At 45.3% G+C, this 57237-nt stretch carries 59 protein-coding genes (2 of these 59 cut by a window edge); 40 read left to right on the forward strand and 19 right to left on the reverse strand.

Annotated elements, in window-relative coordinates; genetic code table 11:
* From NSU16_RS04355 to NSU16_RS04370, 4 genes are all read left to right on the forward strand, one after another.
* Positions 1-1065: the 3' portion of a dihydrolipoamide acetyltransferase family protein gene (locus NSU16_RS04355; RefSeq protein ID WP_339192188.1), read on the forward strand. It extends 132 nt beyond the left edge of the window; the window shows 1065 of its 1197 coding nt (coding positions 133-1197); the start codon falls outside the window, past its left edge; it ends in the stop codon at positions 1063-1065.
* Positions 1066-1085: 20 nt separating this feature from the next.
* A complete protein-coding gene (lpdA, locus tag NSU16_RS04360; RefSeq protein WP_326200996.1) occupies positions 1086-2462 on the forward strand; it encodes a dihydrolipoyl dehydrogenase in 1377 nt (458 codons plus the stop codon).
* 102 nt (positions 2463-2564) lie between these two features.
* The gene (locus NSU16_RS04365; RefSeq protein WP_339192189.1) at positions 2565-4382 is read left to right on the forward strand and encodes a sigma-54-dependent Fis family transcriptional regulator; all 1818 of its coding nucleotides are present in this window, start codon (positions 2565-2567) and stop codon (positions 4380-4382) included.
* Positions 4383-4434: 52 nt separating this feature from the next.
* Positions 4435-4614 (forward strand): small acid-soluble spore protein H, encoded by a 180-nt coding sequence (locus NSU16_RS04370; protein ID WP_010333419.1) that lies wholly within the window; start codon positions 4435-4437, stop codon positions 4612-4614.
* A gap of 36 nt (positions 4615-4650) precedes the next feature.
* Here NSU16_RS04370 and NSU16_RS04375 read toward each other — a convergent pair whose 3' ends face one another.
* Genes NSU16_RS04375 through NSU16_RS04395 form a run of 5 tightly spaced genes read right to left on the reverse strand, consistent with a single transcriptional unit; the run spans position 4651 to position 7912 of the window.
* Complete coding sequence (locus tag NSU16_RS04375) at positions 4651-4980, reverse strand: YnfA family protein (protein ID WP_081720824.1); 330 nt, start codon at positions 4978-4980, stop codon at positions 4651-4653.
* 50 nt (positions 4981-5030) lie between these two features.
* Positions 5031-5588: a YfjD family protein gene (locus NSU16_RS04380; protein ID WP_168747221.1), complete on the reverse strand. Its 558-nt coding sequence runs from the start codon at positions 5586-5588 to the stop codon at positions 5031-5033.
* Between the two features lie 13 nt (positions 5589-5601).
* Entirely contained in the window at positions 5602-6378 is a 777-nt protein-coding gene (locus NSU16_RS04385; protein ID WP_326201007.1) for a hypothetical protein, read from the reverse strand.
* Positions 6379-6389: 11 nt separating this feature from the next.
* Entirely contained in the window at positions 6390-7592 is a 1203-nt protein-coding gene (locus NSU16_RS04390; protein ID WP_010333423.1) for a hypothetical protein, read from the reverse strand.
* A 5-nt stretch (positions 7593-7597) separates the two neighbouring features.
* Entirely contained in the window at positions 7598-7912 is a 315-nt protein-coding gene (locus NSU16_RS04395; protein ID WP_326226366.1) for a WXG100 family type VII secretion target, read from the reverse strand.
* A 333-nt stretch (positions 7913-8245) separates the two neighbouring features.
* Between NSU16_RS04395 and glvA the strand changes: the two genes are divergently transcribed.
* The 13 genes from glvA (at position 8246) to NSU16_RS04460 (ending at position 25686) form a co-directional block, all read left to right on the forward strand.
* Complete coding sequence (gene glvA, locus NSU16_RS04400; protein ID WP_339192190.1) at positions 8246-9595, forward strand: maltose-6'-phosphate glucosidase; 1350 nt, start codon at positions 8246-8248, stop codon at positions 9593-9595.
* 65 nt (positions 9596-9660) lie between these two features.
* On the forward strand, positions 9661-10425 hold the full coding sequence (locus NSU16_RS04405; protein WP_010333426.1) for a MurR/RpiR family transcriptional regulator: 765 nt from the start codon (positions 9661-9663) through the stop codon (positions 10423-10425).
* Between the two features lie 14 nt (positions 10426-10439).
* A complete protein-coding gene (malP, locus tag NSU16_RS04410) occupies positions 10440-12023 on the forward strand; it encodes a PTS maltose transporter subunit IIBC (protein ID WP_229148953.1) in 1584 nt (527 codons plus the stop codon).
* 109 nt (positions 12024-12132) lie between these two features.
* Positions 12133-14463 (forward strand): peptidase G2 autoproteolytic cleavage domain-containing protein, encoded by a 2331-nt coding sequence (locus tag NSU16_RS04415; protein WP_326330548.1) that lies wholly within the window; start codon positions 12133-12135, stop codon positions 14461-14463.
* Between the two features lie 618 nt (positions 14464-15081).
* Positions 15082-16803, forward strand: a complete 1722-nt coding sequence (locus NSU16_RS04420) for an ABC transporter ATP-binding protein (protein ID WP_339192191.1) — start codon at positions 15082-15084, stop codon at positions 16801-16803.
* Positions 16797-18611, forward strand: a complete 1815-nt coding sequence (locus NSU16_RS04425; RefSeq protein WP_339192192.1) for an ABC transporter ATP-binding protein — start codon at positions 16797-16799, stop codon at positions 18609-18611. The genes NSU16_RS04420 and NSU16_RS04425 overlap by 7 nt, the downstream gene beginning before the upstream one ends.
* A gap of 162 nt (positions 18612-18773) precedes the next feature.
* Positions 18774-19178 (forward strand): DoxX family oxidoreductase CatD, encoded by a 405-nt coding sequence (catD, locus tag NSU16_RS04430; protein ID WP_229148960.1) that lies wholly within the window; start codon positions 18774-18776, stop codon positions 19176-19178.
* Between the two features lie 17 nt (positions 19179-19195).
* Positions 19196-20053 (forward strand): VOC family protein, encoded by an 858-nt coding sequence (locus tag NSU16_RS04435; RefSeq protein WP_326218851.1) that lies wholly within the window; start codon positions 19196-19198, stop codon positions 20051-20053.
* Between the two features lie 318 nt (positions 20054-20371).
* On the forward strand, positions 20372-21574 hold the full coding sequence (locus tag NSU16_RS04440) for a sensor histidine kinase (RefSeq protein WP_339192194.1): 1203 nt from the start codon (positions 20372-20374) through the stop codon (positions 21572-21574).
* Positions 21571-22233, forward strand: coding sequence for a two-component system response regulator LnrK (gene lnrK, locus NSU16_RS04445; RefSeq protein WP_339192195.1), 663 nt, complete (start codon positions 21571-21573; stop codon positions 22231-22233). Before NSU16_RS04440 ends, lnrK begins: the two co-directional genes overlap by 4 nt.
* Before the next feature lie 143 nt (positions 22234-22376).
* The gene (locus NSU16_RS04450; RefSeq protein WP_326196973.1) at positions 22377-23312 is read left to right on the forward strand and encodes an ABC transporter ATP-binding protein; all 936 of its coding nucleotides are present in this window, start codon (positions 22377-22379) and stop codon (positions 23310-23312) included.
* Between the two features lie 11 nt (positions 23313-23323).
* Positions 23324-24514: an ABC transporter permease gene (locus NSU16_RS04455; protein ID WP_339192196.1), complete on the forward strand. Its 1191-nt coding sequence runs from the start codon at positions 23324-23326 to the stop codon at positions 24512-24514.
* Between the two features lie 14 nt (positions 24515-24528).
* Entirely contained in the window at positions 24529-25686 is a 1158-nt protein-coding gene (locus tag NSU16_RS04460; RefSeq protein ID WP_339192198.1) for an ABC transporter permease, read from the forward strand.
* Between the two features lie 108 nt (positions 25687-25794).
* Here the strand turns inward: NSU16_RS04460 and NSU16_RS04465 are convergent, their stop codons facing one another.
* On the reverse strand, positions 25795-26358 hold the full coding sequence (locus NSU16_RS04465) for a PadR family transcriptional regulator (protein ID WP_339192199.1): 564 nt from the start codon (positions 26356-26358) through the stop codon (positions 25795-25797).
* 407 nt (positions 26359-26765) lie between these two features.
* Here NSU16_RS04465 and NSU16_RS04470 point away from each other — a divergent pair, with 407 nt between their 5' ends.
* A complete protein-coding gene (locus NSU16_RS04470; protein WP_268511114.1) occupies positions 26766-27398 on the forward strand; it encodes a triacylglycerol lipase in 633 nt (210 codons plus the stop codon).
* Positions 27399-27866: 468 nt separating this feature from the next.
* Positions 27867-28955, forward strand: coding sequence for an acyltransferase family protein (locus tag NSU16_RS04475; protein ID WP_339192200.1), 1089 nt, complete (start codon positions 27867-27869; stop codon positions 28953-28955).
* A gap of 36 nt (positions 28956-28991) precedes the next feature.
* Here NSU16_RS04475 and NSU16_RS04480 read toward each other — a convergent pair whose 3' ends face one another.
* Complete coding sequence (locus NSU16_RS04480; RefSeq protein ID WP_229148972.1) at positions 28992-29609, reverse strand: TetR/AcrR family transcriptional regulator; 618 nt, start codon at positions 29607-29609, stop codon at positions 28992-28994.
* The gene (locus tag NSU16_RS04485; protein ID WP_339192201.1) at positions 29575-30828 is read right to left on the reverse strand and encodes an MFS transporter; all 1254 of its coding nucleotides are present in this window, start codon (positions 30826-30828) and stop codon (positions 29575-29577) included. The genes NSU16_RS04480 and NSU16_RS04485 overlap by 35 nt, the downstream gene beginning before the upstream one ends.
* A gap of 129 nt (positions 30829-30957) precedes the next feature.
* Between NSU16_RS04485 and bstA the strand changes: the two genes are divergently transcribed.
* Positions 30958-31494: a bacillithiol transferase BstA gene (gene bstA, locus NSU16_RS04490; protein ID WP_339192202.1), complete on the forward strand. Its 537-nt coding sequence runs from the start codon at positions 30958-30960 to the stop codon at positions 31492-31494.
* On the opposite strand, the gene NSU16_RS04495 is transcribed toward bstA, so the two are convergent.
* Positions 31491-33047 (reverse strand): MFS transporter, encoded by a 1557-nt coding sequence (locus NSU16_RS04495; protein WP_286058846.1) that lies wholly within the window; start codon positions 33045-33047, stop codon positions 31491-31493. The two genes, bstA and NSU16_RS04495, sit on opposite strands and share 4 nt — an antisense overlap.
* Positions 33048-33161: 114 nt before the next feature.
* The gene (locus NSU16_RS04500) at positions 33162-33644 is read right to left on the reverse strand and encodes a MarR family transcriptional regulator (RefSeq protein WP_339192203.1); all 483 of its coding nucleotides are present in this window, start codon (positions 33642-33644) and stop codon (positions 33162-33164) included.
* 172 nt (positions 33645-33816) lie between these two features.
* On the opposite strand from NSU16_RS04500, the gene mprF reads away from it, so the two are divergent.
* The gene (gene mprF / locus NSU16_RS04505; protein WP_339192204.1) at positions 33817-36387 is read left to right on the forward strand and encodes a bifunctional lysylphosphatidylglycerol flippase/synthetase MprF; all 2571 of its coding nucleotides are present in this window, start codon (positions 33817-33819) and stop codon (positions 36385-36387) included.
* A gap of 18 nt (positions 36388-36405) precedes the next feature.
* Here the strand turns inward: mprF and NSU16_RS04510 are convergent, their stop codons facing one another.
* Entirely contained in the window at positions 36406-37383 is a 978-nt protein-coding gene (locus NSU16_RS04510; RefSeq protein WP_339192205.1) for an iron-siderophore ABC transporter substrate-binding protein, read from the reverse strand.
* Positions 37384-37539: 156 nt separating this feature from the next.
* Here NSU16_RS04510 and NSU16_RS04515 point away from each other — a divergent pair, with 156 nt between their 5' ends.
* The 4 genes from NSU16_RS04515 (at position 37540) to NSU16_RS04530 (ending at position 41232) form a co-directional block, all read left to right on the forward strand.
* Positions 37540-38541 (forward strand): iron ABC transporter permease, encoded by a 1002-nt coding sequence (locus NSU16_RS04515; RefSeq protein WP_229148986.1) that lies wholly within the window; start codon positions 37540-37542, stop codon positions 38539-38541.
* Positions 38538-39569, forward strand: coding sequence for an iron ABC transporter permease (locus tag NSU16_RS04520; RefSeq protein ID WP_339192207.1), 1032 nt, complete (start codon positions 38538-38540; stop codon positions 39567-39569). The genes NSU16_RS04515 and NSU16_RS04520 overlap by 4 nt, the downstream gene beginning before the upstream one ends.
* 112 nt (positions 39570-39681) lie before the next feature.
* Positions 39682-40560, forward strand: coding sequence for a PhzF family phenazine biosynthesis isomerase (locus NSU16_RS04525; protein WP_339192208.1), 879 nt, complete (start codon positions 39682-39684; stop codon positions 40558-40560).
* An 87-nt stretch (positions 40561-40647) separates the two neighbouring features.
* Positions 40648-41232 (forward strand): nitroreductase, encoded by a 585-nt coding sequence (locus NSU16_RS04530; protein WP_024120644.1) that lies wholly within the window; start codon positions 40648-40650, stop codon positions 41230-41232.
* A gap of 38 nt (positions 41233-41270) precedes the next feature.
* Here NSU16_RS04530 and NSU16_RS04535 read toward each other — a convergent pair whose 3' ends face one another.
* The 3 genes from NSU16_RS04535 to NSU16_RS04545 form a co-directional block, all read right to left on the reverse strand.
* Positions 41271-41462, reverse strand: a complete 192-nt coding sequence (locus NSU16_RS04535; protein ID WP_010333446.1) for a YfhD family protein — start codon at positions 41460-41462, stop codon at positions 41271-41273.
* Between the two features lie 65 nt (positions 41463-41527).
* Positions 41528-41638, reverse strand: a complete 111-nt coding sequence (locus NSU16_RS04540; RefSeq protein ID WP_010333447.1) for a YfhE family protein — start codon at positions 41636-41638, stop codon at positions 41528-41530.
* A 53-nt stretch (positions 41639-41691) separates the two neighbouring features.
* Positions 41692-42603: a TIGR01777 family oxidoreductase gene (locus NSU16_RS04545; protein ID WP_339192209.1), complete on the reverse strand. Its 912-nt coding sequence runs from the start codon at positions 42601-42603 to the stop codon at positions 41692-41694.
* An 88-nt stretch (positions 42604-42691) separates the two neighbouring features.
* Between NSU16_RS04545 and recX the strand changes: the two genes are divergently transcribed.
* The 3 genes from recX to NSU16_RS04560 all read left to right on the forward strand — a co-directional run bounded on the left by recX (position 42692) and on the right by NSU16_RS04560 (position 45143).
* Entirely contained in the window at positions 42692-43483 is a 792-nt protein-coding gene (gene recX, locus NSU16_RS04550) for a recombination regulator RecX (RefSeq protein WP_168747241.1), read from the forward strand.
* A 7-nt stretch (positions 43484-43490) separates the two neighbouring features.
* A complete protein-coding gene (locus NSU16_RS04555) occupies positions 43491-43811 on the forward strand; it encodes a YfhH family protein (protein WP_010333450.1) in 321 nt (106 codons plus the stop codon).
* Between the two features lie 138 nt (positions 43812-43949).
* Positions 43950-45143, forward strand: a complete 1194-nt coding sequence (locus NSU16_RS04560; RefSeq protein WP_339192210.1) for an MFS transporter — start codon at positions 43950-43952, stop codon at positions 45141-45143.
* Positions 45144-45176: 33 nt separating this feature from the next.
* Here NSU16_RS04560 and NSU16_RS04565 read toward each other — a convergent pair whose 3' ends face one another.
* On the reverse strand, positions 45177-45329 hold the full coding sequence (locus NSU16_RS04565) for a small, acid-soluble spore protein K (protein WP_010333452.1): 153 nt from the start codon (positions 45327-45329) through the stop codon (positions 45177-45179).
* A gap of 124 nt (positions 45330-45453) precedes the next feature.
* Between NSU16_RS04565 and NSU16_RS04570 the strand changes: the two genes are divergently transcribed.
* Positions 45454-45723, forward strand: coding sequence for a YfhJ family protein (locus NSU16_RS04570; RefSeq protein WP_024120650.1), 270 nt, complete (start codon positions 45454-45456; stop codon positions 45721-45723).
* Positions 45724-45759: 36 nt separating this feature from the next.
* Here NSU16_RS04570 and NSU16_RS04575 read toward each other — a convergent pair whose 3' ends face one another.
* Both NSU16_RS04575 and NSU16_RS04580 read right to left on the reverse strand, forming a co-directional pair.
* The gene (locus tag NSU16_RS04575; protein ID WP_339192211.1) at positions 45760-46143 is read right to left on the reverse strand and encodes a hypothetical protein; all 384 of its coding nucleotides are present in this window, start codon (positions 46141-46143) and stop codon (positions 45760-45762) included.
* Position 46144: 1 nt separating this feature from the next.
* The gene (locus NSU16_RS04580) at positions 46145-46357 is read right to left on the reverse strand and encodes a helix-turn-helix transcriptional regulator (RefSeq protein WP_268447384.1); all 213 of its coding nucleotides are present in this window, start codon (positions 46355-46357) and stop codon (positions 46145-46147) included.
* Positions 46358-46547: 190 nt separating this feature from the next.
* Between NSU16_RS04580 and NSU16_RS04585 the strand changes: the two genes are divergently transcribed.
* The 5 genes from NSU16_RS04585 to NSU16_RS04605 all read left to right on the forward strand — a co-directional run bounded on the left by NSU16_RS04585 (position 46548) and on the right by NSU16_RS04605 (position 52209).
* A complete protein-coding gene (locus NSU16_RS04585) occupies positions 46548-47066 on the forward strand; it encodes an SH3 domain-containing protein (protein ID WP_326226385.1) in 519 nt (172 codons plus the stop codon).
* An 83-nt stretch (positions 47067-47149) separates the two neighbouring features.
* The gene (locus NSU16_RS04590) at positions 47150-47482 is read left to right on the forward strand and encodes an SdpI family protein (protein ID WP_326192466.1); all 333 of its coding nucleotides are present in this window, start codon (positions 47150-47152) and stop codon (positions 47480-47482) included.
* Positions 47469-48332, forward strand: a complete 864-nt coding sequence (locus NSU16_RS04595) for an alpha/beta hydrolase (RefSeq protein ID WP_010333458.1) — start codon at positions 47469-47471, stop codon at positions 48330-48332. Before NSU16_RS04590 ends, NSU16_RS04595 begins: the two co-directional genes overlap by 14 nt.
* Before the next feature lie 231 nt (positions 48333-48563).
* Positions 48564-49553, forward strand: coding sequence for a glycosyltransferase family 2 protein (locus NSU16_RS04600; RefSeq protein WP_010333459.1), 990 nt, complete (start codon positions 48564-48566; stop codon positions 49551-49553).
* A gap of 70 nt (positions 49554-49623) precedes the next feature.
* Positions 49624-52209, forward strand: coding sequence for a YfhO family protein (locus tag NSU16_RS04605; RefSeq protein ID WP_339192213.1), 2586 nt, complete (start codon positions 49624-49626; stop codon positions 52207-52209).
* Here the strand turns inward: NSU16_RS04605 and NSU16_RS04610 are convergent.
* On the reverse strand, positions 52206-53189 hold the full coding sequence (locus tag NSU16_RS04610; protein ID WP_339192214.1) for a metal-dependent hydrolase: 984 nt from the start codon (positions 53187-53189) through the stop codon (positions 52206-52208). The two genes, NSU16_RS04605 and NSU16_RS04610, sit on opposite strands and share 4 nt — an antisense overlap.
* Positions 53190-53404: 215 nt before the next feature.
* On the opposite strand from NSU16_RS04610, the gene mutY reads away from it, so the two are divergent.
* Positions 53405-54520, forward strand: coding sequence for an A/G-specific adenine glycosylase (gene mutY, locus NSU16_RS04615; protein WP_339192215.1), 1116 nt, complete (start codon positions 53405-53407; stop codon positions 54518-54520).
* A 6-nt stretch (positions 54521-54526) separates the two neighbouring features.
* Here mutY and NSU16_RS04620 read toward each other — a convergent pair whose 3' ends face one another.
* Complete coding sequence (locus NSU16_RS04620) at positions 54527-54751, reverse strand: hypothetical protein (RefSeq protein ID WP_010333463.1); 225 nt, start codon at positions 54749-54751, stop codon at positions 54527-54529.
* 82 nt (positions 54752-54833) lie between these two features.
* Between NSU16_RS04620 and fabL the strand changes: the two genes are divergently transcribed.
* From fabL to NSU16_RS04645, 5 genes are all read left to right on the forward strand, one after another.
* A complete protein-coding gene (gene fabL, locus NSU16_RS04625) occupies positions 54834-55586 on the forward strand; it encodes an enoyl-[acyl-carrier-protein] reductase FabL (protein ID WP_010333464.1) in 753 nt (250 codons plus the stop codon).
* Between the two features lie 70 nt (positions 55587-55656).
* Positions 55657-55914, forward strand: coding sequence for a gamma type acid-soluble spore protein SspE (gene sspE / locus NSU16_RS04630; protein ID WP_010333465.1), 258 nt, complete (start codon positions 55657-55659; stop codon positions 55912-55914).
* 173 nt (positions 55915-56087) lie between these two features.
* Complete coding sequence (locus NSU16_RS04635; protein WP_010333466.1) at positions 56088-56348, forward strand: YgaB family protein; 261 nt, start codon at positions 56088-56090, stop codon at positions 56346-56348.
* Positions 56349-56491: 143 nt separating this feature from the next.
* Positions 56492-57022, forward strand: coding sequence for a DUF402 domain-containing protein (locus tag NSU16_RS04640; protein WP_003223272.1), 531 nt, complete (start codon positions 56492-56494; stop codon positions 57020-57022).
* 84 nt (positions 57023-57106) lie between these two features.
* Positions 57107-57237, forward strand: partial view of an ABC transporter ATP-binding protein gene (locus NSU16_RS04645; protein WP_168747248.1) — the 5' end (the start) only. It continues 1612 nt past the right edge of the window; 131 of the gene's 1743 nt are visible here — the first part of the coding sequence; its start codon is at positions 57107-57109; the stop codon falls past the right edge of the window.

Raw genomic sequence — 57237 nt, forward strand, 5'->3', positions numbered from 1 at the left:
GAAATGGAAATTGAAGCGCCAGAAAAGGGCACGCTCATTGATATCAAGGTGAAAGAAGGGGAAGAGGTTCCGCCCGGTACGGCCATCTGCTACATCGGGGATGCCGATGAATCGGTGCAGGAAGAAACGGAAGAGCCAGCCGCTGAAGCAAGCAGGCAAGCAGATCCCCAGCCTCCTAAACATGAAAACAAACCCGCAAACACTAAAAAAGATAGACTGAAAATCTCTCCAGTCGCCAGAAAAATAGCGGAAAAAGCAGGGTTAGACCTGAAAAATCTGAAGGGCACGGGACCGGGTGGACGAATCGTGAAGGATGATGTCACAAAGGCGCTTTCTGAACAAAAAAGAGAACAGGCTGAGCCAGTATCCGACCAAAAGGCGCAGGAAACGCCGGTTACAGGCATGAGAAAAGTGATCGCGTCCAGAATGCAGGAAAGCTTGGCAAACAGCGCCCAGCTGACGATTACAATGAAGGCTGATATCACTAAGCTGGCAGCGCTTCAAAAACAGCTTGCGCCGACAGCAGAGGAACGGCACGGCACGAAATTAACGATGACTCATTTTGTCTCAAGAGCTGCGGTGCTCGCTCTCCAATCACATCCTATGCTGAACAGCTTCTACAAAAATGAGCGCATTATCACACATCCTCATGTTCATCTTGGAATGGCTGTTGCTCTTGAAAAAGGGTTGGTTGTGCCTGTGATCCGCCATGCTGAAAAGAAATCGCTGATTGAACTGGCTCAATCCATCTCGGAAAATGCCAAAAAAGCACGCGAGGGACGGGCGGGAAGCGAAGAACTGCAAGGCTCAACCTTCTCTATTACAAACCTTGGCGCTTTTGGAGTGGAGCATTTCACGCCGATATTAAATCCGCCGGAAACAGGCATACTCGGCATCGGAGCAAGCTATGACACGCCGGTGTATCTAGGGGAGGAAATTGTCAGAAGCACGGTCCTGCCGCTCAGCCTGACATTTGATCACAGAGTCTGTGACGGCGCTCCGGCCGCTGCCTTTCTGAAGGCGATTAAAACATATTTGGAAGAACCGGCAGCATTAATTTTATAGGAAAAGCAGGTGAAAACGACATGACACTAGCCATTATCGGAGGGGGACCGGCAGGCTATGCCGCTGCAGTCTCAGCGGCACAGCAGGGCAGAAACGTGCTGCTCATTGACAAAGGCTCGCTTGGAGGAACCTGTCTGAATGAAGGCTGCATTCCGACGAAGTCTTTGTTAGAAAGCGCAAACGTACTTGATAAAATCAAACATGCCGGGCGCTTCGGAATTGAACTTCCGCCTGGTGCAATCTCGGTTGATTGGAACAAGATGCAGAGCAGGAAACAGCAGGTTGTCAGCCAGCTTGTCCAAGGCGTACAGTACTTAATGAAGAAAAATCAAATACAGGTCGTAAAGGGAGAGGCTTCCTTTCTTTCTGACAAGAAGCTCTTGATCAAAGGGGAGAACGGAAAAGAAATCAGAGAGGCGGAACAAATATTGATCGCAACCGGATCAGAGCCGATCGAGCTGCCCTTTGCCCCGTTTGACGGCGAATGGGTGATTGATAGCAAAGACGCACTCGCCCTTTCAGACATTCCCGCTTCGCTTGTGATTGTCGGCGGCGGTGTGATCGGCTGCGAGTATGCCGGATTGTTCGCCAGACTTGGAACGAAGGTGACGATCATTGAAACAGCCGGCCAGCTGATTCCGGCAGAGGATGAGGATATCGCCCGTCACTTTCAGGAAAAGCTTGAGGAAGACGGAGTTGAAGTTCATACCTCCTCCCGGTTAGAGCGTGTTGATCCAGCAGCCAAAACGGCGATATGGAAAAGCGGACAGCGTGAGTTTAAGACGAAGGCCGATTATGTGCTGGTGGCGATTGGAAGAAAACCTCGTCTGGATGGATTACAGCTTGAGCAGGCGGGAATTGATTTTTCCCATAAAGGTATTCCCGTAAATGAGCAGATGCAGACCAATGTGTCTCATATCTACGCATGCGGGGACGCGATCGGTGGCATTCAGCTGGCTCATGCCGCTTTCCATGAAGGGATCATCGCAGCTTCACACGCTTCAGGACGGAACGTCAAAATGAACGAAAAAAATGTGCCCCGATGTATTTATACATCCCCGGAAATTGCTTGTATCGGATTGACAGAAAAACAGGCGAGACACGTTTACGGAGATGTACAGATTGGTGAATTTCCTTTTTCCGCAAACGGGAAGGCGCTCATCAAACACCAAGCAGAAGGAAAGGTCAAAATTGTGGTTGAGCCAGAGTTCAGTGAAATCGTCGGAGTCTCAATGATCGGACCGGATGTGACCGAGCTCATCGGCCAGGCGGCTGCCATCATGAACGGTGAAATGACGGCGGATATGGCAGAGCATTTTATCGCGGCTCATCCGACACTCTCGGAAACGCTGCACGAAGCATTGTTAAGCACAATTGGGCTTGCGGTGCATGCATAACAAGAAAAGCTGGCGAATGCGCCGGCTTTTTTATTGTTGAAAGCGCTTTACTTTTCCCCTACAATAGATGAAAACGGCGTGTAAGGGAGGAACGATCAAGGAATGAATTCGATCCCGAACGATTTGCAAACCTGGAAACGTTTTGTGAAGGACGGCGTGCTGGACGAAGCCCGAATAAGAAAAAGGATAGCCGAGTCCTGGCATCGCTGCAGAAAGGCTGAGGTTAACCCCTATTTGGAAAAAGGCCCGAAGGTTTTGCAGCAAACGGAGCTGGATCAGCAGTCAAACAAACATTCATTCTTTCTGTCGACCGCAATGCCTTACCTGGAAAAATTGCTGCCTGCAATAAAAGAAATGGAAATGATGGCGCTATTAATTGATGCGGACGGCGTGGTGCTGGCGCTTGACGGGCATCGCCGCGCGCTCCATGAAGCCAAACGCATTAACTTTATCGAAGGCGCGTGCTGGACGGAAACGGCGGTTGGCACAAATGCAATCGGAACGGCGCTTCACATTAGCGAGCCGGTTGTCATCCAAGGTTCAGAGCATTATTCTGTCGCCTCCCATCACTGGAATTGCTCAGCAGCACCGATTCATTATGAGGACGGCAGTCTTGCGGGGGTGATTGATATCTCTTGCCCAGCAGCGCACGCACAGCCAAATATGCTCGGCATTGCCGCGGCCATCGCCTTTGCCGCGGAACGGGAATTGGCAGCCAAAAGCAGGGAGAAAGAGCTTGAACTGCTCAGCCGCTTTGCCGATAGGGCATCGTCCCGTGTGCCGATCGTGCTTTGCAATGCCAAACAGCACATCATCGGCGCAAGCCTACCGATACAAACGTCAATACCGGATTGGCAAGGCCGGCATCTTTATGAGTTGAAGGAAAAGGGTTTTACGATCGAAAAAGCGGTCACCATGGGGGACAGCGGCACTTGTTTTTATTTATCGGAACAAAAGAAAAAAGCGGCCTTTCGATTTCATGGAGTCCTCGGACAAAGCAGGCAATCGCAAGCCATGCTCATAAGCCTCGAACGAGCGGCCGCGGCAGATGCGACAGTTTGTCTGTCGGGCGAAACCGGCACGGGGAAGGAAGTCGCGGCCCGCGCGCTTCATGAAAACAGCGACCGTAAGAACGGGCCGTTTGTAGCCGTGAATTGCGGAGCGATCCCGTCGGATTTAATCGAAAGCGAGCTGTTCGGCTATGCAGAAGGCGCTTTTACGGGAGCGAAACGAAATGGCTACAAAGGCGCCTTCCAAAAAGCGAATCATGGCACCTTATTTCTAGATGAAATCGGAGAAATTTCCCACTCGATGCAGGTAGCGCTTTTACGGGTGCTTCAGGAACGCAAGATTACGCCGATTGGCGGGACAAAGGAAATTCCAGTTGATATCAGAGTGATTGCTGCTACACATTGTGATTTGCGGGAACTCGCAGAAAGCGGAAAAATCAGAGAGGACCTGTTTTACCGCCTTCATGTCTACCCGATTCAGCTTCCTCCTCTGCGGAACCGTCTTGAAGATATTGAGGACCTCTTTGCGTACTACACACAGAAAAATGGATGGCCGGGAGAGCTTCCGCCAGGCTTTTTGGACGTGCTGAAGCAATGGAAGTGGCCGGGGAATATCCGCGAGCTGTTTAATGTTTTTGAACGCCTTTCCATCAGATTTCCGGACGGAAGGCTGAGTGACGAGCCGCTTTCCTTATTGCTCGAAGCGTCAGGCTTGCCGATCGGCCCCGTAAAAGAAAAGCGGGCTGAAACAAAGGCGCTGAATCTCCGAGAACAAATTCAAAAAGATATCCTCATCAATGCGCTTGAAACAGCAAAAGGAAACGTCTCCCAAGCCGCAAAAATCAGCGGCATTCCGCGCAGCACCTTCTACAAACGATTGAAAAAATTTAATATGACCGCTGGATCATAAAGCATACTTCTTTCAAGAAGTGGAAACGTTATGTGTGAAGGAGGGTGTTGAGATGAATATACAGAGAGCAAAAGAAATCGTGGAATCACCGGATATGAAGAAAGTAACATACAACGGAGTGCCGATTTACATTCAGCATGTGAATGAAGAAACCGGAACAGCAAGAATTTATCCGCTGGATGAACCGCAGCAGGAGCATGAAGTGCTTTTGAACAACTTAAAAGAGGATTAAACAAAAATGGCCCGCTTTCATAAGCAGGCCATTTTGTTATGCTCGCGGCGCAAATAGAATCACACAAACGCCAATCAGACAAATCAGTGCGCCGATCCAGTCATACAGATCTGGAGTTTTCCGATCGACAAGCCACCCCCAAAAGACAGCTAGTACGATGAACACCCCTCCATAAGCGGCGTATACCCGGCCGAAGGAAGGGAAGGATTGAAACGTCGGGAGAATGCCGTACACAATCAAGATCAGCGCCCCGGCTACCCCGTACCCGACGGGCTTCGCTTCTCTCAGCCACAGCCAAATCAAATAGCCCCCGCCAATTTCAGCAAGTCCCGCCGCTAGAAATAAAAGAATGGTCATCAGCATCACGCGCACCCCTCAAACTGCAGTTGTATTTCATTATAAAGGAGAGAGACGCGTTAAAGCTTCGGATTTTCTTCAAATTCCTTCAAATACACACTGCGCTGAATCTCCGTAAATTGGCTGATCCAATTGTTTTTCGCCTCTTCCGTCATATGGGGCAGCATATAGCGTTCAACCGCTTCGAAAAATAATGGATTAGCTATGATGTTCCAAGTCGGAATGCGAACGATCTTGCCGTCATTCTTCTCAATGATAATATCCTCAAAGAAAATCCCTTTCAAACTGTATTGATGGCGCCCCATATAAATGCGCTTGATTTCAGCAAATGGCACGCTGCGTTTTTTTGTGAAAATCTTCCCATCAGGCCCTTGTTTGATACGAAAAATAACATTTCCTCGGCTTGTGAACGCTGGTAAAACCATAGAAAATGTGATCAAGCCATAGACAATTGCCATCAATCCGCCACCTAAATAAAGCAGAGCGTATTTGGATTCGAACGTAATGGCTTCTGACACCAGCCACACGCCTGCAATCACGGCGCCTCCAGTTGCGAGAAACAGCCAGATTCTGAAAAACATTCTGCTTTTCACTTTAATGACTTCATTGTTCTTCAATTGTTTTTCTCCTTTATCGCTCTTTAACAAAAAGCATATCTTTTATTATATCTACACTTGCTGTTATGACAGAAAATTCATTTTGCGTGATACCCGTAATTAGCCAAGTATGGCGGGTGCCGGGCAGGATAAAAGCCATGTCATCCACTTCCGGCGCGTTATCTTTATCGTAAGACAGGCGCATCAGTGTATCCAGCTTTCCTTTACGCAAAGCCAAATCATTTATAAACCGGGTAATGTCCTCCTGATAGTCATGCTTTCCAAGGAATTCCTTCAGATAGGAGGGAGTCTCGGAAGCACCTTCCAGAAGTAATTCAAATTCATTTGATGTCAAAGCCAGGATAGATTCGCTTTTATCCTCGGTATCTATTATATTTAAAAACTCAGCTGCTTTTGTAAGCAATCCGTCACTTGATTCCATTTTTTTTATGCTATGTACTTGCTCATCAAAAAGAAGCTCATGAGAGTAGGTGCCAAATTTTGAAACATGGCAGGAAACATTCCGTTCGCTGCCTTGTTCGTCAAACTTGGAAAGCTTTACTGTATAGTCCGCATCATTTAATACGTGGATAAACGGGCAGTACTCATCTTTTAACCTGTATTGATGATTCCGGTATTCAACAGCATCCTTCGCCAAAAGCGAACGGCAGGCTGCTTCAAATAAGAAACCGAGCTGCTCATCTTCAATTTCAGGGAAATAGGCTTGCTTCAATGACATGCCCTGTTCAAAAAAGCCTTCGCTGTAAAAACAAAATATGAGCTCTTCTAAGCTGATCGTAAACTGATTCATGATTTATTCTCCTATCCGAATGAAAGTTTGCCTTTAAGGAAATGGGTTGCGCCGTGTATAAGCGAGTCCGCCGTTTTCTTTGCTTTCTCCATTCCTTTATGAATTGTTTTATTGGCCGCATCTATGCCGTCATTCACTGATTCTACGACCTTGCCGGCAGCTTCCAAGCCTTGCTTGGCTGTATCAACGACAGCATGAATCGGTTCTTTTAGCTTTATGGCTGCTTTTTCAGCGAAACCTGATGTGAATTTGGCAATTTTCTCCCCAACAAAACCGCCTACAGCGGAACCAATCGTACCGCCGATGACTGTGCCAACAGGGCCTAACACACTTCCGACGGCACCGCCGACGACTGCGCCTGCCGTTGCCCCGCCAGCGATAAAAATCGTGTTATTCACTGCATTGCCAACAGCTTTTGCATTTTCCCTTTTGAGCACTTCGGGTTTGTCTTCGTATTTCGAGTAGTTTTCTGCGATCTTTAAGCCTGCTCCAAACGTTTCTGTCGCTCCGGTTATCAGTGTCGCTGTAATGGCATTTCCTTTTGCGAATTTCAAGCCTGTTTTTCCGACATCCTTCAGCGTTGAGCGTACGCCGGCTTCATTAACAAATCCTCTTGTATAGCTCCTTACGCTGTTTGAAAAATCCACTGTGTCCTGCGGAAAGTACTTTGTAAACTTTTTATGTACCAGATCAGAAAATGGTCGGTTTGTCTTTTTAAACAGATATTTTGGGTTCAAAAGCACTCTGGCTGCTTTTTGATAACGGGAGCTGTCTACCGCTCTGGAAATGTCCAATAGAATGTTTGAATGGCGTGCAGTATGTAAGCCGCTTGGCTGTTTCACAAACTTTGTAAGCCCTAATCCGTAGTATTTTCCCTGGGTCAGCATAAGGGCGGTTAAGCTTGTCATCGTTCCATATTTGTCATAAGCGTTATAAAGCTTTCGTAAAATATTGTCTTGCTCAACAAATTTGTCGCTCGTTTTTCTGATGAATATCTCATTGTCACTCAGCTTGCTGACGAGCGCTTTTCCTGAGCTCCAAGCATCCCCGACCCCCGAAAAACAGCTGCTGTAGCGGGGATCGCATTGTAAAATCAGCTGTCCCAGCTCCCCATGCAAATCCTTATATTTGTTTTCCATATCAGTTAATTCTGTGACCACATCATTTGCCAGCTGTTCAAGCTTATCCGGATCAACTGCAATGTTTCCTGACACGCTATTCACCTCTCGAGTTTATGTCTTTCCTCTCTTGCTTTTCTTTCTAATTCTTCCATTCTGGCAATCTCAGCTTTTCGTTCTTCTATTTTTACGGCAGCTGCCTTAAGTTCCTGGCTTGTTTCAAGCAGCTCCTGTTCGAACTGGTCGTAGGCAGCTTTTGTTTCCTCAAAATCCTGGTCAAATATGTCTCTTGCTTTTCCCTGCCACGCATCGCCCAATGCAGATAACCGGGAGTCAAGGAGCATCTTTGAGCTTCTGACCTCTTCTGCGGCTGCACTGTACTGATTTGCAAGCTCAATGACTTTATGTGAGTCCAACTTTTGTCCCCTGCCTTTCCTAAATTAACGCACAAATGGATGTTTTATATAAATGATTATAAATAATTCGGCATGTATCCGAATCGTACAAAAGAACCTTTTCATAAGAACTGGAAGGGCGTATATTCACTCAAATTTCACAGATGATGAGACTTTGAGAGTGCAAAAAAGGTAAAAAAATCAAATTTCTTACATGATAGCAAGTGAGAAATTTCCCGCTCTATGGGAAAAAAAACTAAAACTGATCAAATGACCTAAGTGCGCCAAAAGCATTACGAGACAAGCTGTCACATGATATAAATAAAATGTAAACGTTATCAAGGAGGTCGTCATATGAAGAAAAAATCATTCTCAATCGTAATAGCGGGCGGAGGGAGCACATTTACTCCCGGGATTGTTCTGATGCTACTGGACCATTTGGAGGAGTTTCCGATCAGAAAGCTGAAGCTGTATGACAATGATAAGGAAAGACAGGAGCGGATTGCGGCGGCCTGTGACGTTTTTATCAGAGAAAAAGCACCGGAAATTGAATTTACAGCGACGACTGATCCGGAAGAAGCTTTTACAGACGTTGATTTTGTCATGGCACACATCAGGGTAGGGAAATATGCGATGCGCGCGCTTGATGAGCAAATTCCGCTGAAGTACGGAGTTGTGGGCCAGGAGACGTGCGGGCCGGGCGGTATCGCATACGGTATGCGTTCAATTGGCGGTGTGCTTGAAATATTAGATTACATGGAAACATACTCGCCAGATGCGTGGATGCTGAATTACTCCAACCCAGCGGCGATTGTGGCGGAAGCAACGAGACGCCTCAGACCGAACTCAAAAATCCTCAACATCTGTGATATGCCGGTCGGTATCGAAGACCGTATGGCGCAAATTCTCGGCCTGTCCTCAAGAAAAGAAATGAAGGTCCGGTATTACGGGTTAAATCATTTCGGCTGGTGGACATCCATTCAGGATCAAGAGGGCAATGATTTAATGCCGAAGCTGAAGGAACATGTGTCTCAGTACGGGTATATTCCGAACGCAGAGTCCGAAGCGGTGGAGGCGAGCTGGAATGACACGTTCGCAAAAGCGCGTGACGTGCAGGCCGCCGATCCAGACACATTGCCGAATACGTATTTACAATATTATCTGTTCCCGGATGACATGGTGAAAAAATCAAATCCGAACCATACGCGGGCAAACGAAGTTATGGAAGGACGCGAAGCCTTTATTTTCAGCCAATGCGATATGATTGCACGCGAGCAATCCTCTAAAAACAGCGACATCAAAATAGACGATCACGCGTCATATATCGTCGATCTGGCCCGTGCCATTGCCTACAATACAGGTGAAAGAATGCTTTTAATCGTTGAAAATAACGGCGCAATCGCAAACTTTGACCCGACAGCGATGGTAGAGGTGCCGTGTATCGTCGGCTCAAACGGGCCTGAACCGATCACAGTCGGAAACATTCCGCAGTTCCAAAAAGGACTGATGGAGCAGCAGGTATCAGTTGAGAAATTGACAGTTGAGGCGTGGACGGAAAAATCCTTCCAAAAACTATGGCAGGCGCTCATTCTCTCAAAAACAGTGCCGAACGCTCGTGTGGCAAGGCTCATTCTCGAAGATTTAATGGAAGCCAATAAAGATTTCTGGCCTGAGCTTGATCAAAGCCCTAGCCGCATCTCCTAACTGAAAAATCCCCCATTTTCGAAATCTATATTGTATATAATAGAAAGAAAATGGGGGGATCTGATATGCAGCTCGAAGAACTGATTAATCAGCATTACAGTAAATTAAATGACAATGACTTTCATATTCTGAAATATATATTGAATCACAAGAACACGTGCTATCGTCTTGGAATCGATGCGCTTGCGAAAGCGTGCAGTGTATCGCGTTCCTCGATTTTGCGTCTTGCCCAAAAGCTTGGTTTCAGCGGCTACAGTGAATTCCGCGTTTTTTTGAAGTGGGAAGATCAGTCGGAAGAAGGCGAGAGTATGAGTTTTCAAAAGCTGCTGGATGACATTGAAGCAAACCTGAAATTTTTAAGGACAAAGGACATGACGGACATGTGCCAGCTGATTGATGAAGCGGACCGCATGTTCGTGTACGGGTCCGGAACGGCGCAAAAGATATGCGCCCATGATCTGCAAAGAATGTTTATCCCTCTCAATAAGTATCTGATTTTAATTGAGGGCAGAAATGAATTTGACCAGATGCAGGATGATTTTAAGGTGAATGACCTGTTTATCATCATTTCGCTGTCCGGAGAAACACCTGAGCTGATCCCGCAGGCAAGAATGCTTTCCGCAAAGGGTGTTCCCTTTATTTCCATTACGAATCTGAAAAACAATGTCCTCGCCCAACTGACACCGCATAATCTTTATGCGACAAGCAAGGCCGTGACATTGAGCGATAAAAAAGAAATTGTCGCTTTTGCGCCGTTTTTTCTCGTTGGCGAAGCATTATTCCGCGCATATGTTGATTACAAAGAAGCTGAAAAAAACGACATTGAGTAGCAGGGGGTTTTGATATGATGCAAAAAGTCCAGCGCTTTGGAAGCGCGATGTTTGTGCCTGTTCTATTATTCGCGTTCGCCGGCATTATTGTCGGTGTCAGCACACTTTTCAAAAACGAAACCCTGATGGGCCCGCTCGCCGATCCTGACGGGTTTTGGTACCAGTGCTGGTATATCATTGAGCAGGGCGGCTGGACCGTATTTAATCAAATGCCGCTCTTATTTGCCATCGGCATCCCAGTCGCTTTGGCGAAAAAAGCTCAGGCGCGCGCTTGTTTGGAAGCGCTTACGGTTTACTTGACGTTCAACTACTTTGTCAGCTCGATCCTGACGGTATGGGGAGGAGCATTCGGCGTCGACATGAACCAAGAGGTCGGCGGAACGAGCGGACTAACGATGATTGCCGGCATTAAAACGCTTGATACCAACATTATTGGGGCAATCTTTATTTCTTCCATTGTTGTATTTTTGCATAACCGCTATTTTGATAAAAAACTGCCTGATTTTCTCGGCATCTTTCAAGGCTCCACGTATATCGTCATGATTTCCTTCTTCATTATGATTCCGGTCGCTCTGGCCGTGTCTTTTATCTGGCCGATGGTCCAAACGGGAATCGGCTCGCTTCAAAGCTTCCTTGTTGCCTCGGGGGCAGCAGGTGTATGGGTTTACACGTTCCTGGAACGGATTTTAATTCCGACCGGCCTTCATCATTTTATTTACACGCCGTTCATCTACGGCCCGGCTGTGGCGGAAGGCGGTATCGTCACGTATTGGGCGCAGCACCTCGGTGAATATTCACAAAGCGCCAAACCGCTGAAGGAGCTGTTCCCGCAAGGCGGATTCGCGCTTCACGGCAATTCGAAAATCTTCGGCATTCCGGGGATTGCGCTCGCGTTTTATGTCACAGCCAAAAAGGAAAAGAAAAAACTCGTCGCCGGCCTGCTAATTCCTGTCACACTCACGGCGATCGTCGCCGGCATTACAGAGCCGATTGAGTTTACTTTCTTATTCATCTCTCCTTTCCTATTTGCGGTTCACGCCGTACTCGCCGCGACAATGTCGACGGTCATGTATATGGCCGGTGTTGTCGGAAACATGGGGGGCGGGTTAATCGAGGCGGTTACCCTGAACTGGATTCCGCTCTTTGGCAGCCACGGTATGACGTATGTGTATCAAGTTCTGATTGGACTCTCATTTACTGCTATTTATTTTTTCGTCTTCCGATTTCTGATCCTTAAATTCAATATTGCCACACCGGGACGGGAAATTGACGATCAGCAGGAAACAAAGCTGTATTCAAAACAGGAATACAGAGAAAGAAAAAACAAAAAGGACGAAACAGCCTCCGCTGCGGAAACGGCAGATGAAACCGCTGCATTGTACATCGAAGCGTTAGGCGGAAAAGACAACATCACCGAGGTCACAAACTGCGCCACCCGCCTCAGAGTCAGCGTCAAGGATGAAAAAAAGGTCGAACCCGACAGCGTCTTCCGCGCGCTTGGCGCACACGGCGTCGTCAGAAACGGGAAAGCGTTTCAGGTGATTATCGGATTGAGTGTGCCGCAGATGCGGGAGCGTGTGGAAAAACTACTAAGTTGAATAGTCAAGGTTTATCAGTGCGCTGTTTTAAGACAGCGCATTTTTGTTTGTCATACGTTTGCCATCTATAAGTGTAAGGGATGTTTATCAAAAATTAGGGGGTAGAAAAATGGAGAACTATACAACATTTTTAGGTCTTTACAAACCTGAAAAAACTGAAAGCGTTGAAATTGATTCAAAGCTTGCTGAGAATTTTGAAACAATCGATCGTAAAATTGGGACTGCACTCTATGATGGAACAACAACATTTGAAAACTTAAATGAACGACTCAAAATGTATGAAAACAGATTTGAGTATCATGAAGAACGAAACGTAATGGATTATGGAGCCAAAGGAGACGGAGTTACAGATGATACGCAAGCATTTCAGGATGCGATGGCCGAGGGCGGTTATCTGATAAAAGTTCCTGCAGGCGTATTTAGGGTATCTGGATTGCTTGTTCCTTCGAATACAATGCTGGTTGGAGCAGGTAAGAAAAGAACCATCATCAAGTTATTAGACGACACACCAGTGGGTCACTCTGTACTTACCAATAGTGATCATACAAATGGTAATGAAAATATCTATATTGGACATGTAACACTGGACTGGAATAAAGATACGCGCCCTGCTGGGTGGAAGATCCCTAAAGGCCCCACTTCAAGCTGTTTGCTTTTTGCAAATGTGGATTACTCATTTGTGGAGCATGTTTTTGCAAAAAATGCCGGCCTTCACGGATTCGATGCTACAAGCCCAAATTATAACAGACATGGAGAAAATGATGATCCTGCCTTTTATCAGCCTGGTGGCTGCAACTTTGTAACCTTTTCATATTGTGAAGCAACAGGCTCGGGTGATGACAATTTCACATGCCACTTTGGAAAGCATACGACTTTCAGTCATTGTCTATCCTATCATCCAATGGGGTTAAATGATGGATCTTCAAATACAAACTGTTTTGAAATTGATGATGGCTCACAGGATGTGATGGTTGATAGCTGCATCGCAATTGGGGGAGTTCGAGGATTTGAAATTAAAGCACATGACTATGCTCCGGCTGCGAAAAGAGTTCAGCTCGTGAACTGCCGTGCCTATGAGAATGCGATTAGTTTTTGCATTCGGCATATAGGACACCACACAGCAAGTGATCCTCAGTCAGCATCAGCTCATGATGTTCAGCTGGCTAACTGTATCGCATATAACCCTAAGCCAAATGATCTTTATAAAGGGGCAGGACCAAATGCTCTGCAAATTTCAGGCTACGATGGTGTCAACGTGGTGAATTTTCATGCTATATGCGATGATTCATCAATTAACTATAAGGGAAATTCAGTTGTAAGTGTGTATTATAAAGGGCGCCTAATCAATTTGAAGAATATAACGATTCGAGGATTTAAGACTGCTGATAATGATATTTATATTGTAGGTGGCGACAATTCTGTCGGCAAAGTAATGATTGATGGTGTGACTTTGATTGATTCAGCCGAAAAGGGTGTTGTTTTCGGGAGCGGTATGTACGAGTCTGTCGTTAGTAATGTATGGGGGCAAAGATCGCCTAAAAATAACAGTGGTACTGTTGGTATTTATTCTACTGATCCGGATCTCAATGTTTCTAATTGTGATTTTTCAGGCTACGAAACCGACTTTAAAATTGGCGGAGTCGTGACGCCGTACTTTTTGTTTAAACATAAAGGAAGCGGGGTTATTGGTTCTCGTGAATCTCATGCTACTGGAAATAATAATTTTGTAGCCGGATCAGTTCGGGGAAGAGCAACTGGCGCTGCCCAATCTTCAGTGATCGCCTCATATAATACGATCAATCCGAATTCAGACTCAGTTGCTCTGGGATGGGCAAGCGGCAGCACACCATCCTCAGCAAACAGAAAGATTGAACTTCATGCAAAAGATGGAACGATTAAGGCTTCAGGAAGCATAAAAAGTTCCCAAACTTTCACCGATTACGCAGAGTATTTTGAGAGTTTAAGCGGTGAAAAAATTCCGACAGGAACCTTGGTTACTCTGGAAGGAGATAAGATTAGACCTGCGAATAAAGGTGACATTATGCTTGGAGTTATTTCTGAAACAGCAGGTGTGATTCTTGGTGAGTCAAGCTTTCATTGGTCCGGAAGATACTTGAAGAATGATTTTGGCGGATATATTTATGAGAAACAGAAAGGTGCTAATGGCCAGCTCGTCATGGCACCTAGGGAAAACCCCGATTATAAGCCGGATAAGAACTATGCTTCTAGGGAAGACAGGGATGAATGGAATGTTGTGGGGCTTGTAGGGCAGGTTTATGTAAGATGTGACAGCACAGTAAAAGCTGGAGACTTTATTCAAGCACATAACGGAATTGCAACAAAAACTGAATCTCCTAAACAAAACTGGCAGGTCATGAGAGTAATAAAAGAGTTCGACAAGAGCAAGGAATATGGAGTGGCTTTAGTTTTTATTAGGTAATATAAAATGTGCAGATCCTAAATAGAGGTGCTTTTTGCGCTCTATTTAGGGTTTTACATAAGATTTCAGAAATGTATCACCTCATTTTTTATCAGAGAAACATTCCTCGCAAAAAAGGTCTTCGTTTTAACATTTTTATTTTATATTTTTCCTTTAGTTCAATTTATCTTTCTAGTGTCTTTTCATTGACCTAAGTCAATCCCGCATCTTAACTTCTGTAGAGTAAAATTACTGATACTTTTAATGAATGCAGTTCAGCCAGGAAATGCTCTTAAATGAAAGGTAAGGTGAGTATTGTCATCAATCGGTTTTATTGCATTCGGCTTCATGGGCACTGAGAAGCCTCTTTTCGGAGCGTATAAAGCCCGAGTGCTCTGCTCTTAAAAACATTCGTACTTAAGCCACAATAGGGGTTTTCCTTTCAATTCACTTTCAACTTATTTGCTGCATTGTCTTTTCAGACAAACTCCTTTTAAAACACAGTCTCTAAATCGATATTAGATTCAGAGTTTTTTCTTTACTTTCAAAACACATCCTAAAAGTAAAATTCTTTCATCAAGCTCCGCAAACAATTAAAATAAAAAGTACATATTGCTAAAGGGATTTGGAGGCTTTTACATGTCAAAGGCTTTATCATATTTAAAACCATACTCACTTCTGGTGGGAATTGCGCTGATTCTCATGCTGACGGAACTCGCGGTTGAACTGGTACAGCCTCTATTGATTGCAAAAATCATCGACGATGGGATTTTGAAGCAAGACATGCGGCACGTTTGGATATGGGGTGCGGTCATGATCGGACTGACCATTTTATCATTTGCGGCGGGTATGCTGAATTCCTTTTACGCTGCCCATGTCAGCCAAAGCTTTTCCTACGATACGAGAAAAGGGCTTTTTCAAAAAATCCAGTCCTTCTCTTATTCAACATTTGGACAGTTTTCATCCTCATCCTATATGACAAGGCTCACAAACGATGTAACACAGGTGCAAAACCTGATTTTTATGAGCCTGAGGTTTATGCTGCGTGCGCCGTTAATGATTGTGGGCGGCATTGTGCTGTCACTCGCTGTTAACGTGAAGCTCGGCTTTTTTCTTCTTGTGACGATTCCGATCCTGATTTTGTTTTTGCTTTGGGTACTGAAAAAAGGCGGAGCGCTGTTTAGGTCTGTTCAGAAACGGCTGGATCAAGTGAATACGATCATGCAGGAAAATTTAACTGCGATCAAGCTGATTAAAGCGCTGCTGCGCGGAAGCCATGAGGTCAAGAGATTTATCAAAGCAAACACGATGCTGATGCAAAAAACGGTCTCGGCATTTCAGCTTGTAGAATTTACAATGCCTGTGCTGATGTTGCTGATGAACCTCTGCATTCTGTTTATTTTATGGGCGGGAGCTCACAGCATTACAAGCGGAGGCACTCAGGTCGGCGATGTCGTCGCGGTTATTAACTATGCGACACGAATTACGGGTGCGCTTTCTATGTTCCCGTTTTTGATTATGATTTTTACCCGGGCAAAAGCCTCAGGCGACAGAATCGGCGAAGTGCTTGAAACAGAAGGTGACGAGCAGGAGGGAGGATTACTCTCAGATCGCTTGTCAGGCCGAATTGACTTTCAGGATGTGTCCTTCCGATATCCGGATATGGACAGAGAAGCGCTGCGGCATGTCACATTTTCCGCAAAGCCGAAAGAAACGATCGCGATTCTCGGGGCGACAGGATCAGGAAAATCAACGCTTTTTCAGCTCATCCCGCGGCTTTATCAGCCGGATTCGGGCAGCATTTACATAGATGAAAAGCCAATTGATGATTTTCCGGCGGAGGGTCTTCGCAAGCAAATCGGATTTGTGCCTCAGGAAGTGCTCCTGTTCTCAGGCACAATCAAAGAAAATATAGCTTGGGGCAAAGAACATGCTTCACTTGATGAAATAATGGAAGCGGCAAAACATGCGCAAATCCATGAAACGATCATGAAGCTTCCAAAGGGATATGATACCGTCCTGGGTCAAAGAGGCGTCAATTTGTCCGGCGGCCAAAAGCAGCGGATTTCTATTGCACGGGCGCTCATCAGAAAACCATCCATCCTTCTTTTGGATGACAGCACAAGCGCACTTGACCTACAAACGGAAGCGAATCTGCTTGAGGCCATCAGCACATATGAGTGCACAACCTTAATCATTACACAAAAAATAACAACGGCCATGAAAGCTGATGAAATCTTGCTGCTGGAGGATGGCGAGCTGATAGAAAAAGGCACACACAGCGAGCTGCTTTCTGAATCACATTTATACAAGCGCATTTACGAGTCGCAATTCGGAAGGGAGGGGAGCGAGTCGTGCTGAAAGACATCCGCAAGCCTTTCCAATATCCCAAAATCCCAATCGATAAAAAGGAACGCGCCAAAAAAAGAGCGAAAGCAAAGGATACAAAAGGCACCCTGAGACGAATCTGGTCGTACCTGGCAGAACGAAAAGGGCTGCTCATACTCGTTATGCTGATGGTCGTAATCAGCGCGATATTCGGCCTCCTCGGCCCCTTTGTGATCGGAAAGGCCATCGATCATTTCATTGTCGGCCAGACGGTCAGCGGGCTTATTCCCGTTCTGCTCATTCTGCTTGGCATATATCTCATTCAATCTTTGTCACTCTGGTTTCAAAACTATTGGATGATCACGATTTCGCAAGGCACAGTCTTTAGAATGCGAAGCGAGCTGTTCACCCATCTGCATGAGCTGCCGATCCCGTTTTTTGATAAACAGCGGCATGGAGAGCTGATGAGCCGGGTGACCAATGACATCGAAAATGTCAGCTCCACTTTAAATACGTCAGTGATTCAAATTCTGTCGAGCGTCATTACCTTCGTCGGAACGATTGCCGTCATGCTGTATATGAGCCCGCTGCTGACGGTGATTACGCTGACGATCATTCCAGTAATGGCGGTAAGTTTGAAATGGATCACTAACCGTACGGGGAAACTCTTTAAAGAACAGCAAAAAAACCTTGGCGAGCTGAACGGATATATTGAAGAAAGCATTTCAGGCGCAAAGGTCATCAAAGCGTATTCACGGGAAGACCAGATCACAGCTGAATTTCTGGAAAAAAACGCCGCACTCAAGACTTCAGGCTTCTGGGCACAGACGATTTCCGGCTTTATCCCGAAAGTGATGAACTCTTTAAACAATTTAAGCTTTACAATCATTGCCGCAATCGGCGGACTGTTTGCGCTGAAAGGCTGGATATCCATCGGCACCATCGTTGTCTTTGCCGAGTACTCAAGACAGTTCACACGCCCTTTAAATGATCTGGCCAATCAGTTTAATACGATGCTGTCCGCTATTGCCGGCGCTGAACGGGTGTTTGACGTGCTGGATGAAAAAGAGGAGCGGGAGGATGAAAAGAATGCCATGCATCAGCCGATACAAACAGGCAGCATTGAATTCCGAAATGTTTCCTTCGGCTACGAGGAAAACAATCAGACGCTGAAACACCTCCAATTCACAGTACCGGCCGGGCAGTCAATCGCCTTTGTCGGCCCGACGGGAGCGGGGAAAACCACTATAACCAATCTCCTTGCCCGTTTTTACGAGCCCAATGAGGGGAGCATTTTAATCGACGGGATTGATATTAAAAAGCTGACAAGAGCCAGCCTGAGAAAAAACATGGGGTTTGTGCTTCAGGATTCGTTCTTATTCCAAGGCACGATCAGAGAAAATATCCGCTACGGCAGGCTCGATGCCTCCGATCAGGAAGTCGAGACCGCAGCAAAAACAGCGAATGCGCACAGCTTTATTGCGCGGATGCCAAAAGGATATGATACAGTGCTGACACAAAACGGCTCGGGCATCAGTCAAGGGCAGAAGCAATTGATCTCCATAGCAAGAGCCGTGCTGGCCGATCCGGTTCTGCTCATTTTGGATGAAGCGACAAGCAACATTGATACCGTAACAGAAGTGAAAATCCAAGAAGCGCTTGCCCGCTTAATGGAGGGGAGAACGAGCGTCATCATTGCCCACAGGCTGAATACCATTCAACGAGCGGATCAGATTGTTGTGTTAAAAGACGGCGAAATGATTGAAAAAGGCAGCCATGATGAGCTGATACGCCAAAAAGGATTTTACAGTGACTTATACGAAAGCCAATTTAAGCAATAATGAAAAAGACCTTTGTCCTGCACAAAGGTCTTTTTTGTTACAGATTTATAGTACTTTCATTTCAATTTCGTAAAATGTAACAAAATTACTTGACGTAAACAAGTTATGTATATATACTAGCTTACATTAAGTAAGTGATAACATTTATCAAGGAGGATAAAAATGAATAAATCATTTGAAATTGGCACATTACTTTTAAGAGTCATCACAGGTATTATCTTTTTTGTTCACGGTTTATCAAAGTTTCAGGCAATGGAGGGCACGATCCAATTTTTCGGCAGCATAGGGCTTCCAAGCTTTATGGCGTATGTCATCGCAGCGATTGAACTCGTTGGCGGAGTGCTCGTCTTTTTCGGATTGGCTACACGTATTGTAGGTGTTCTGTTTGCTCTTACGCTGATCGGAGCCATTATTACAGTGAAGCTGAAAGCGCCATTCATGGGGAACTCAGAATTTGATTACCTTCTGCTTCTGACATCCATTCACCTGGCGCTTTCGGGAAGCCGTTTCTTGGCGCTGGACTCATTTGTGTTTAAAGCAAAAAAGAACGAAAATGTATCAGCATAAGAAAAGAGGCATACAGCATGACCAGCATTCATGAGGGTACAACCATTGGCTATGTCAAACTCACAATCCGCAGTCTGGAGCGTTCCCTTCAGTTCTATTGCAATGTGATCGGCTTTCAAGTCTTGAAAAAGACGGACCGCCGAGCTGAATTAACGGCTGACGGAATACGCACCCTCCTTATTCTTCAAGAAAATCCAAGCGCTGTCGTCTTGCCTGAACGCACGGTAACGGGCCTGTATCACTTTGCGATTCTGCTGCCCAACAGAAAGGAACTTGGTATCGCACTTGCCCGCTTGATTGAAAACGGGATTGCCATCGGTCAGGGAGACCACGCTGTCAGCGAGGCGCTCTATCTCTCTGATCCTGACGGAAACGGAATTGAAATGTACGCTGACCGCCCCCGGAGCACTTGGCAGCGGGATCGTGAAGGAAACTATGTCATGACGACAACCGCTGTCGACATCGAGAGCCTTTTGGAAGAGGCCGGAGAAGAGCGGAAAACAACACTTCCAAACGGTACGGTCATCGGGCACATTCATCTGCATGTCAGCGATCTGAATGAAGCAAAAGCGTTTTATACAGGTGTATTGGGCTTTGACATTGTCGGAGACTATGCGGACATGTCTGCTCTCTTCGTTTCAGCCGGAGGCTACCACCACCATATCGGCTTAAACATTTGGGCGGGAAGAAACGCGCCGCCTAAACCGGCAAATGCCAGCGGACTAGACTATTACACTGTTGTCCTGCCTCATCAAGAGGAACTCAAACGTGTGGCGGACCGAGTCAAAAACGCTGGATATTCGATTGAAGAAACGGAAAATCATTTTCATGTGAAAGACCCTGTCTCCGGAGCGTTTATCAAATTTGTGATTTGACTGTCATCCCTTTGCCGTAAATAACGGCAGGGGGATTTTTTATTTTTGTCCGCCTTGTTATGGTAAGAGAACCAACCTGTAAGGGGGAACTGAACCATCTTGTAACGGGCTCAATCGCTTTAAATAGAGCAAAATGATGCTTTATTTAACACCTATTATTCGGGAGCGATGAATTCGAATAAATAAGTGACAGCACCGCATTTGACATAGAGTTCATATGCGGTTTTTTAATTCCGGGATTTATCTTCCAGAAACACCTGTAAAAAATAACAAGAGGCAGGTATGATAAGAAAGGAATTGCTTATAGGAGTGATGAGCGTGAAGGCTCTTTTATTTACAAGGATTTTCACCTTAATGGTGAGCTGTTCGATGTATCTGCCCCTCGTAAAGAATGATAATTGGTTTGAATATCTATTTATAGCGTTAGGAGCTGCCGTGTATGCAGCCAATCATTTTCTGCTGAAAATAGAGAAGTATGACGTCTGGTTTTGTCTGATTGATATTACGGTCGGCTTTTCGTTTGGATTCATGTTTCCCGGCACTGGTTTGTTCATTATTATGCTATGTCCGGTAGCTGTCGCATTTTTTCTGCGCGGGTTCAATAGAAAAATGGCATGGTCTGTGTTATGTCTTTGCTCCATTTTGTTTTCAATTGTCCTCATTCGTACATATCTATTAGTCGGCAATGAATACGTCATGGATCATATCACCAGCATGACATTTGTGGTGTTCTGCGGGGTGGTCGGTAAATTAATCGGCAAACTTCTTGAAGCACAAGAAACGGCAAAACAGCAGTTTCAGGAACTGACGGATTCGCATCTGGCGCTGTCAGCCGCACACCAGGAGCTGCATTTATATGCGAAGCAGGTCGAAGAACTCACCGCCATTCATGAACGGAACAGAATGGCACGGGACATCCATGATACAGTGGGGCACAAAATGACGGCGCTTCTTGTCCAGCTGCAGCTTCTGCGTGAATGGCAAAAAAGAGACAGCCGAAAAGCGGAAGAAACAGTCGGGGTATGTGAAACGCTTGCCCGTGAAGCGCTTGATGATATCCGCTTATCAGTACGCACCCTGCAAACGGAGAGCGATCCCTCATTCATTGAATCGCTGAAACAGCTGACAGAAGACTTTTACAAAAATGCGGGCGTCACATCCGAACTGACGGTCAGCGGCGACCCTGCGCTGGTCCCTCTGTCTCTGCACCCGACTGTGATCAGAACAGTGCAGGAGGCGCTGACCAATGCCAAACGGCACGGCGGCGCCACAGCCTGTTCAATCCAGCTTGCCTGCACAACGGACAGCATCAGCCTTGTTATGAAGGATGACGGAAAAGGAAATCCCGAGGCGGCACTCGGCTTTGGCCTTTTGAATATGAAAAAGCGGGCAGCGGAGCACGGCGGATCGATCCGCTTTGAAAGTGAAACGGATCAAGGATTTACTGTAATCGCCGAATTTTCTTTGGCCAATAAAAAATGGAGCTTTGGGCCCGCGCAGCAAAAGGAGAGTTTATCATGATTAAGATCATCATTACCGACGATCAGGATATCGTCAGGGAAGGGCTGGCATCCCTGCTTCAGCTCCGAGAAGAACTCGATGTCATCGCCACAGCGCGAAACGGACAGGAAGCCTTTGAAAAGGCGAAAGAGCTGGAACCGGATATCGTATTAATGGACATTCGCATGCCGGTTTCCAACGGGGTGGAGGGAACAAAATTGATCACCAGCTCGCTAACGGGCGTAAAGGTGCTGATGCTGACAACCTTTAAAGATTCAGAGCTGATTGCCGAAGCGCTTGAAGAAGGGGCAAGCGGTTACCTGTTAAAGGACATGTCAGCCGATACAATTGTGAAAGCGGTTATGACTGTTCAATCAGGCGGAATGGTGCTCCCGCCGGAACTCACAGCCCAAATGCTGAATGAATGGAAACGTGAAAAACAGCTGAAAGGAACGGAAGAGAAAGAAAAACCGAAGGAGCTGCACGACTTAACCGAGCGCGAAATGGAAGTGCTGGCTCAGCTCGGGTACGGGCTGAACAATAAAGAAATTGCTGAAAAACTGTATATTACAGAAGGCACAGTGAAAAATCACGTGTCAAACATTATCAGCAAACTGTCGGTCAGAGACAGAACCCAAGCTGCCATTTATTCCGTCAGACATGGCGTATCTGTCTTTTGATAGATGACGTTTGGCATATGCGTTACCTTGAAAAGGCCTGCCGCAAGCCTTTTTTTTATGCCTGATGTTCTATCCGGCGCCACATGTTTTACACTCTCATCTCTTCTACAATGGCAATGGGATAAAAAAAGGAGTGAAACGGCGTGCTTCAAGCAGAAAATATCAAAAAGGCATACGGAAAAAAAACAATTGTCAAAGGAATCTCTTTTTCTTTGAAAAAGGGTGAGTCGTTCGGACTGCTGGGACCGAACGGAGCGGGGAAGTCCACAACCATTTCTATGATTTCCGGGCTTGTGCCGCTTGACGGAGGGGAGATTACAGTCGGCGGGTATGTTATCGGCAAAGACACGAACAAAGCCAAACAAAAAATCGGCATTGTCCCGCAGGAAATCGCCCTGTACCCGACACTGACGGCACAAGAAAATCTCGTATTCTGGGGGAAAATGTATGGACTCACGCATGGAGAGGCCAAAAAAAGATCAGCAGAAGTCCTTGAGTATGTCGGACTGACTGAGCGTGCTAAAGAGAAAATCGAAACCTTCTCAGGCGGAATGAAACGGAGAATCAATATCGGCGCCGCCCTTATGCATAAGCCTGAGCTGCTAATCATGGATGAACCGACCGTCGGCATCGACCCCCAATCGAGAAATCATATTTTAGAAACAGTCAAACAGCTCAACGAAACAGGCATGACTGTGATCTATACGAGTCACTACATGGAAGAGGTCGAGTATTTATGCGACCGGATCGGCATTATTGATCAGGGAGAAATGATTGCGATCGGCACAAAAACCGACTTGTGCAGCCGTCTTGGAGGAGACACGATCATCCAAATGACTGTCAGCAGGACAGATGAAGGGTTCCTTTCTGCTGTCCGCTCTCTTGCCCATGTGAATGATGTGACAGTGAGTGAATCTGAGCTCAAAATTGAGGTTGCTGCGGCGCACCATGAGAAAGTAGTCACCAGCCTGCTCACGGAAGCCGCTGCCCATCAAACGAATCTCCTGTCTCTCCAGGTTCAGGAGCCAAATCTGGAACGGCTGTTTCTGAATCTGACAGGCCGCACATTGCGGGATTAGGAGGAACAGCGATGAAAAAAGCAATATGGATCGCATGGAAAGATGTCAAAATCAGAATCACGGACAAAAAAGGGTTTATGATGCTTATCCTAATGCCGCTGATCTTAACAGCCATATTAGGGGCCGCTCTTGGGTCAATCCTTGGCGGAGGCAGCGAGATTGTTGAAATCAAAGTCGGCTATGTCCAGTCTGATCAGTCAGGCACGTCGAAGATGTTTAAAACAGATGTACTTGAAAAAATGAAGATGATCAAGGTCACAGAAGCCGGCAGTAAAAAGGAAATGAAAAAGCTGCTGACGGAAAAGAAAATTGATGTCGGAATTGCCGTCCCGGCACATTGGGGATCCGGCAAGAAACCGGCCGCTGTCTATGCTGGCACTGATCAGGAATTAAAAGGCTCTATCATAGAAACGGCTGCAGTGTCTTTTATAGATCAATACAAGGCGGTCCGAGAAGCGTCATCCGCCTCAATGGAATACGTCACCAAGACGGAAGCTGCAAAACGAGGAAAGCTCAATCCTTCCCTCATTGCAGAAAACCTTGCAAAGACGCTTGAAAAAGAAGCGGGTGCCAGGCTTGCTGTTACAGAGAAATCAGTCGGCACAAAAGAAGTTACCAGTTTTCAATACTATTCGGCGGCAATGCTTTGCATGTTTATGCTGTTTCATATGACGGTCGGCGCGAAATCATTTTTGCTGGAAAAGGAAACGGAAACCCTTGCCAGACTGCTGATGACGCCTGCACAAAAATACGCCATTCTCTTCGGGAAGTGGCTCGGGACCTATTTGTTTGCCATTATACAATTTTTCATTTTTCTTATTGTAACCATCAATGTGTTTGATGTGGACTGGGGAGACAATCTCTTGTTCGTGAGTGTGCTGGGGCTGTCTTACGCAGCAGCTGTATCCGGCATTTCAATGCTTCTTGCTTCATGCCTCAGCGATATGAAGTCAGCGGATGTTTTAGGCGGTTTTGGGATACAGGTGCTTGCCGTTCTCGGCGGTTCTATGCTTCCGCTTTATCAATTTCCGGATTTCCTGCAGTCTGTTTCAAAGGCGGTGCCAAATCGATGGGCGCTCGAAGGCTTTCTTTCCTTAATGGAGGGGGGAGGCTGGGCTGAACTTCAAACGCCGGTCCTTCTTTTTGCGGCAATCGGCCTTTGTTCACTGGCAGTCGGCATCAGAAGGCTTCACACAAGATAAGGAGGTAAAACACGGTGAAAAAAATCATAGCCATTTGCGGCGTTGAGCTTTCTCTCATTTTCAAGAAGCCGCAGAACTATTTGATGATGTTCGCTGCCCCGCTGCTGCTGACCTTGGTATTCGGCGGTCTGCTCGGCGGAAATGATGATAAGGTGCGGCTTGCGATCGTCGATCAGGATGATACGCTTCTTTCACAGCATTATATCCGGGAGCTCAAGCAACTTGATGATATGTATACCTTTCAAACGATGTCTAAAAGCAAAGCTTCAGAAAAACTGAAACAAAAGAAAATTGCCGGAGTCATCACCCTTTCCCGCACTTTCCAAGAGAAGCTTGAAAAAGGCGAGAAGCCGGAGCTGGTCTTCAGCCACGGTCCAGAACTAACAGGAGCGCCCGTTGCTAAACAGTATGCCGAAAGCAAGCTGGCAAAGCTCAACATTCAGGTAACCGCGGCAAAAACGGCGGCCGAGGCGGCGGGGGAGAGTTGGAAGTCGGCTTATAAAACGGTAATCGCCAAAGATCATGGGGATAGCGCCACAGCTGTAAAACGGGAATCTCTCAGTGATAAAAAAGAAGGTAAGGGCGTAAGTGACACAGCTTCACGAGCTGCAGGCTTTTCCATTCTGTTTGTGATGCTGACAATGATGGGGGCAGCGGGCACGATATTAGAAGCGCGAAAAAGCGGTGTCTGGCAGAGACTGCTCACCGCGTCTGTCAGCCGCGCGGAAATTGGAGCGGGGTATGTGCTGTCGTTCTTTGTGATTGGCTGGATTCAATTTGGAATGCTGCTTCTCGCATCCCATTGGCTGTTCGGAATCAGCTGGGGCAATCCGGCTGCGCTGATCGTGTTAGTATCCTTTTTTCTGTTTGCAGTCGTGGGTATCGGGCTGATGATTGCTGCCCATGTCAGAACACCAGAACAGCAGCTTGCTTTCGGCAACTTGTTCGTTATTGCGACGTGTATGGTAAGCGGAATGTATTGGCCGATAGAAATTGAGCCGAAGCTGATGCAGTCCATTGCTGACTTTCTCCCGCAAAAGTGGGCGATGAGCGGACTGACAGAAATTATCGCTAACGGGGCAAACATCACGGATATACTCGGCATTTGCGGCATCTTGTTTGCTTTTGCAGCTGTCACCTTCACAGTGGGGCTGAAAGCGCTCCGAACGTAAAAGCATCCGCCTCCGGGCAGATGCTTTTTATCATTATATCTTGTTTTCTGTCAGGTTCAGTCTTTGTTCCAGATGTTGTTTGACGGACGGCCAGTCATTTTCGATCATTTAAGGCCGCTCCTGGGTATCCTCTTGTATCATGGCTGAAATATGCTCCAGCCAAGAAACGTAGGTTTTCTCCCGCTCCAGCGCTTTTGTCAATACCAGATAGTGGCCAAAATCTGTTGAAGAAAACGACATCGGCTCTGCTGATGCCATTAGCTTTTCATAGCTCCTTTGCAGGTCAGCGAGCTTCTCCTTGCGTTTCAGCAGCTGGTCTGTAAACAAGTCGGCTGCCTCTTGGCGTGACAGAGAAGAAATGAAATAAGCCTTTAGCATAAATTCATCCTTCACTGTTTCCGGAATAGGATGGTGGCGGGTCAGCCACGCGTGCAGCTCCTGTTTTCCGCTGTCAGTCAGCGTATACATTTTTTTCTCAAGTTTTGTGCCCTGAATCGTTGTCCGGAATGTGATAAAGCCTTCATCTGTCAGCTTTTTGAGCTCAGGATAAATCTGGCTGTGCTTGGCGCTCCAAAACTGGCCGAGCTCCGCTTTGAAATAACTTGTAATATCATACCCGCTCAATTCGCCTTTTCGTAAAAGCCCTAATATGGCGTATTTTAATACTCTCATGCTGTCCTCCGTGTTTATGGCTGTTTTTGCAAAACAGAAGTTTTTTAAATGCCCTGCCGCAAATCGTATCGCTCTTTTCTCTTATAGCAGGAAAACAAAATTGAATTCCTTCTAGATACTGTCCTATATCAAATAGTCATTGCCATCTCATGTCTAGCTTTCATCTGTTCCCTATATTATAGGAAAGGGAGACTGGGAACACAACCGCATGTCTCCTACGCTTATTGTCCTTTCAAGTTGCTATCGATTGTATGGATCAAGTGTACTGCAGACAACTGCCCATTGACAGGTTTATGCTTATTTCAAAATAATAGAGAAATTGAAGATTCTGATAAGTTTATATTTACCAAGTTTAAATTTAATTGTATAATCATTCTGGTAAATACATAATTGAGGAGAAACGGAAAATGAAAAGATTACTTATTGCATCATCTATTTGTCTATCAATGATTTTGTCTATTCTAGCCGCTCCGCCTTCAAGTGCAAAGGCGGAAACAGCACATAACCCTGTTGTTCTTGTTCATGGGATTAGCGGCGCGTCATACAATTTTTTTGCTATTAAAAATTACTTAATCTCTCAAGGCTGGCAAAGCAATAAACTATATGCGATTGATTTTTATGATAAGACAGGGAATAACCTAAATAACGGACCGCAGCTTGCTGCATATATTGATCGTGTTTTAAAAGAAACAGGAGCAAAAAAAGTAGATATTGTGGCTCATAGCATGGGAGGAGCCAATACTCTATACTATATAAAATACTTAGGCGGGGGCAATAAGATTCAAAATGTTGTCACGCTTGGAGGAGCTAATGGTTTAGTGTCATCTGTTGCGCTGCCTGGTACAGATCCTAATCAAAAGATTCTCTATACATCAATCTACAGTCTAAATGATGAAATTGTCATCAATAGCTTGTCTCGATTACAAGGAGCCAGAAACATCCAGCTTTATGGCATCGGCCATATTGGCTTGCTTTCTAATAGCCAAGTCAACGCCTATATCAAAGAAGGATTAAATGGCGGGGGACTAAATACGAACTGATGCCTCAGGGTATGCGCTAGATTAAACCTGCTGTTCATGACAGCAGGTTTTTTGTTTTCTGAAAGATTGAGGAATTCAGAACCTAGAGTAAGCGGTTATTCAGCTTCCATATTCCAGCTCAACCACTTCTTTACTGAAGCTTTTCGCAAATGCGGGAGCCCCACCCTTCATGACAAATTGTCCCTTCCGTAACGCCAGCTTTTTTAACGATTTCACTCGGGAATGCTGAAATCGAATTGGATTATTATCAAAAGGTAAACAGGACACTGTTCCCGCGCGTCAAGCATAGCAGCCCGGCTGTACGGGACAAATGGCTGAGGGTGGTTTACCGAAAAGTTATAGGTTTTTATGGGTCTTATCTTTTATGCATTGCTGAAAGATAAGAAATCAGGCACTTTTTTCAATTGAAGCAGGTGTGTTATGGTACAACCATCGATTTCTAAAAATTTGAAATAAAGGAGCGCTGTTATGCAAATAAAAGAAATTTTTGTGATCCGCTGCATTTCGTGCTTAAGTGTCGTTCTGCTCCATATCATTTCAATGGTTCTGATGCTTCAGGCGGAAGCACTTGCCGATATTTCTCACACGGTTGATTCTTTGCGCACACTCCTGATGTTCAGCACGCCTGCTTTCATTTTCATCTCTGAGTTTTTGCTGGCGCGTTCTTATCCTGATGGGGTGCCGGAGGGGTTTTTGAAGAAGAGAGGAAAAGTGATTTTTATTCCGTTTTTATTTATCGCAGCCATAGATGCCTTGCTGATGACCAGTGCAATGGGGGGGAAGCTGACATTTTTGGCGTTTGTGCAGAAATATCTGGAAAACGTATTTTTAGGAAACTTTATCGGATATTTCATTCTTGTCATCTTCCAATTTTACATCCTGCACATGCTCTTTCATGAGTATTTGAAAAAAGCATCGCCAAAATGGGTGCTGTCTGTCTCGTTTGTGGTGACAGCCGCTTATTTGGGCTATTTCTCAGCAGTCAGTCCGGCTCCCGCTTCTGAACAAGGCGGTTCCTTTCCGTTTTTCTGGGTTCCGTTTGCAGGCTGGCTTTTCTACTTTTGTCTCGCTTATTACTGCGGAAAAGAGTACAAGCAGTTTTTAGCGCTGCTGAATCAATACCGCTGGGTGATATACGGTGCTGCGATCGGATCCGCCGCGTTGGTTGTGGCTGTTTCTTATTTCGGAGAGGTCGGCATGATCAGCTCAAAGCGGCCTGACATCATGCTTTATTCAACAAGTATGATTTTCCTGTGCTTTCACCTGTTTTCTAACATAAAGCACGTGCCGAAAATCATTATGTTTATCAGTAACTACTCCTTTTCGATTTATCTGCTGCACGCCTATTTTATGATCATTGGCTATGTTTTGCTGTTGAATATGCCGGACATTCCCGCTGTGCCGGCCGTTTTCTTGATGTTTGCCGTCTGCACAGCGGGCCCGATCCTGACATCCTGGGCGCTGAACAAGTTTAAATATGGATATTTGTTTGTAGGGAAAATCTATCAGCCGAAAAAGCGAAAAGTAAAAATGGAAGTGCGTGATCACGCAGGCTGAAACATCGCGGCAGGAGAAACGTTCCTGCCGCGATGTTTATGCTTCATTCACTTGCAATACTGTTTTTAAATACAGTTTAGCTGCTTCAACCATTCCTGATACATCAGCTTTGTCCTCATCGAAATAAAGCGCGTTTTGGATGATGCCATCATTCACATTGAGAAAAAACTTAGTAATCGTCGCCAGAGGCTGCAACGGCTGAAATTCCCCCTGATCGATTCCTTTTTGCAAAAGCTTCGAAAACCTTGTTACAAAAAGATCATAACGTTTCTCCAAATACTCGCGCCGTTCTTCATTGCGCCAAGCTGTCACCAAATATTCAAATTGCACCGGAGCCAATGTATCCTCCGCTTCACGCAGACCTTCAGTCAGTCCATCGAGGTAGCTGGTAATAGTCTTCCAGACACTTCGGTTTTCAGCTGATTTATCAAGCTTTCGAAGTCCTTCATCGAGGCCTGCCTCAATGATGCGGCGAAACATCTCTTCTGTACTGGAAAAATAAAGATAGACGCCGCCCCTGCTGAAGCCCGACTCCTCCACAACGTCCTTCATTGTCGTTAATTCAAATCCTTTTCGTTTAAAAACGGTTTTGGCAGCTTCTAAAATCTCCGCTTGCCGTTTATCTTTGTGCTCCTTTGTTACTTTCGGTGACAAGATATCGCCTGCTTTCTGACATTTTCTTACCTATAAGTGTAGTCAACCCGGCCGCAATCAGCAAGCAGCCGCAGATCAGAAAAGCAAAAGATACGCCGATCAATTCGGCCAGCACGCCCCCGCCCGCCATGCCGAGAATGGAGGCGAGAGTCGTCGTGCTCTGAATAGCGCCAAACACTCTGCCGCTATAATCAACAGGTACAGACGTCTGAACAAGAATTTGAAACGGGACATGGACGAGGCCGAAAGCCGCTCCCATAATGAAAAAAGCGAAAATAAAAAGTGCTGTGCCGACAATTCCGAGGCCACCCAGAAATGGCACACATCCAGTTGCTATTCCAAGCAGACATGCCCCTAGTGTGAAATAAAGCAGATAAGAGGAAATTCGCCTTTTTCCTACAATGGCAGCCGTCAGCAGCATACCGGCCCCGCTTACGGCCATGCACCATCCTGCAAGCTCGGGCGGCGCACCGGGAAAAGAGCGGATGAGAATAATAGCCTGTGAATCACCAATCTGCAAAATGAAGAGAACAAAGCAAGCCGTGAACAAGCCCGTCAATAGAAGAGGTGTCTGTTTCATAAATTGAAAACCTTCTTTTATAGAAGCAAGTGCTGATGTTTTGTCTTGAGGTGTATTGGATGTTTGCTTAAACGCATCTCTCGGAAGCGAAAACAAAATGACAGCAGACAGAAGAAAAGCGCCCGCGTTGATGAAGAAAACGGAATGAATGGAGACTGCGGCGACCATTATGCCGCCAAGCGCGGGACCGAAAATTTTGGTGGTGTTATCGATGATGCTGCTGATAGAAACAGCCTGCTGAATGAAAGCTTCTGATGTCAATTCCTTAAGCTTGCCGTTTTTAGAAGGTGAAAACAATGAAGAAAAACAGCTCTGAAGGCTGAGCAATACGTAAAGCTGCCAAAGCTCACTGACATAAACACAGCTGATAACGGTGAGGGTGCGGCCGATTTCTGACAGAAACATGATCATTTTTCTGTCAAATCGATCTGCAAGCACACCCGATACGGGGCCAAGAACAATGACAGGCAGTGCAAATGACATCATTAAAAAAGACATATCCAGTGAAGAAGCATCCAGCTGAAAGGCGGCTAATGTTAAGACGGCCAAAATGTGCAGCCAGTCGCCAAGGGAAGAAATCGTTTGCGAGGCTAACAGCGTCATCAGCCCTTTATTTCTCCAAAACAATGATTGACCCATAGTTTTCTCCTCCTGCTCATAAAAATGACACTAGTGTCGTTTTTTATTGTATGGGAAAATAACACAATAAACAATGGTTTTCTTGTAAAATAATAAAGATTGAATAAAGCATTCAGGAGGGAAATGGGCATGTCAACAGCCAATCTAAGCTATCCGATAGGAGAGTACAAACCTAGGAAATTCATATCAAACGAGCAGAAAGAAGAATGGATTCAAGTGCTGGAGGAAGTGCCGGCTAAGCTGAAGCAAGCCGTTGAGGGGATGACAGCCAGCCAGCTTGATACACCGTACCGAGACGGCGGATGGACCGTCCGGCAAGTTGTTCATCATCTGGCTGACAGTCATATGAATGGCTATATCCGTTTTAAATTAAGCTTGACAGAAGAGACACCGGCTATCCGTCCGTATGATGAAAAAGCATGGGCGGAGCTTGCAGACTCCAAAACAGCGGAGCCGAGCGGTTCACTCGCGCTTTTGCAGGAGCTTCACGGAAGATGGACAGCTCTTCTTCGCACTCTGACAGATCAGCAATTTCAGCGCGGATTTTACCATCCCGATTCAAAAGAGGTCATTACCCTAGAGAACGCGCTCGGGCTGTATGTCTGGCACTCCCATCACCATATCGCTCATATTACGGAGCTTTCTAAACGGATGGGGTGGTCTTAACGCTTTTGCCGGCGGAAAGCCGGGAGACTGATTGCTGCAACCACCAGCAGTGAAATCACGGCCGCCGCCGCATATAAATGATCATAGCCGCTGGCAACACTTGCATGAATGGCATCGCTTATCGCAGTTTTGACTTCAGGCACAGGTATGCGTTCGATCTGTTCTTGTAAAGAAGAAACATCTGAGCTGTCGATCTCGGGAATCATCTGCATATCCTTCCCTGACTGTCCGCTGTCCGATAAGCGGCTGCTGATTTCATCACCGATTTGGTCAAACCCTGCTGTGATAAAACCTGCATAAAGAGTAGGCGCCAATGTCAGGCCAATTTGCCTTACCAATGATAGCGTGCCAAGCGCTGTGCCCTTATTCGTTTTCGCTGCCTCTGATACAAGGACGTTCAGCGGCGCGCCTAACAGAAAGCCAAAACCAATCCCAGCTACCACACTTGCGATCACAAACTCCCATTTCTCCGTCACCCAAAGCGGAAATAAAGCAAATCCCGCACATGAAATGATTCCTGAAAGCACAACAGTTTTCACCGGTCCTTTTTTGTCGGTGAGCGCTCCGCCAAGCCAAGCGCCGATTCCGGAAGCTAAGGCGAGAGGTGTCATCCAATAGCCCGCTTTTGCGGCAGGAACGCCTAAATATTGCTCAACATAGGACGGAATAAAAATAACCGCCGCCAACAGGCCCCCGGATAATAAACCGATGATAAGCGTTCGCTGAAACAGGTGATTCCGAAGTAAAGAATACGCCAGAATGGGATCGCCCCCGCGCATTTCCATCCGCTTCTCAAACCATACGAGCGCCGCAAAACAGAAAATACCGATTAGAATAAATCCATAAACCTCAGGATCTCCCAGGCTTTTTAATAGATTTGTTCCGTCAAGGTTTGTCATGCCGTACATTACAGCCAAAATTGACAAGGACAGAAGAAAAATTCCGGCCGTGTCGAGACGTTTGGCCTCCGGCGCTTTGGTTTCCACAATAAAAAATGCACCGAAAACAACCAGCAGCACCGCAATCGGCAGGTTAATCAAAAACAGCCAATGCCACGATCCGGTCCAATCAAGCAGAAAGCTTCCGACATTGGGTCCTAGCACAGCAGCCATCCCGTTCATCGCCCCTAGCAAGCCAAGGGCCTTCCCTTGCTTTTCCTTTGGAAGCGTAGCGAGGACGTGAGAACTTCCGATGATGAAAATTCCCCCGCCTCCAAGCGCCTGAATCAGCCGTGAGATAAGAAAAAGCGGAAAGTTTTGGCTCAAGGCGACAAGCAAAGAACCGAGCCCGAAAAGGCCGACTTCAATAAGAAACAGCTTTTTTCTGCCGTAGCGATCGGAAAGCTTTCCGACGATCGGCACACTGACGCTGAGTCCGAGCGTATAAAGCGTAATGCCCCACGAACCCCAAGACGGGGAAACAGCAAATGATTCGTTTATCGTGGTCAGCGCAGCGGAGATGATCCCATTATCCAACGCAGCCATAAATACCCCGATGGTAAACAGGCTGATCGCCCACTTTTGGCTTTTTTGATCTGCCAATGCCTTTGGCATACTCATCAACTCCTTTTACTTCACTTAAAATATATTATTCATTTAAAATGAACTAAATGTCAAATGAAAAAAGTCTGCCTCCGCAGTTTGCGTGAGAACAGACTTCGCCTGACATTATTCTTTTTTTGCCTGCTCCAGCGCTCTGGAAAGAATAGAAAGCCCTTTGGAAACAGCTTGCTTTTCATCAGGAGACAGCATTTCCAAGGAACGCTTCAATTTCATATGGCCCTTTTGATAAAGCCCGCGAAAAATATTTTTCGCATCCTCCGTTAAATGGACAACCACTGAACGGCGATCCTCTTCAGAATGTGATCGTTTAACAAAGCCGGATTTCTCAAGGCGGTCTAGCAGCCCGGTTGTATTTGACAGGGAAGCTCCCATTTTCCCTGCAATATCACTGACCTTCAGCGTTCCGTGATTGTTTAAAAGCATCAGCACTTTCATTTGCGGCATGCTCATATCCAGCTTCATCCACTCAGACACATCACCGAGCCCGGCAGATGTTAAGACTTTCATATAAAGCACCCAAATTTCACGTTCCTCAGATGAAAGAATATTTTCGTTTAATACTGTTGTATCATGTAAGTTATATTCCATTTGATCACTTCCTCATCATTCGCTCCTCTTACCATATTACTCGATTTTAACTGCTGAAAGAAAGTCAGCATAAACCGCAGATGGGACTTTGTCCGAAAAATAGCGGTAGTGTATAATGAGTTGGAGATTATTGGGGAAAGAAATATCGAACTGTATATGATTGGAGAGACCATTGCTGAATAAAAAGAATGCTTTATCAATTTTAAAAATCGTTTTTCCTGTTGCTGTTTTACTATTTGTGTTTTATCAGTCGAAGAAAGAATTGACAAACCTGTCATTCAAACGAACGCTTATGGTGATCAACGGGCTGGAGCGGACCGACTTATTCATTCTTGTGCTCATCGGCCTGCTTGCTGTTGCGGCCATGTCACTATATGATTACGTTCTTAAATATTCGCTGCGCCTTTCGATCACAAACGGAAAGGTGTTCAGGGTATCCTGGATTGCTAATTCATTTAATAATGTCCTTGGCTTCGGAGGGTTAGCCGGAGTCGGGTTAAGAATGATGTTTTATAAGGAGCATACAAAAGACCATAAAGCGCTGGTGAAAGGAATTGCCTGGCTTACATCCTCGATGCTGCTCGGCCTTTCAGTTTTCAGCATTTTCGTTATCGCAAGATTGCTGCCCGTAGATGAAGTCATCAATGAAAAACCATGGCTGTGGGCGGTTGTTATCGGCTTCGCGCTGATTGTGCCGATCTCTTTGGCGGCGGCTATACGAAAAGGCCGCAAAGCAGAGGATGAAGAGGGCGGAGACATAGTGAAAAATCCGATTTTCGCTTATATGGGCGCTTCCATAGCAGAATGGCTTATGGCTGGAATCGTGATCTATCTGTCTCTGCTCGCCATGGGAATTCATGCTGATATCAGGTATGTGTTCGGGGTATTTGTGATTGCGGCAATCGGAGGCATGATCAGTCTTGTTCCAGGCGGCTTCGGCTCGTTTGACCTTTTGTTTTTGCTCGGAATGGAGCAGCTAGGCTACCATCAGGAAGCCATTGTGACGTCGATTGTGCTGTACCGGCTCGTCTATTCATTTATCCCGTTCGTTTTGGGGCTGTTCTTTGCTGCCGGCGATCTGACCGAAAGTACGATGAAACGGCTTGAAACGAACCCGCGAATTGCACCGGCAATTGAAACGACAAACGTTCTGCTTGTCGTACAGCGGGCCATGTTAGTGAGGATTTTGCAGGGATCGCTTTCACTCATTGTGTTCGTAGGCGGTCTCATTGTCCTTGCGTCGGTGTCACTGCCGATTGATCGGCTGACAGTCATTCCGCACATTCCGCATCCGGTCCTTTTGCTGTTCAATGGGCTGTCCTTAAGCTCAGCGCTCATTTTGCTGATATTGCCGATCGAGCTTTATAAACGGACAAAACGGTCCTATACAATGGCGATTACAGCGCTTGTCGGCGGGTTTGTTTTCAGCTTTTTAAAAGGTCTTAATATCAGTGCTATATTCATATTGCCGATTATCATCGTTTTGCTTGTGCTGTTGAAAAAACAATTTGTCAGAGAACAGGCTTCCTATACGCTCAGGCAAATGATTTTCGCTGCGGCTCTGTTTACTGTGGCGCTGTTTAACTATAACCTTATCGCAAGCTTCATCTGGGATCGGATGAAGAAGGTGCTGCGCCACGAATATTTCGTCCACAGCACTTCTCATATTACACATGCGACCATTATGGCAGTCATCGCCGTTCCGCTGTTCTTCTTTATCTTTACAGTGGTGTATCATAAGAAAACCAAACCCATTGGGGAAAAAGCTGATCCAGAACGTCTTGCTGAGTTTTTGAATGATAAAGGCGGCAACGCGCTCAGCCATCTCGGCTTTCTGGGGGATAAGCGGTTTTATTTCTCAAGCGACGGTAATGCATTGCTTCTGTTTGGAAAAATCGCAAGACGTCTGGTCGTGCTTGGCGATCCGTCCGGCCAAAAGGAATCGTTCCCCCTTGTGCTCGAAGAATTTCTGAACGAAGCACATCAAAAGGGCTTCAGTGTTCTGTTCTATCAAATCGAACGAGAGGACATGGCGCTGTACCACGATTTTGGGTATAACTTTTTTAAACTTGGCGAGGAAGCCTATGTGGACTTAAACACGTTTACCATATCAGGGAAGAAAAAAGCCGGTCTGCGGGCGATCAATAACCGGTTTGAACGGGAGGAATATACCTTCCATGTTGACCATCCCCCATTTTCGGAAGCATTTTTAGAAGAGCTCAAACAAATCTCAGATGAATGGCTGGGCTCGAAAAAGGAGAAGGGCTTTTCACTCGGGTTCTTTGATCCATCGTATTTACAGAGAGCACCGATCGCTTATATGAAAAATGCTGAAGGGGACATTGTGGCTTTCGCAAATATCATGCCGATGTATCAGGAAGGCGAAATCTCGGTCGATCTGATGCGCTATCGCATTGACGCCCCGAACGGTATTATGGATGCATTGTTCATCCGCATGTTTTTATGGGCGAAGGAGGAGGGATGCACGTCATTTAACATGGGTATGGCGCCTTTGGCCAATGTCGGCACAGCATTTACATCCTTCTGGTCAGAACGCTTCGCGGCTGTCATTTTTAATAATGTTCGGTATATGTACAGCTTCAGCGGGCTCAGGGCATTTAAAGAAAAATACAAACCCGAATGGCGCGGAAAATACTTGGCGTATCGGAAAAACAGATCTCTTTCTGTCACCATGTTCCTCGTCACGCGTCTGATCGGCAAAAGCAAAAAAGACTCCGTCTAAACAGACGGAGTTCTTTTTTTATTTAGACGTTAAGAAATATGTTTCAATATCGTCAAGCAGATAGTTTGCGGCTTTGATTCCGCCTGCGGTTGTCCACACGACGTCATCGACCTCATGGGCGTTCCCTGACTTCACAGCCTTAAGGTTTTTCCATAGTGAACTGCTCGTCCACTGGTTGGCCCATTTTTCATTATCTTTTGCATTATCGGCTTTATAAGTGAAATAAAAAAGCACATCGCCATCCATATCAGGAATGGATTCTTTGCTGTCTGTTGAGAACGTAAACTGGTCCTTTTGTTTCTTGAATAGCTCCACTTGCTTTTCAGGACGTTTAAAACCTAGCTGGTCTAAAATAATGCCGGAGAATGAATCTTTATAATAGATTCTCGACTCGCCGGACAGAAACCGTACAACAGACACGGTTTTGTTTGTCTGATCGCCAAGCTTATCTTTCATATCGGCAACGCGCTTATCAAAATCGGCAATGACTTCTTTGCCTTTGTCGGCCTTATTCACCGCGTCGGCATAAAGAGTCAGGTTATCCTTCCAGTTCCCGGCTAAAGATTCAGCAAAAACCGTCGGCGCAATCGCATTTAGCTGATCATAAATCTTTTCTTGGCGCACTTTATTTCCAATAATCAAATCAGGCTTTAATTCCGCGATGGCTTCCACATTCGGTTCGGTTTCGAGCCCGACGTTTTTCACACCTTTCATGTCGTCTTTCAGGTAGGCATACCACGGATCACCCTTCCAAGACTTCACGGCCCCGACTGGTTTAATGCCAAGCGCTAAAAGCGCCTCTGTCCCTTCATTTGTTAAGACGACAATCCGTTTTGGATTGGCTGGAATATTGTCTGATGTCCCCATTGCATGTTTAACCGTTCTTGTTTTGCTGTTTGCCCCCTGGCTGTTACCGGAACTTTCTGAACTATTACAGGCAGAAAGCACCATAACGGCCATAAGGAATACAAATAACATGCTGATATGCTTTTTCATCTTTTTCCTCCCAATATTGAAATTCATTATCATTTAGATCATAATAAGCAGTGGTGAGAGTGTCAATCATTAATTGAGGATGATTCTCAAAAACAATTAATTTACTGCAGTCAAGGTGAAGAATGGTACATAGTAAATCACTAGGAGAATTGGATGATGATCTTCAAAGAGGCTTATTCGAAATGGATTTTGTTATTATGTCTGCTTTTCGTTTTGCTGGCGGCTGTCTGCGCAAGTGTCATTTACGGCTATACCGGTACGTCATGGGGACAGGTCTATCAAGCATTTACATCTTTTAACGGATCAAATGAGCAAGTCATCATTAAAGACGTCAGGCTCCCGCGAGCACTGGTTGCCACAGTTGTCGGCGCTTCCCTTGCGGCTGCCGGCGCTCTGATGCAGGCGCTGACAAAAAATCCGCTAGCATCACCAGGGATTTTCGGAATCAACGCAGGGGCCGGCTTTTTTATTGTTGCCGGATCATTTTTTCTGCATATTCAATCACCCCAAGCGCTTGTATGGAGCTCGTTTCTCGGTGCTTCCTTTACCGCCGCGATTGTCTATGCCGCAGGTTCGCTTGGAAGAGAAGGGCTCACGCCGATCAAATTGACGCTGGCTGGAGCAGCCATGGCGGCAATGTTTTCTTCGCTGACACAAGGCATGCTTTCCGTCAATGAACTCGAGCTGGCTCAGGTGCTATTTTGGCTGACGGGCTCTGTGCAGGGCAGGAGTCTTGATTTGCTGCTGACAATGCTTCCGTATGCCGCGGCAGCGCTTATGATCAGCTGTTTCCTCGGCCAAAAAATTAATCTTCTTGTCATGGGAGAGGATGTTGCCAAAGGACTCGGTCAAAAAACGGGACTGCTGAAATTCGTTATGGCACTATGCATTGTCCTGCTTGCCGGTTCGGCTGTCGCCATTGCCGGGCCGATTTCCTTTATCGGCATCATCATCCCGCACTTTGCCCGCTTTATCATCGGCAATGACTATCGCTGGGTTCTGCCGTTTTCCGCTGTTTTAGGTGCAATTTTACTTGTTGCCGCGGACATCGGGGCACGGTATATCATTATGCCTCAGGAGGTTCCGGTCGGGGTCATGACGGCGATGATTGGCATGCCTGTCTTTGTTTACATCGCAAGAAGGGGGGCGAATCTATGAAACTACGTTTTGGCTTTACAGCGGCTGAAAAGAAAGCATGGATTGTCTTTTTTGTTTTACTCGGTTTAACAGCGGCTGTGTTCATCATAAGCGCCGGGCTCGGGCAGCGGTTCATTCCTCCTTGGGATGTGGCCAAAACATTTTTCGGTGCAGGTTCAAAGCTCGATGAAATGATGGTGATGTCGTTCCGCATGCCAAGAATTTTGACAGCTGTATGCGCCGGCGTTTGCTTGGCTGCGGCAGGCGCAATTTTGCAGGGGCTGGTCAGAAACCCTCTCGCATCCCCGGATATTATCGGAATCACGGGGGGAGCGGCTGTGGCTGTGGTGCTTGTCATGATGTTCTTCTCAGACCGGAGCGATTCACTGACGATCAGTCTGTCATGGCTTCCGGCAGCCGCATTTCTCGGGGCATCAGTTGTTGGACTTATCGTTTATTTACTCGCATACAAAAATGGCGCCTCCACGTTTCGGCTGGTGCTGATCGGAATCGGATTTTCAATGTCTGCACAAGCGATGACCACATTGCTCATGATCAAAGGCCCGATCTACAGGGCGTCTCAAGCCAATGTGTACATAACAGGTTCAGTCTACGGATCGAACTGGCAGCATGTAAAAATAGCCGTGTTGCTGTCAGCCATTCTCTTATTCATTTGTTTTATCTGTCTTAAAAATATGAATATACAAATGCTCGGTGAAGATATTGCGGCAGGCGCGGGAAGCTCCGTGCAAAGAAACCGGTTCTTCCTGCTGCTGCTGAGTACGGCTCTTACGGGCTGTGCGGTTTCGGTTGCCGGAACGATTGGTTTTGTCGGTCTGATGGCGCCGCACATCGCAAGGCGTCTCGTCGGCTCGTCTTACGGTGCGCTGCTCCCGGCATCTGCACTGATCGGGGCTCTGCTCGTATTAGGAGCAGACATCATCGGCAGAACCTTATTTTCCCCGGTCGAAGTTCCGGCAGGCGTTTTTACAGCGGCGATCGGCGCTCCCTATTTTATTTATTTGCTCTATAAAACAAGAAATTCCTGATCGTAAACCCATTTTCTCTGAAAGAAAATGGGTTTTTTAATAATGACTGAAAATTGCCACTAATATTTTGTTATACTGACAGAGACATTGATGCAGAAAGGATGGCAGGCGAATGAAAGCAGAGGTATTAAAATATGAAGCCTTTACGGAAAATCCCGGCAAAGGCAACCCCGCGGGAGTGGTATTGCACGGGAATGCTTACACAGAAGAAGAAATGCAGAGAATAGCTGAGCTCGCAGGATATTCAGAAACCTCCTTTATTCGGAACAGCGAGGCGGCTGATCTTGAACTCCGTTACTTCACTCCTGGACACGAAATGGATTTATGCGGACATGCGACGGTCGCTTCCCTATACGCGTTATGTGAAAAAGGAAGGCTAGAGATTGGTAAAACGTACAGCATCCAGACAAAAGCCGGTATCCTGCCAGCAAACATTTCTGAAAAAGAGGGGCGCATTCATATCACACTTGAACAGGCCGCTCCGAAATTCAGACCATTTACGGGCGACCGGGAAAAACTCGCGGACGCATTGGGAATTACGGCGGAGGACTTTCATGATGACCTTCCAATTGTTTTTGGCAGTACAGGCATATGGACTGCAATTGTTCCGCTCAAATCATTAGAAGCCTCTAAAAAAATGGTGCCGAATAACAAACAATTTCCGGAAGTTCTAGTTGATCTGCCAAAAGCCTCAGTGCACCCGTTTACCTTCGAAACGATTCACTCTGACAGCGACCTGCACGGACGCCACTTTTCGTCGCCGTATTCAGGAACAATAGAAGATCCCGTGACTGGCACAGCATCCGGCGTGATGGGAGCTTACATGCAGCAATACGTCAGGTCCGGGCAGCGCACATTTATCATTGAGCAAGGACAGGAGATAGGGAAAGACGGAAGAGTGGAAATTGAAATAAACGGAGATAACGATCACATCAAAGTGAACATGACAGGGACTGCCGTTTACTCAGAAACTCGGATTCTTGAAATCTAATAAGGCTGGCGGTTTACAAAAAGCTGCACTTTCCGTTATGATTATGGTTGATAATCATTTTCAATTGGATAGAAAGGGTGAAGCGGTATGCCTCAAGCCGAACAGATAAATCAAGATTCAGCACTGCGGGATATCATACGCAGCAGAAGATCAATCCGTAAATTTAAACAAGATCCCGTCCCTCCGGCTGTCATCCTTGACATGCTAGAAACGGCAAAATATGCGCCGAATCACAGAGTTACGGAGCCTTGGAGATTTATTTACGTTTCCAGTGAAACAGGAAAAGCAAGCTTGATTAAAACCTTTGCTTCATTTTCTAAAAAATCAAAGCCGGACATGACGGAAGAAAAACTCCAAAATTTCAAAAAGACACTCAGCCGTGTGCCTGGATTTCTGCTTGTTGTATTTCAGGAAGATGAGAACGAAAGAGCAAGAGATGATGATTTTGCGGCAACCAGCTCATTGATTCAAAATCTCCAGCTTCTTGCCTGGGAAAAAGGAATCGGCATGGTTTGGAAAAGCGGAAAGATCCTCTATGATAAAGACGTGCATCAAGCCTTCGGTTTACAGGATAACGAGCGCTTCGCCGCGATCATACAAACAGGCTATCCTGATGAAATGCCGGAAGTGAAAAAACGCACACCGATAAAGGAACGGTTCACCGAGCTGTAAAAAACCCCCTGTCTCAAGCAGAGACAAGGGGTTTTTCATTAACGTTTCTTGCTTTTCGCTCTCTTATCGGCCGCTTTCGCGCGCTCCTGCGCTTTGCGGTCATCCGCATCAGCGAGCTCGCTTGAATATTCCTCGTAAACGCCGTCAGTTTCTCGTTTTAACGCATCTGGAACCTGAGGAAGTTTTTGTTTGTTTTTATCACGGTTTTTGTGGATATGATTTCTGCCCATATCAAATTCCCCCTAAAAAGTGATATCAAACAAACATAGTATCTGCTTTCCGGCGATATGTATCCCTACTTCCGCTTAGCAGCTTTTTCCGCCTTTTTAAATTCACTTGAATAAAGAACTTCCTGCATTTTCTTCAGGTTGGCTCCTTGCTGGTGCTTCTCCCTTTTCTTTTCCATAAAAGGACCTCCTTCAACCATGTTATTCTTAAGGTTGACGCTTCCTTCCGTTTTTATACAGCCTTTCGGTCCGTCAGCAGCTGCGAAAGGGCGAATTCAAGATCTGAAAATGTAAAACGGAATCCGGACGTAATTGCTTTTTTAGGCAAAGCGCGCTGTCCTTTCACAATAAGCAGGCTCATCTCACCCAATGCTTTTGATAAAAAGAATTCTGGAACGGGGAGCCAGTGGGGACGATGTACCACCCGTGCAATCGTTTTTCCGAAGTGCTTCATTTCAACCGGATTAGGCGCTGTCACATTAACGGGACCTGAGATGCTGTCGGTTTCAATTGCATATAGAATCAGCTGGGCGGCGTCCTCCACGTGAATCCAGGACAGCCACTGATTGCCAGTCCCGATCGTTCCGCCGGCCAGCAGTTTGTATGGCAGAACCATTAGCGGGAGAGCGCCTTTTTCTCCAAGCATCACGCCAAATCTCGCGTAAACCGTTCGGATGCCCATCGCCTCAATAGTTTGCCCTTCACGTTCCCACAGATGTGCAGTATGGCTGAGAAAATCCTCGTCTGACGTGGGAGAGTCTTCTGTAAAGGTCTTTTCAAGGTCAGTGCCGTAAATGCCCACTGCACTGGCTTGAATAAGCGCCTTCGGTTTTTCCGCCTGTCTATGAATAAGCCGCCGTACTTCCCGGGTTGCATCGATCCGGCTGGAGAGAATTTGCTGCTTCGTTTTTTCATTCCAGCGGCCAAAAATCGATTTTCCCGCAAGGTTCACCCAGACATCAATATGAGGAAGTTCTTGTTCAGGCGCAGCATCTTCAGTCAGCCATTGGACATAAGTGATATTTTTTTGTTCAGTTTTTCCCGCGTTTCTTGATAAGATATAAACATGATGTCCCTGGCGGGTGAGGACGCCAGTCAGATGCGTACCGAGAAAACCCGTTCCGCCCGTCATTGCAATATTCATACACATCTCTCCTCATCGTTCTGATAACTATACTTTACCTCATTTTGATCATAGAAAACGCGTTTGAGACCGGAGAAGGGAGATTAAGATGCCATTTATTACAAAGATATCAGCGCAAAAGAAGAATACTGAACGTTTTAATATTTTTCTGGATGAAAAATATGCTTTCAGCGTTGACGCCGATGTGCTCGTGAAATTTGAGCTTAAAAAGGGGAAAGAGCTTGATGACCTCGAGATCATTGAGATTCAATACGGCGATGAAGTGAAAAAAGGCTTCAACCGTGCGATTGAGTTTTTATCCTATCGAATGAGGTCAACGAAAGAGGTAGAAGACTACTTAAAGAAAAAAGAAACCTCGGCGCCCGTCATTGCGGAAGTGATTCATAGGCTGAACGATTACAGCTATTTAAATGACCAAGAGTTTGCGGCGGCCTATGTAAGCACTCACAAAAAAACAAACGGAAAAGGGCCTGACGTTTTGTTCAGAGAGCTGAAGGCGAAAGGAATCGATGACGATACGATTAAAGATACGCTAGGTTCTTTCTCGTTTGAGGAACAGACAGAAAAAGCAGTTAAGCATATCGAAAAGCTTCTGAAGAAAGACAAGAAACTCTCTTCAAAAGAAATCAAACAGCGAGCCCAGATGCAGCTGCAGCGCAAAGGCTTTTCATTTGATGTCATCTCTGCGGCGCTGGAGCAGATTGAATACGAAAATGATGAAGACACTGAAAAAGAAGCGCTGCGTCTTCATGCGGAAAAAGCGTTTAGAAAATACCGTTATGACGGCTCCTATGAAAGTGCCATGAAGGTCAAACAATTTTTATTTAGAAAAGGATTCTCACTCGATTTAATCGAGCAATTTCTGCGGGAAGAGGAGTAGCTGAAAAATGGAGAAACGATACAGTCAAATGACAACGCACGAACTCAATACAGAAATCGCAGGACTTTCAGAAAAAGCAAGAAAAGCGGAACAGCTTGGAATCATCAATGAACTGGCAGTGCTCGAACGGAAAATTGCAATGGCAAAAGCTTACTTGCTGAACCCGGAGGACTTCTCACCGGGAGAAACGTATATTGTGGACGGCTCTGAGGACGAGTTTTACATTAACTATTTAAATGGCGTTTTCGCTTGGGGATACAGAACATCGGCTCCCGATCAAGAAGAAGCGCTTCCAATCTCAGTATTGCAGCAAAAGAAGCAGGGATGACCGAGAGGCTGAATATCAGCCTCTTTTTTTATTTGAGCACATTCAAGGCGATTTTTAGAGTAAAAATGATTGAATTCATCCTGGATTTCTTTTAAGATGGAACTCGTTGTTTTTTAAAAATTAAAGGAGGCGATGACGTTGAGTATGAAAAATCCATCTGTAAAATTCATTATTTTTGTTCTTATGATCTGCACGTTTTCAATTGGATACACAGAATATGCGGTGATGGGTATTTTGACGTCGATTGCCAATGACTTTCATATACATGTTTCCTCTGCTGGACTCCTTGTTACCGCTTATGCGGCAAGCGTCTGTGTGACAGGCCCGCTTGTCACGATTGTTTCTGTCAAGCTCCCGAGAAAGCCGGTGCTTCTTGGATTGATGGGGATTTTCATCCTTTCCAATCTGTTAAGTGCGCTGGCACCGAATTTTGCGGTATTGGCCGTCTCAAGAATTTTATCTGCTTCCATTCACGGCGCATTCTTTGCAATTGCGATGGTATTTGCTAGTGAAATGGTGCCGCCAGAAAAACGTGCCGCAGCCGCTGCGTCTATGAATGGTGGTTTAACAGTGGCTTTAATGCTGGGTGTTCCATTCGGTTCCTACTTGGGTGATGTCCTAAACTGGAGAGTCGTGTTTTCCATTATTACGGTGCTTGGAGTGATCGGATTTTTAGGCCTGATGGCTACCGTGCCGAACAGAAAACCAAAAGTCATCCCGATGCTCATGAATGAGTGGGGAGTATTTAAACACAAACAGGTGCTGTATTCCTTTGCGATTACCATTTTAGGCTATTCAGGCGTATTTATCGCTTACACGTTTATCGAACCGATTTTAAGAAATTCAGCGGGTTTCAGCACAGTCGGCATTACAGGTGCTCTCTTCGCTTATGGTTTGGGCGGGGTTGCAGGGAATTTCTTTGCGGGAAAAGTGCCGCTTCCTCTGCTGACCCGGACCATGATTGGCGTCATGATCGGTTTGATCGGCGTACTTGCGATATTTCCGTACATCGCCGTTTATCCGGCCGCAGCCATTATCGGGACTTTCTTATTTGGCGCTTGCGCATTCGGCACGCCGCCTCTTTTGCAAACAAAGGTTCTTTCTTCATCTGAGAACGGCACAACGATCGCCGCAGCTGTGAGCGTGTCTGCATTTAACCTGGCCAATGCGCTCGGCGCGTGGATCGGCGGTATCATTTTAAGCGGGACCGGCTCCTATTCCTGGCTGTTTGCAGGAGGGGCGCTGATGACCGCGTGCGGACTGGTGCTGTCAACCTTTGCGCATCTGTCTGAAAAGAAAAGCGTCTATGAATATCAAGTCAATAAAGGGTAAAAAAACAGCTGCACATGTGCAGCTGTTCTTCTTTTATCGTTTGCCGGAGGCTCTCATTTTTTCCTGAGGATGCTGATTGATGGACCCGTCAGGACGCTTTGAAGCATAGTCGTCCTTCGCTCTCGGTTCACCTTGAAACTTGTTTTCATTTTCGTAAGGAAATCCTTTTTCTTTATTGCGGACCATGTCATATCCCCCTAGGTTCGAGATCAAAAAGTTGCGTCTTGCCAGATGAAGACGTAAGGTTAGTATATGGAGAACATGAAGTTTTAAAGCGTAATTTTTTTCCTGAAGGAAAGGAGACCACCAAATGAATACGTATATTGAAAAACTGACAAATCTGCTTCTGGAAAAAAACGATATGATCAGCTACATTCAGGCGAAAACATGGGTGGAATTGTTATGGAGCGACTTTGAAGCAACCTATGCAAAAGCCGGACACGCCTACCAAGGCGAAAAAATGACCGAAAAAATCGTCACACAGTGGATTGAGAACTATGGCGGCCAGCTCCACCTTTTCCAAAGCGGCCGTGAAGACGTAAATGATTACTTAAACCAAAGCAGAGGTCTTTTACATTAACACAGCCTGCCGGCATAAAGTACGGCAGGCTGTTTTTTACACATTTGTATTGAGTACATCACTCATCACCATTCTAATCATAAAACCAAGAAAAGCAGTATATGCAATCAGCTGCAGATAGGATAAAGGAAGCATAGATTGATGAATAAGAACAGCACCTATTAGCAATAGAACAATCATCACCCAATGTGATATATAGCCCGCGAAATGAGCATTTGAGCGGGTGCGTTGGTCATTCTGAAGGTGTACGTTTCCCCAGAGTTTATTTCTATGAATATGTGAGGCAGAATAAAGAACTCGTGCAGTTCCGATGACTGCTAACAGAAGTGTTAAAGTTGAAGGTGAATGCCAATAAAGGACATACAATAAAATGGGAAGCAAAGTTTGCAAAAACAATCCAGTACGATACGTCATGTTCATATTATTTGTCTCCTTCTATCCAGAATAATTGCTCTAATGAGCACTCTAATACTGAAGATAATTTAATTGCAGTGCCTATCGAGGGTTCATATCTTTGTTTTTCAATTGCAATGACCGTCTGTCTTGTCACTTGAATGTTTTCTGCCAGCTGATCCTGTGTCCATCCTTTAGCTTTTCTGTATTCTTTTACACAATTACGAACCCCGTGCTTCATCTAATTTGAACCTCTCTTTATGTAACGTATACCTTACATAATGTATCATACAAGTATTAGTATGTAATGTACACCTTACAAACCTTAACATTTCCTTAATTGTTAGAAAAAATAAACAAATAGTGTTTCATTCACCGGGCAATAAGGGAATACCTCTTATATCTTGTCAACATACGAGGAGGAGCTATAAATGAAAAAGAAACAAGTATTGCTCGCTTTAACAGCCGCCGCAGGACTGAGTTTCACAGCATGTAGCACCGCTCCCGCAGCAAAAGCCGCAACCCCTCAGACCATGAATGTCACCATGCCATCATCAGATTCTTATGTTGTTAAAGCAGGAAAACTGAATGTGCGAACTGAGCCAAATCAAAAAAGCGCGATTCTCGGCACGGTATCATCTGAACAGAAAGTCACTGTAAAGGGATTTGCAAATGCTAATTGGGCTCAAATCAAATTCAAAGGGAAAAAAGCATATATATCAACACACTTCTTAATGAAAACCGCAAGTCAAGCAAAAACAGCAAAACAGACTGCCTTCTATTCACCAACACCGGAAAATGGAAAAGCCAAACAGCTTTCCTCCGGGACAGAAGTCACTTTGCTCGGCTGGGGATTCAGTGAAAACGGAGGATTTGATTTCAGCTGGGCATTCGTTGATTATGGTGGGGTAAAAGGCTATATTCAGACAAAGGATTTACAAATACGCTAAAGACAGGCTCTTGCTTGTCTTTTTGCCTTGATATTGAAACATTTCTTCTTTCTGAACGTAACAATGAGAAAGGAGATGATCATATGGCTTGTTTAGTCGGCGGAGGGCTCATGATCATTGCAGGTCTTCTCATCAAATTGTTCCCTCCAAAATCCATTAACAGTGTATATGGATTCAGAACGAGACGCTCAATGTCAGATCAAAGATTATGGAATGAAGCCAACCGTTACAGTGCGGCGCTCATGATCCTGTCAGGTTTGATTGTCTTGGGGGCCGGGGTGCTGCTGAGATCAAGCTTTATCATTCTTCAGCTGATCATGCTTTTTGCTGCTTGTATCATCACTTTTATGCTGACGGAGAAAAGGCTGAAACATATGACGAAAAGTCAAGGAGGAGAGTTGAGTGGAAGGAGTTAATAGTCAGTTTATCAAAACAAATGGGATCACGCTCCACGTTGCTTCCGCAGGGCCGGAGGACGGCCCGCTTATTGTCCTGCTCCATGGGTTCCCTGAATTTTGGTATGGCTGGAAAAATCAAATCAAACCGCTTGCCGATGCGGGGTATCGGGTGATTGCTCCCGATCAGCGCGGTTACAACCTCAGTGATAAACCCGAAGGAATTGAGGCTTATCGAATTGATACATTAAGAGATGATATCATTGGGCTTATTTCGCAATTCACTGATCAAAAAGCAATTGTGATCGGGCATGACTGGGGAGGAGCAGTAGCCTGGCACTTGGCATCAACACGTCCGGAATATGTTGAAAAGCTGATCGCCATTAACATACCGCATCCGCACATCATGAAAACCGTAACGCCAGTCTACCCTCCGCAATGGCTGAAAAGCTCGTACATTGCCTTCTTCCAGCTGCCGGACAAACCGGAGGCCGCATTAAAAGAAAATAATTATGAGAAATTAGATAAAGCCATCGGGCTATCTGATCGGCCGGAGCTTTTTTCTTCCGAGGATATCAAAAAGTACAAAGAAGCGTGGAAGCAGCCTGGCGCCCTGACGTCAATGCTGAACTGGTACAGGGCCCTCAGAAAAGGCAGCCTTGCGGAAAACCCCCGCGAATACCATACAGCCCCTTACCGGATGATCTGGGGAATGGAAGACCGCTTTTTAAGCAGAAAGCTTGCAAAAGAAACAGCAAGCCGCTGTCCAAACGGGCATTTAATATTTGTGGATGAAGCGTCCCATTGGATCAGCCACGAAAAGCCGGCCATCGTGAATCAGCTTATTTTAGAATATCTTGAAAAACAATAAGTCAGATTTTCTTTGCACGTCTGTCGAAATGGCAGACTTTTTCTATGCTTTTTTTTCATACTCTATTTTAAACCTGACAAAATAACATTACATATACTCAAATGTCATACCAAAAATGTAACAAAAAACAGGTTTAAACGACTTTAAAAAAAGGAATAGCCTTACTGAAGATTTGTGTACAAATTCCCCTAAGGCAATACTTAAAAAGAATAATAAAAAGAAGGTGCCTTAATGAAGCAAGGATTAATCTCGATTATTATCCCGTCTTACAATGAAGGTTATAATGTCAAACTCATTCATGAATCTTTAAAAAAGGAATTCAAAAACATTCATTATGATTATGAAATATTCTTCATTAACGACGGAAGTATTGATGACACGCTTCAGCAGATCAAAGACCTGGCATCCAAATGCAGCCGAGTGAAATACATATCATTTTCGCGAAACTTTGGAAAAGAAGCCGCGATCTTGGCCGGATTTGAACATGTTCAAGGCGAGGCAGTTGTCGTGATGGACGCCGATTTGCAGCATCCGACCTATTTGCTGAAGGACTTTATCAAAGGCTACGAGGAAGGCTATGATCAAGTCATTGCCCAGAGGAACAGGAAAGGGGATAACCCCGTGCGTTCGCTTCTTTCGTCCCTTTACTACAAGTTCATTAATAAAGCTGTGGAAGTTGATTTGCGTGACGGTGTCGGAGACTTTCGACTGTTAAGCCGCCAAGCTGTAGATGCACTTTTGAAATTGAGCGAAGGCAACCGCTTTTCAAAAGGCCTGTTTTGCTGGATCGGTTTCGAACAGAAAATTGTTTTTTACGAAAATGTCGAAAGAAAAAACGGCACATCCAAATGGTCATTCAGCAGCCTTTTTAATTACGGAATGGACGGCGTTGTCTCCTTTAACCATAAACCGCTGAGAATATGCTTTTACACCGGCATTTTTGTATTGCTGCTCTCTCTTATTTATATCATCGCCACGTTCGTCAAAATTCTTACAAACGGTATTTCTGTACCCGGATATTTCACAATTATATCTGCGGTCTTATTTCTTGGCGGGGTTCAGCTGTTAAGCCTTGGCATCATAGGAGAATACATCGGCAGAATCTATTACGAAACAAAAAAACGGCCGCATTATTTGATCAAAGAAGCAAATATCCCAAGCAAAGATCTGCCTGAAACGAACGAATTGAAAAACATGCGGCGCCTGACTAAACTGCACTGAAATGAATGAATTGCCATTGGCAGTGCTTTTTTGCATGCTTACAAGTTAACGGCAAGACTGGAGAATCCTTATGAAAAAAAGAAAACATGTCTTCATTTATGCGGCCAGTCTGTTCATAGCGGTTCTAGCACACGCTTTTTTTGTGAAAGAATGGGCGGATGGCAGATATATGACCGGTCCCGGTGACGGACTGGCGCAAATGATCGTATTTAAGAAATTATTATATGAACAATACACGCAAGGAAACTTTTTCTATCATTATTCATTCGGACTCGGCGGAGGCACATTCAGTCAGCTTGGCTATTATTTTTCTGCTTCTTTTCTTTTTCTTGCGACTTCCGCCGCAGTATGGCTGTTGCAATCCGTTCATCTCATCGGTGAGGCGGACACGCTTTTTTGGGCGCAGGCAGCCGTTTTTATCAGCATTTTTAAGCTGAGTCTGATTATTTTTACAGCAGCTTCTGTTTTCAGCTATTTGCTCAAACGCAGAGCAGCGGCATTTACGGGTGCTGTCCTATACGGAGTATCGATTATTTACTTTCGCCACGAAGCGTATTGGGAATTTTTTACCGATACAATGATTTGGCTCCCGCTTCTCGTGCTCGGAGCAGAAAAAATCATCCGAGAGCGGCGTCCGGCATGGTTTATCATTGCTTGCTCCTTGAGCTTAATCAACAATTTTTACTTTGCATACATAAATCTGATTTTCATTGGAATTTATATCTTGTTCAGATGGTTTATCAAGCTGGAAGAACACGAAGTGAAAAAATGGGTTCAATGCAGAATGTTTATCGTCTCGGGACTCATTTCTTTTGGTATCAGTGCGGCGGTATTTGTGCCGGTGGTTTACGGATATTTAAATAACCTGCGCCCACCGTATAATGAAAAAATAGAGTGGCTGAATTTCGATGATAATATTTTATTTTCGAGCAGGATTATCGTGGTGCCAGCCATCTTTTTACTGTTTTTGTTTGTCATTTCTTTTTATAAACACCGCGTGTTTCGCCTTTTTGCCGGAATGAGCCTTCTGTTTATTCTCTTTCATTTCAGTCCTTATGCGGCAAGCGCCTTTAACGGCTTTTCCGCACCGCAAAACCGGTTTGAATATATTTTGGCCTTTACAATCGCCGGGGCGGCAGCGGCAGGTTTATCACAGCTACAGGAGCTGAGGCGGAAAGAATTGCTTCCAGCAGCAGCGATTGTTCTGCTTCTTTACTGGTATCATGTCCAAAGATATGAGCTTGATATATGGAAGCCAGCGAATGAAAGCATCTTACTGCTTTTGTTCCTGACAATTGCTGCTTTGTTTGCCGCAGTTTTTGTGAAAAAACGGGCAAAGCTTGCTGTATACGGTGTGGTGATTTTGTCTTCGCTGCTTGTCGCTAACACCTATCAGAAATATGCGCTCTCAGAAGGAGGCGGGTTGGACAGTGTCTCAAAATCCTATATTACAAGCGAGGAATACAAAGGAGACGAACAATCTAAGCTCATCAGACGTGTGCAAAAGGAAGACAATGACCCGCTCGTGAGAATCGACTGGATGAATGGCGTGCGCAATAACACTCCGATTATTTACGGGTTTAATGGATTCAGCGCCTACTCGAGCATTTTAAACAGCCATCTGCTCTCCTTTTATTGGAATGATCTTCGCATCGATATGGGAAGAGAAAGTGTCAGCCGCTACGCTTCATTGGGGGACAGAGCGAACTTGTACAGCCTGCTTTACGGCAGATACTATATGACGGAAAAAATAAACGAAGCGAATGTTCCATACGGCTTTACAAAACATATGGAATCAGAGCACTACACCGTTTATGAAAATCAATATATGCTTCCTTTCGTCAAATCAGCCGAAAGGGTTTACGCAGAAAGTGACCTGAAAAAGTTGCCGGCACTTGCAAAAGAGCAAGCGATGCTCAAAGGAATTGTATTAGCAGATCCAACTGAAAAAACAGAGCAGCCCCCTGATCTGACGAATCTGATTTCCAAATCGGACATCACTGCAAAACAAGCTCAATATCAAAACGGACTCCTGACTGTAACTGGAGAAAACGGAGGAGAATTGATCATCACCCCGAAAAAGCCATCAGTCGGTCCGGGCGATTACTATGTCAGTTTTTATTTGAAAAGCAAAGCAAGAGACAAAGGATTTACGCTAAAGGTAAATGATTATGTCACAACAAGAAAATCCAATCAATCGATCTATAAAACGGGTGTAAATGATTTAACCATCAGAGTGCCTAAAGCAGATCATATCTCGATCAGGCTTCCGAAAGGAACGTACGAGCTTTCACACATAGCGCTTTATGCAGAAAATTATCAAACATTAAAAAACGCTGTGTCGCAAAACAAAACAGAGAGAACAGACAGCCTGGAATGGAATAAAAACAAGCTGACATTCACATATCACAATTCTAAACCCCAGTACATCATGCTCCCGATTCCGTATGAGAAAGGCTGGGAGCTGAAAATTAACGGAAAACAGCAGAAAATTGAAAAAGCCGATTACACTTTTATTGGTTTTAAGGCGCAAAAGGGAGACAATCAAATTGAACTGACCTACTATCCGCCATATTTTAAGATATCGGCTGTGATTTCTTTCATCAGTCTGCTCCTAGCTGTTTTTTATACAAGACGCAAAAAAGCCCGGCTCTAAATAGAGCCGAGCTTTAATTTTTTCTGAAGCTTTTCTTCGCTGAATATCCAGCCAGTATAAGATGAGCGTATTTCAAGATCATGGCTGATATGAACGATTGCCACAAACGGATAGTGCCCTTTACTCCGATAACGCAGGTCAATAAACCGGACCTCATAATGGTCTTTATACGTATCCACTTCCCACCTGTAAACCGGAGAGAACGAAAGAAACGCTGCAATGTTGTCATCCTGTTTCGCAGCTCGCATAACATCGGTTTCAGGAACCGGCACCCGATTAAATGTATCAAGTATCACCACATGCCCGTCCATGCTCCTTCCTACATAAAAAGCATGTGCGGTCGTAACGGCAATTCGCCATTGCCGGAATTTCATCGTCGGTGAAATGATAATGCTTTCGATCTCTTCATCAATTATCTCACGGAGCTGCCGTTTGATTCGCAGCTGCATCATCAGGCGCAAGATATAATAGCCTGCCAGTATGACGTATAAGCTGAGAAACGTGATGCCGGGACTCCCGCCTGCATACCAAATCGCGATAGCTGCCAGATGGCTGATAAAAATAAACGGATCAAACGTATTAATCAGCCCGAGCGCAACCCATTTTTTCGAAAATGGACGAATGGCTTGTGTTCCATAGGCGTTGAATATATCAACAAAGACATGCAGAACGACTGCCAGCAGTGTCCACAGCCACAGGTGCAGAAAATCGGCCTGAGGATAAAATAAATACAGAATCGCCGGGATGATGACAGACCAAAACAAAACGGCGGGAATAGAATGGGTAAAACCTCTGTGATTTCTTATATAAACAGCATTATTCTTAAGTTTTAACACAGTATCGATATCAGGAGCCTGTGAGCCCGCAAGCGTAGCGATCATGACTGCGTGAGCCATTGCCGGATCTGTTCCGACAACCGGATCCAGTGTCGCAATTCCGCCGAGTGCGATGCCCATGACAACATGTGTGCCCGTATCCATAGGTGACCTCCTTGCAGGTTTATCCTGCACATTCACTTTGTAAGACATTCCCTAATTTTATATACCCAATCTTTTAACCTGTTCAATCGTTCTCATATGTTTCCGCTTTTTCTTTACTTCTATTTAATGTAACATATTATCGTACTGTGCCCTTAGTGTACAACAAAAAACAGTCTAAAGAAAAGCGGGGCGCGAGAGACTGGGGAGAAACACATATGAACGTACTTGAAGATAAGGTAAGACAAAAAGATATACAGCAATTTCAAAATGATTTAATTACATGGTTCGAAAGAGAACAGCGCATTCTGCCGTGGAGAGAGGACCAAGATCCGTATAAAGTGTGGGTGTCTGAAGTGATGCTCCAGCAAACGAGAGTAGAGACGGTCATTCCTTACTTTTTACGGTTTGTGGAGCAATTCCCGACAGTAGAAGCGCTCGCTGATGCCGATGAAGAAAAAGTGCTCAAAGCATGGGAAGGTCTCGGTTATTACTCGCGGGTCAGAAACCTGCAGAGCGCTGTAAAAGAAGTGAAGCAGCAGTACGGAGGAGTTGTTCCATCAGAAGAAAAAGAGTTTGGCGGCTTAAAAGGCGTAGGCCCTTACACAAAAGGAGCAGTGCTAAGCATTGCCTACAATAAACCGATTCCCGCGGTTGACGGAAATGTGATGCGTGTTATGTCGAGAATTCTGTCCATCTGGGATGATATAGCTAAGCCAAAAACAAGAACCGTTTTTGAAGAAGCGGTCCGTGTGTTTATTTCAAAAGAAAAACCCTCGGAATTCAATCAAGGTTTAATGGAGCTGGGAGCCATCATCTGCACGCCGAAATCACCTTCTTGCCTGCTTTGTCCTGTCCAGCGGCATTGCTCAGCGTTTGCAGAAGGGACTGAACGAGAACTCCCGGTGAAAAGAAAAAAGAAAAAACCCGGGATCAAAACAATGGCTGCAATTGTACTGACAGATGATGACGGACAAGTCTATATTCATAAACGCCCGTCTAAGGGACTGCTAGCCAATCTGTGGGAATTCCCGAATCTTGAAACACAAAAAGGAATGAAAACAGAGCGCGAGCAGCTCACTGCATTTTTAGAAAGTGATTTTGGCATACAAGCTGAAATCAGTGACCTCCAAGGTGTAGTGGAGCATGTTTTCACCCACCTGGTATGGAATATTTCTGTGTTTTTCGGTAAAGTAAAACAAGTGTCGGATGCTGCAGAACTGAAAAAAGTAACGAAGGAAGAGCTCGAAGAATTCGCGTTTCCAGTGTCACATCAAAAAATTTGGAAGATGGCAGTGGAAGCAGCCGGAGTATATAATTCGGCTGCTCGGTAAGAGTCCTTAATCATAACTGACGCGCGTGCCGTGGCTGTAGTCTGCTTCATTGCGCTTCATTCCGCCGCGCGCTTCAATCTCTTGGGTTAATTCACGGTATTTTGATTGGCCTTCTTCGTTCAAATAAGGCATAATTTGCTGAAAGGCATGATGAAAATAGGCGAGTTCACTGTTTTTCCAGTCTTTTTTGGAAATCATGGTCAATTCGCTCATATCTCGTCCGACATACATAACGGAAGACCCCCTTTAAAGTTCTTGCCATTATTGTTTGTGGAATGAAGAGAACTATACGCTACAAGGAGCTGAGGAAAAAATGGAACAAAATAAATGCGCACTCGTAACAGGAAGCAGCCGCGGCGTCGGAAAAGCAGCGGCGATCAGACTTGCGGAAAATGGCTATAATATTGTCATTAACTATGCACGCAGCAAAAAAGCCGCTCTGGAAACTGCGGAAGAAATCGAAAAACTTGGTGTTAAAGTGCTTATTGTAAAAGCAAACGTGGGACAGCCCGCAAAAATTAAAGAGATGTTTCAGCAGATTGATGAAACCTTTGGAAGGCTGGATGTTTTTGTTAATAACGCTGCATCAGGTGTACTGAGACCGGTTATGGAATTAGAGGAGACACATTGGGACTGGACGATGAACATCAATGCAAAAGCCTTGCTTTTCTGCGCTCAGGAAGCGGCAAAGCTGATGGAGAAGAACGGCGGCGGTCATATTGTCAGCATCAGCTCATTAGGTTCAATCCGCTACCTTGAAAACTATACGACAGTTGGTGTGTCAAAAGCTGCATTAGAGGCTTTAACCCGTTATCTCGCAGTAGAGCTTTCACCAAAACAGATTATCGTAAATGCAGTATCAGGCGGAGCGATTGACACAGATGCGCTCAAACACTTCCCGAACAGAGAAGATCTTTTGGAGGATGCGCGTCAAAATACCCCGGCGGGACGTATGGTAGAGATTAAAGACATGGTCGATACGGTTGAATTTTTAGTGTCTTCAAAAGCTGATATGATTCGCGGACAGACCATTATCGTTGACGGCGGGCGCTCACTGCTCGTTTAAAAAATTTTTTTGAAAAAAGGAATAGCCAATCGATTACCTGCACATTCTAATGACCGTGGAGGTGATAACAATGGCTAACTCAAATAATTTCAGCAAAACTAACGCTCAACAAGTTAGAAAACAAAACCAACAATCAGCTGCTGGTCAAGGTCAATTCGGTACTGAATTTGCTAGCGAAACAAACGTTCAGCAAGTCAGAAAACAAAACCAACAATCAGCTGCTGGCCAACAAGGTCAATTCGGCACTGAATTCGCAAGCGAAACAAACACTCAGCAGGTAAGACAGCAAAACCAATCTGCTGAACAAAACAAACAACAAAACAGCTAATCACTGAAACAGAAAAAAGCACTTCATCTTCGGGTGGAAGTGCTTTTTTCTGTTTGAAAAACGACAAAACTTGTGAAAGCTCAACAGAATGAGTCAAAGGGTTTGCCGGATCAGGATCGAAATGATTAATGGTGGAAACGTTTAGACTTTGACCAAGGCTGAAGGAGGAACCGATGACGGAATTTGAAAAGCTGGTAATAGAACAGATGAAAACGATGGACAAGCTTCTCGATCTCCAATCAGAGCTCGACCGCTGCAAACAAATCGAAGCAGAACTCCGGCACTTGGAAAGGGATGCAAGGCTGCGCGGTATTCAGGATGAAATTGCGGTAAAACGAAAACATCTTGCTGATATACAGGATATGTTTCAAAAGCAGACAGAGCAGGTAATTCGTTCATATCGTAGCTCAGAAAAGCCGTCTTCCTTTGTGTAGAGCAGGAATGTGCCATTCCCAAGCCGGAATGGCTCTTTTATTTTCATTTTTCAATTTGTAACGTTATAATAGGTAAAAGACGTTGTCGGTAAGCAAGTTTGGACATACTAACTGTAGGGCTTTATAGAAAGTAGGGGAGAAATATGGGTTATCCCAAGGAAGGAGAAACCATTCAAATTCACAGCTATAAGCATAACGGGCTGATCCACAGAATTTGGAATGAAACGACAATCTTAAAAAGTACAGAAATGTGTGTCATCGGAGCCAATGACCGGACGATGGTAACCGAATCAGACGGCCGGACATGGATAACCAGAGAGCCCGCAATCTGTTATTTTCACGCAAGACAATGGTTTAATGTCATCGGGATGCTGAGGGAAGACGGGGTTCACTATTACTGCAACATCAGTTCTCCGTTTGCCTATGATGGCGAAGCAATTAAATATATTGATTACGACTTGGATGTTAAGGTATTTCCTGACATGACCTATAATATTCTCGACGAAGATGAGTATGATGATCATCGGAAAGCCATGAATTATCCAAAAGAAATTGACAGTATTTTAAGAGACTACTTAAATACGCTGCTTCACTGGATTCATCAGCGGCAGGGACCGTTTGCGCCCGAGTTTGTCGATATGTGGTATGAACGGTATTTGCGCTATACAAAATAATGGTTACGTAAAAACCTGTTGCGGGGTACAACAGGTTTTTCACATGGGCTCACACACATCATGATAAAGAGAGGGGGAATCAACGTGGGGGTTATGAAACGCTATATGCAATTCGTCAAACCTTATAAGAAGCAAATTTTCATTACAGTATTAATCGGGATCGTAAAATTCTCCATTCCGCTTGCTCTCCCATTGCTTTTGAAGTACGTAGTTGA

Origin of the sequence: Bacillus sp. FSL K6-1003 (genome assembly GCF_037964945.1) — a bacterium.
Taxonomy (GTDB): domain Bacteria; phylum Bacillota; class Bacilli; order Bacillales; family Bacillaceae; genus Bacillus; species Bacillus mojavensis.

Bases quoted from the DNA above. Each gene is read 5' to 3' on its own strand.
- NSU16_RS04405 (WP_010333426.1), top strand. From the start codon at position 9,661: ATGCAGCTCGAAGAACTGATTAATCAGCATTACAGTAAATTAAATGAC.
- NSU16_RS04525 (WP_339192208.1), top strand. From the start codon at position 39,682: ATGAAAGCAGAGGTATTAAAATATGAAGCCTTTACGGAAAATCCCGGC.
- NSU16_RS04540 (WP_010333447.1), bottom strand. From the start codon at position 41,638: ATGGAAAAGAAAAGGGAGAAGCACCAGCAAGGAGCCAACCTGAAGAAA.
- NSU16_RS04435 (WP_326218851.1), top strand. From the start codon at position 19,196: ATGACCAGCATTCATGAGGGTACAACCATTGGCTATGTCAAACTCACA.
- NSU16_RS04515 (WP_229148986.1), top strand. From the start codon at position 37,540: ATGATCTTCAAAGAGGCTTATTCGAAATGGATTTTGTTATTATGTCTG.
- NSU16_RS04475 (WP_339192200.1), top strand. From the start codon at position 27,867: ATGCAAATAAAAGAAATTTTTGTGATCCGCTGCATTTCGTGCTTAAGT.
- NSU16_RS04485 (WP_339192201.1), bottom strand. From the start codon at position 30,828: ATGGGTCAATCATTGTTTTGGAGAAATAAAGGGCTGATGACGCTGTTA.
- NSU16_RS04605 (WP_339192213.1), top strand. From the start codon at position 49,624: ATGAAAAAAAGAAAACATGTCTTCATTTATGCGGCCAGTCTGTTCATA.
- NSU16_RS04640 (WP_003223272.1), top strand. From the start codon at position 56,492: ATGGGTTATCCCAAGGAAGGAGAAACCATTCAAATTCACAGCTATAAG.
- NSU16_RS04415 (WP_326330548.1), top strand. From the start codon at position 12,133: ATGGAGAACTATACAACATTTTTAGGTCTTTACAAACCTGAAAAAACT.
- NSU16_RS04580 (WP_268447384.1), bottom strand. From the start codon at position 46,357: ATGAAGCACGGGGTTCGTAATTGTGTAAAAGAATACAGAAAAGCTAAA.
- catD (WP_229148960.1), top strand. From the start codon at position 18,774: ATGAATAAATCATTTGAAATTGGCACATTACTTTTAAGAGTCATCACA.
- lnrK (WP_339192195.1), top strand. From the start codon at position 21,571: ATGATTAAGATCATCATTACCGACGATCAGGATATCGTCAGGGAAGGG.
- NSU16_RS04365 (WP_339192189.1), top strand. From the start codon at position 2,565: ATGAATTCGATCCCGAACGATTTGCAAACCTGGAAACGTTTTGTGAAG.
- mutY (WP_339192215.1), top strand. From the start codon at position 53,405: ATGAACGTACTTGAAGATAAGGTAAGACAAAAAGATATACAGCAATTT.
- NSU16_RS04610 (WP_339192214.1), bottom strand. From the start codon at position 53,189: ATGGATACGGGCACACATGTTGTCATGGGCATCGCACTCGGCGGAATT.
- NSU16_RS04555 (WP_010333450.1), top strand. From the start codon at position 43,491: ATGGAGAAACGATACAGTCAAATGACAACGCACGAACTCAATACAGAA.
- NSU16_RS04585 (WP_326226385.1), top strand. From the start codon at position 46,548: ATGAAAAAGAAACAAGTATTGCTCGCTTTAACAGCCGCCGCAGGACTG.
- NSU16_RS04385 (WP_326201007.1), bottom strand. From the start codon at position 6,378: ATGAATCAGTTTACGATCAGCTTAGAAGAGCTCATATTTTGTTTTTAC.
- NSU16_RS04520 (WP_339192207.1), top strand. From the start codon at position 38,538: ATGAAACTACGTTTTGGCTTTACAGCGGCTGAAAAGAAAGCATGGATT.
- NSU16_RS04570 (WP_024120650.1), top strand. From the start codon at position 45,454: ATGAATACGTATATTGAAAAACTGACAAATCTGCTTCTGGAAAAAAAC.
- NSU16_RS04495 (WP_286058846.1), bottom strand. From the start codon at position 33,047: ATGCCAAAGGCATTGGCAGATCAAAAAAGCCAAAAGTGGGCGATCAGC.
- lpdA (WP_326200996.1), top strand. From the start codon at position 1,086: ATGACACTAGCCATTATCGGAGGGGGACCGGCAGGCTATGCCGCTGCA.
- NSU16_RS04470 (WP_268511114.1), top strand. From the start codon at position 26,766: ATGAAAAGATTACTTATTGCATCATCTATTTGTCTATCAATGATTTTG.
- NSU16_RS04465 (WP_339192199.1), bottom strand. From the start codon at position 26,358: ATGAGAGTATTAAAATACGCCATATTAGGGCTTTTACGAAAAGGCGAA.
- malP (WP_229148953.1), top strand. From the start codon at position 10,440: ATGATGCAAAAAGTCCAGCGCTTTGGAAGCGCGATGTTTGTGCCTGTT.
- NSU16_RS04370 (WP_010333419.1), top strand. From the start codon at position 4,435: ATGAATATACAGAGAGCAAAAGAAATCGTGGAATCACCGGATATGAAG.
- NSU16_RS04500 (WP_339192203.1), bottom strand. From the start codon at position 33,644: ATGGAATATAACTTACATGATACAACAGTATTAAACGAAAATATTCTT.
- NSU16_RS04420 (WP_339192191.1), top strand. From the start codon at position 15,082: ATGTCAAAGGCTTTATCATATTTAAAACCATACTCACTTCTGGTGGGA.
- NSU16_RS04455 (WP_339192196.1), top strand. From the start codon at position 23,324: ATGAAAAAAGCAATATGGATCGCATGGAAAGATGTCAAAATCAGAATC.
- NSU16_RS04545 (WP_339192209.1), bottom strand. From the start codon at position 42,603: ATGAATATTGCAATGACGGGCGGAACGGGTTTTCTCGGTACGCATCTG.
- bstA (WP_339192202.1), top strand. From the start codon at position 30,958: ATGTCAACAGCCAATCTAAGCTATCCGATAGGAGAGTACAAACCTAGG.
- recX (WP_168747241.1), top strand. From the start codon at position 42,692: ATGCCATTTATTACAAAGATATCAGCGCAAAAGAAGAATACTGAACGT.
- NSU16_RS04565 (WP_010333452.1), bottom strand. From the start codon at position 45,329: ATGGTCCGCAATAAAGAAAAAGGATTTCCTTACGAAAATGAAAACAAG.
- NSU16_RS04575 (WP_339192211.1), bottom strand. From the start codon at position 46,143: ATGAACATGACGTATCGTACTGGATTGTTTTTGCAAACTTTGCTTCCC.
- NSU16_RS04600 (WP_010333459.1), top strand. From the start codon at position 48,564: ATGAAGCAAGGATTAATCTCGATTATTATCCCGTCTTACAATGAAGGT.
- NSU16_RS04590 (WP_326192466.1), top strand. From the start codon at position 47,150: ATGGCTTGTTTAGTCGGCGGAGGGCTCATGATCATTGCAGGTCTTCTC.
- NSU16_RS04620 (WP_010333463.1), bottom strand. From the start codon at position 54,751: ATGTATGTCGGACGAGATATGAGCGAATTGACCATGATTTCCAAAAAA.
- NSU16_RS04510 (WP_339192205.1), bottom strand. From the start codon at position 37,383: ATGAAAAAGCATATCAGCATGTTATTTGTATTCCTTATGGCCGTTATG.
- NSU16_RS04635 (WP_010333466.1), top strand. From the start codon at position 56,088: ATGACGGAATTTGAAAAGCTGGTAATAGAACAGATGAAAACGATGGAC.
- NSU16_RS04530 (WP_024120644.1), top strand. From the start codon at position 40,648: ATGCCTCAAGCCGAACAGATAAATCAAGATTCAGCACTGCGGGATATC.
- NSU16_RS04535 (WP_010333446.1), bottom strand. From the start codon at position 41,462: ATGGGCAGAAATCATATCCACAAAAACCGTGATAAAAACAAACAAAAA.
- glvA (WP_339192190.1), top strand. From the start codon at position 8,246: ATGAAGAAAAAATCATTCTCAATCGTAATAGCGGGCGGAGGGAGCACA.
- sspE (WP_010333465.1), top strand. From the start codon at position 55,657: ATGGCTAACTCAAATAATTTCAGCAAAACTAACGCTCAACAAGTTAGA.
- fabL (WP_010333464.1), top strand. From the start codon at position 54,834: ATGGAACAAAATAAATGCGCACTCGTAACAGGAAGCAGCCGCGGCGTC.